Annotated in this window: 11 protein-coding genes and 1 pseudogene; 5 read left to right on the forward strand and 7 right to left on the reverse strand. The window is 72.6% G+C overall.

Annotation, left to right across the window (positions count from 1 at the left end):
• Window positions 1–4307 (reverse strand): beta-ketoacyl synthase N-terminal-like domain-containing protein (locus BT364_RS36060; RefSeq protein WP_143166607.1); only part of this gene is annotated, 4307 nt, incomplete at its 3' end.
• Window positions 4308–4423: 116 nt separating this feature from the next.
• A complete protein-coding gene (locus BT364_RS36065) occupies window positions 4424–5329 on the reverse strand; it encodes a menaquinone biosynthetic enzyme MqnA/MqnD family protein (RefSeq protein ID WP_072489401.1) in 906 nt (301 codons plus the stop codon).
• Window positions 5330–5726: 397 nt separating this feature from the next.
• Between BT364_RS36065 and BT364_RS36070 the strand changes: the two genes are divergently transcribed.
• From BT364_RS36070 to BT364_RS36090, 5 genes are all read left to right on the forward strand, one after another.
• Window positions 5727–6752, forward strand: coding sequence for a TauD/TfdA family dioxygenase (locus tag BT364_RS36070; protein WP_256260380.1), 1026 nt, complete (start codon window positions 5727–5729; stop codon window positions 6750–6752).
• Window positions 6753–6758: 6 nt separating this feature from the next.
• On the forward strand, window positions 6759–9773 hold the full coding sequence (locus BT364_RS36075; RefSeq protein ID WP_072489403.1) for a non-ribosomal peptide synthetase: 3015 nt from the start codon (window positions 6759–6761) through the stop codon (window positions 9771–9773).
• 67 nt (window positions 9774–9840) lie between these two features.
• A complete protein-coding gene (locus BT364_RS36080; RefSeq protein ID WP_256260381.1) occupies window positions 9841–10224 on the forward strand; it encodes a hypothetical protein in 384 nt (127 codons plus the stop codon).
• Window positions 10225–10412: 188 nt separating this feature from the next.
• Entirely contained in the window at window positions 10413–10682 is a 270-nt protein-coding gene (locus BT364_RS36085; RefSeq protein ID WP_072489410.1) for an SHOCT domain-containing protein, read from the forward strand.
• A complete protein-coding gene (locus tag BT364_RS36090) occupies window positions 10679–11272 on the forward strand; it encodes a sulfocyanin-like copper-binding protein (RefSeq protein ID WP_072489405.1) in 594 nt (197 codons plus the stop codon). The genes BT364_RS36085 and BT364_RS36090 overlap by 4 nt, the downstream gene beginning before the upstream one ends.
• Before the next feature lie 210 nt (window positions 11273–11482).
• Here BT364_RS36090 and BT364_RS36095 read toward each other — a convergent pair.
• The 5 genes and pseudogenes from BT364_RS36095 to BT364_RS36115 all read right to left on the reverse strand — a co-directional run.
• Window positions 11483–15454, reverse strand: a pseudogene (locus BT364_RS36095) (type I polyketide synthase); the annotation flags it as partial.
• A 43-nt stretch (window positions 15455–15497) separates the two neighbouring features.
• Window positions 15498–24953: a type I polyketide synthase gene (locus BT364_RS43685; protein WP_072489407.1), complete on the reverse strand. Its 9456-nt coding sequence runs from the start codon at window positions 24951–24953 to the stop codon at window positions 15498–15500.
• A 44-nt stretch (window positions 24954–24997) separates the two neighbouring features.
• Window positions 24998–29959 (reverse strand): type I polyketide synthase, encoded by a 4962-nt coding sequence (locus tag BT364_RS36105; protein ID WP_072489408.1) that lies wholly within the window; start codon window positions 29957–29959, stop codon window positions 24998–25000.
• 69 nt (window positions 29960–30028) lie between these two features.
• Entirely contained in the window at window positions 30029–40876 is a 10848-nt protein-coding gene (locus BT364_RS36110; protein ID WP_072489409.1) for a type I polyketide synthase, read from the reverse strand.
• A gap of 48 nt (window positions 40877–40924) precedes the next feature.
• The coding region (locus BT364_RS36115; protein ID WP_143166608.1) for an SDR family NAD(P)-dependent oxidoreductase at window positions 40925–43319 on the reverse strand (2395 nt) is incomplete at its 5' end.

A 43319-nucleotide genomic window follows, 5' to 3' on the forward strand; every position in this document is an offset into this window, starting at 1 on the left:
ACCTTCGACGAAGGCACATCGACATTCAGCGTCCGCGGCAACACACCACGACGCATCGCCATGACCATCTTGATGATCCCCGCAACACCGGCAGCCGCCTGCGTATGACCGATGTTCGACTTCAACGAGCCCAACCACAACGGCCGGTCCCCCGGCCGGTCCTGACCGTAGGTCGCCAGCAACGCCTGCGCCTCGATCGGGTCACCCAGTACCGTGCCTGTGCCGTGCGCCTCCACCACATCGACCTGATCACCCGAGAGCCGGGCATTCGCCAGCGCCTGCCGGATCACCCGCTGCTGCGACGGACCGTTCGGAGCCGTCAGACCGTTCGACGCACCGTCCTGGTTGATGGCCGAGCCACGGATGACTGCGAGCACCTGGTGGCCGTTGCGGCGGGCGTCGGAGAGGCGCTCGACGAGGAGCATGCCGACGCCTTCGGACCAGCCGGTGCCGTCCGCGCCGTCCGCGAAGGGCTTGCAGCGGCCGTCGGCGGCCAGGCCGCCCTGGCGGCTGAACTCTATGAACGAGCCGGGGCCCGCCATGACGGTCACACCGCCCGCGAGCGCCAGGTCGCACTCCCCCGCCCGCAGCGCCTGGGCCGCCAGGTGCAGGGCGACCAGCGAGGACGAGCAGGCCGTGTCCACCGTCACCGCCGGGCCCTCCAGGCCCAGGATGTAGGACACCCGGCCGGAGGCCACACTGCCTGCGGTGCCGGTGCACACATATCCCTCGGCCGCGCCGAGGGCGGCGCCCATGTCGCCGGCGTAGTCGTGGTTCATGAGGCCGACGTACACGCCGGTCCGGGTGCCGTGCAGGGAGCGCGGGGTGATGCCGGCGCGCTCCAGGGTCTCCCAGGAGGTCTCCAGGACGAGGCGCTGCTGCGGGTCCATCGCCAGGGCCTCGCGCGGCTTGATGCCGAAGAAGGGGGCGTCGAACTCGGCGGCGTCGTGCAGGAATCCGCTGTCACGGACGTACATCGTGCCCGGGTGTTCCGGGTCGGGGTGGTAGAGGGCGGTCAGGTCCCAGCCCCGGTCCTCGGGGAAGGGGGTGATGCCGTGGCCGCCGTCGGCGACCATCTTCCAGAGGTCGTCCGGCGAGGTGATGCCGCCGGGGAGCCGGCAGCCCATCGCGACGATCGCGATCGGTTCGTCGGGGGCGGTGGTGCGCTCCGCCGGGGTGTCCGAGGCACCCGTACCCGTACCCGTGCTGGTCAGGAGCGTGTGGAGGTGGCGGGCGACGGCGGCCGGGGTGGGGTGGTCGAAGGCCAGGGTGGCCGGGAGGACGAGGCCGGTGGCGGCCGTCAGGCGGCTGCGGAGCCGGACGGCCGCCTGGGAGGTGAAACCGAGGTCCTTGAACGCCCGGTCGGGTTCGATCTCGTCCGTCGTGGGCAGTTGGGCGACCTCGGCGGCCTCGGTGCGGACGAGGTCGAGGAGGCTCCGCAGCCGCTCCTCCTCGGTGTGGTCCGCGAGTTCGTCGCGCAGTCGCCGGACCGTTGCGGGTTCGGGGGCGGCTGACTGCGGCGCGGGCTCGGCCGTCGCGGTGGCGTCGGGGTCCGCGACGAGGCTGTGTTCGCCGTCCAGCAGCAGTGCGGCGTCGAGCGCGGCCGTGCGTGCGCGGCCCGTCAGCCCGGCTCCGGTGGTCAGGGCGAGAGCGGGCAGGCCACGTACGTGGCGCTGGGCGGCGAAGGCGTGTGCGAAGGCCTCGGCGGCGGGGGCCGTGCCCGGCGGGGCGATGAGCAGCAGGCGGGCGGGGCCGGCGATGTGCTGGAGGGGCAGGGTGGTGTCGACGGCGGCGCGCAGCCCGGCGGGAAGGGTGTGCACCACGAGGGAGAGCGGGTGCGGGATCAGGGCGGCGAGAGCGGCCGGGTCCGCTGGGTCGACGGCGGCGAGATCGACCGCGGCGGCGGTGATCTCGGCTCCCGTGTCCGCCAGTTCGGTGCTCAGGGCCGTCACCGTGTGTTCCTCGCCGGCGTACGGCAGCAGGACGCGTCGTACGCCGTGGGCGGTGACGAGGTGACGGACGAGGTCGGCCGTGGCCGGGTTGTCGGCGCCGGTGACCAGGACCGTGCCCCGGGGGTCGAGCGGGCTGTCGGAGGATGTCCCGGACCCGATGTGGGCGATGTCGCGCAGTCCGGGGACGAGAACCCGGCCGTGGCGGACGGCGCCCTCGGTGACGCCGCTGTCGACGGCGTCGAGGAGCGCGAGCAGGTCCTGGTCCTCGGGGGCGGGCGCTTCCAGGTCGATGCGGGTGCAGCGGCCGGGCTGGCTGTCGTCGAGGGGGCGCAGGGCGCCGCGTGCCGCTGCGTGTGCCGGGTTGCGGAGCGGGTCGCCGGGGCCGGTGGAGACGGCGCCGTGGGTGACCACGACGACGCGGGTGGTCCGGAGGGCGTCGCACACGAGGAGTTCGTCGACCGCCGTGGTCAGCTCGTCCGTGACGGTGACCGGATCGGTGACCGGGGCTGTCGCCGGGTCGGTGTGCGCTACGGGAAGGAGGAGGACCCGGTCGGGCGCCGGAGCGCCGGCGGCCAGGTCCGCGGTGAGCGAGGCCACGTCGGGATACGTACGTACGGTGGCGCCCGCCTTCCGCAGCGCGGACGCCGGCCTGCCCCCGGACACGGGCTCCGCCCCGGCCGGTTCGAGTACGGCCCAGCTCCCCGGTGCGTCGGCGGCGGTCCGGCTGCCGGTCCGGGCAGGGAGGGGGGACCACCGGGGGCGGTGGAGGACGTGGTCCGCGGTGGACGTGGCCAGGAGACGGGCGGGGTGGTCGAGGAGGGCGTGGCGGGTGATCTTGCCCGAGGCGGTACGGGGGATGCGGGCGACGGCGTGGAACTCGTGCGGGGCCTTGAAGTACGAGAGGTGGGTCCGGCAGGCTGCGAGGAGCTCGGCGGGGGCGGGCAGTCCGTCGGGGCCGGGGACGAGGAAGGCCACAGGGACTTCGCCGAGTACGGTGTCCGGCTTTCCGGTGACGGCGGCGTCCGCGACGCCGGGCACGGCACGCAGGACGTCCTCGACCTCGGTGGGGTGGATGTTCTCGCCGCCGCGGATGATGAGTTCCTTCAGACGGCCGCTGATGGTGAAGTGGCCCGACGGGGCGCGGCGGGCCAGGTCGCCGGTCCGGTACCAGCCGTCGGTGAGGACTTCGGCGGTGGCCTCGGGCCGGTTGTGGTAGCCGGCCATCACGTTGGGGCCCTTGACCCAGATCTCGCCCTCGGCGCCGGGTGCGCTGTCCCGTCCGGTGCCGGGATCGACGAGTCGTACGTCGAGGCCGGGGACGGCCGGGCCGCAGGAGCCCTCGACGCGGGGGCCGGTGGCGGTGTTCATGGTGATGGCGCCGCAGGCCTCGGTGCTGCCGTAGAGGTTGAGCAGCGGTACGCCGTACGCGGTTTCGAAGGCCGTCTGGAGCGCGACGGTCGTGATCGCCCCGGCGACCAGGCAGGTGCGCAGGCCGGTGCCGCGGAGGGACTGTCCGTCGGCGGCGTCGACGAGGTGCTGGTAGAGGGCGGGGACGCCGGCGAGGAAGGTGGCGGACTCCTCGCGTACGGCGGCCGCGACGTCCTCGGCCGAGAAGCCGTCGAGGATGCGGGCGGTGGCGCCGACCGCGGTCACGCCGACGACGCACGCGATGTGGGAGAAGCTGTGGAAGAGCGGGAGCGGCCAGACGACCCGGGCCTCGGCGGAGAGTCCCGCGATCGGCGCGTACGAGGCGGCGACGGACCACAGGGCGCTCCGCTGGGTGGAAAGTACGCCCTTGGGTTTGCCGGTGGTGCCGGAGGTGTACAGCTGCCAGGTGATGTCGTCCAGGCCGAGGGAGTCCCGGGCGGGGGCGGCGGGTTCGGTGGTGGCGAGCGTCTCGTAGCAGACGGTGCCGGGGCCCGGTGCGGCGTCCGGGAGGGCGGTGTCCGGCACGACGACGAGGACGGGCTCCGCGTCTCCGGCGCTCCGGGCGCGCCGGATCCGGGCGATGTGTGCGGAGTCGGTGATGACGGCGCGGGCGCCGCTGTCGGCGAGGATGTGGGCGAGCTCGGTGTCGGCGGAGTGCGGGTTGACGGGGACGCCCACGGCCGCGGCGCGGATCGCCGCGAGATAGCTCTCGACGGTCTCGACCCGGTTGCCGAGCAGGATCACGACGCGGTCCCCGGGTTCCAGTCCGAGGGCCGCCAGGTGTCCGGCGATCCGGCCGGTGCGCTGCTCCAGGCCGGCGTACGTGACGGCCCTGCGCGCGTCGCGGAATGCCTTCTTCCCGCCGGACCGTTCGGCGTGCTCCCGAAGAATTTCAGGGAATGGGCGGATCAGCTCGGCACGCAGCATGTCACCATATCCGTCTCTCGATTCGGCCCTTCTTGGCCCTCGCACACCGAGCGGCGGACTCCGGCCCGGAGTGTTGCGGACAGTGTGATCCGCCCGGGTACGGGGCTGAACCCCTGTCACCCCCTGTGCTGCCCCTGCGGGTTCATTCCGAGGACATCGATCCGCAGGTCCGCGGGGAATCCGGCGTCCGGTCCGCCCACCCTTCGGGCGAACTCGGTGAGGGCGGCGAGCTGTCGTGGACCGAAATCGAAGTCGAGTCCGTTGAGGTAATAGTCCTTCAGCGTCTCCGAGGTGAACTCCTCCCATTCGGCGGCCTGTTCGCAGATCAGGTCGATCTCCTGGAGGGAGAGATCCCGCGCGATCCTGAGGTCCTCGTGGACACGGCGTACGATTTCGGGTTCGCGGGCCAGGAATTCCCGCCGGACGGCCATGACGGCGAACACGAACGGCAGTCCCGTCCAGTCCCGCCACATGCCGCCGAGGTCGTGGACTCGCAGGCCGAGCCGGGGGGCCTCGTACAGGGCGGCGCGCAGCGCGACATCGCCGATGAGCACGCCGGCCCGGGCGTCGCGCATCATCACGCCGAGGTCGGGCTCGGTGACCTCGTACTGTGGCTTCACTCCGATCTGTTCGCCGAGCAGCAGCTGGGCGAGGCGGACGGAGGTGCGGCTGGCGGAGCCGAGTGCGACCTTCGCACCGTCGAGTTCGTCGAGCGGTACCTTGCTGAAGATCAGGCAGGACTGGACGTCGCCGTCGCTGCCGATCGCGATGTCCGGCAGGACGACCAGGTCCTCGGCATGCTTGAGGTACTCGAAGACACTGATCGGACCCATGTCCAGCCGGCCCTCGGCCAGGGCGGCGCTGAGGATCTCGGGGCTCGCCCTGGTGACGTCGAGGTCGAGCAGGCTGCCGGTCTTCGCGAGGCCCCAGTACAGGGGCAGGCAGTTGAGGAACGAGATGTGGCCGACGCGGGGACGGCTCCGCTTGAACGCCGCCGCCCGCCCGACTTCACCGAACTCCATTCCGGCGAATGTTCCATCCGCGTAATCCAGCGATCCGGGGAGCTGCGAAGGGCCTATTTCTGTCGTCTGTGCACTCAAGGTCATCAACGCTTCCGATTGCTCGAATTATGAATCCTTGACCGCGGCCGACAGGCTGCCGGAGATTGTTTTTGGCGTATTTATCGGCCGCCGCCAAGAGCTGAGATCCCGGCCACCGTAGCGCGGCTCGCAGAGCGAACTCGGGTTTCCGATGTGGCACCAAGTGGCCTTGCAGCAAGTGGCCTTCGACGGTAGGGGTGACCCCCTACCGATAAGGGTTGCCCGCGTTTCGGGGCGCTCGTAGCCTGCTCGAAAAGCACTTGGCATTCGCTCACGACATCTCGACAACGAATGGAGACTTATGTCTTCCCATACGGAGGTGGCAAGCATCGTCGATCCGGTCTTGCACCTGGACGATGCGGAGAAAGCCGAACTCACCGCCCTGGCCGAGGAGCTGTCCGGTACGGCTCCCCACCTGATCGACGACCCCCGCTGGATCGCCGCCGCCCGCGCACTGTCGAGCGAGCTGCCGTCCGGGTTGCGGGCGCGGCTGCGGGAGTTCACCTGGGATCCGGGGACCGACGCGATGCTGCTGCTGCGCAATCTGCCGCGGCACGCGCCCGGCGAGACACCGGCCACGCCGTCCGTCGTCGGCTCGGTGCAGCGCACCGCCACTGTGCCGGCCGCGGCCCTCGCACTCATCGGCATGGCGCTGGGCGAGGTGGTCGCCTTCGACAAGGAGAAGTCCGGCGCCCTGGTGCAGGACGTGGTCCCGGTGCCCGGTATGGAGAGCTTCCAGGGCAACGCGGGCTCCACCAAGCTGAACATGCACACGGAGAACGCCTTCCACCCGCTGCGCCCGGACTTCGTCGGCCTGATGTGCGTACGCAACGACCATGCGAACGTGGCGAAGCTGCGGATCGCGTCGGTGCGCCGCATCGTGCCGCTGCTCCCGGAGCCGGTCCGGTCGATCCTTCACGAGCCGCGCTTCACGATCGCCGCGCCCGCGTCGTTCGGCATGCCGCCCGGCAGCGAGGAACCGCGCCCCGTCCTGACCGGCAGCGTCGACGACCCGGATCTGACGGTCGACTTCAGCAGCACGACGGCGCTGGACGACGCCGCGGCCGACGCGCTGCTCCTGCTGGAGAAGGCAGTCGACCACAGCTACCAGGAACTCCTGCTGGCGCCGGGCGACCTCGCACTGGTCGACAACCGGATGGCGTTGCACGGCCGGAACGCGTTCCAGCCGCGCTATGACGGCGCTGACCGCTGGCTCCAGCGGATTTTCGTACACATCGACCACCGGAGGTCGCGTGCGTCGCGGCCGGACGGCGGCCAGGTGCTGCAGAGCTCGGCGCCCGGCCCGCTGAACACTCCGGAACCGCTGAACACCAAGGAGAGGTAGCAGACCATGCCCATCGGGGCGGACCCCACCATCTACAGCCGGCCGGTCTCCCCCATGGAGGCCTGGTTCCTGGTCTATCCGGACTCGGTGCCCGGTGTCATGCATCTGTTCGTGCAGGGAACCGGGCTCGTCAGCCGGCCCGAGCTGGCCGCCGCCGTCGAGCGGGCGGCCGGCTCCTGCCCCGGTACCCGGCTCACCCGCACGGGCATGACCTGGACGGACAGCGGTGAGGCACCGGCCGTGCGGGAGCTGCCCGAGGGCAGCCTGGACCCGGCCGCCGACGCACCGGACCTGCACCGCCCGCTGATGGGCGACGGCGGTCCCACCTGCGAGGTGCTGCTGTCGGGGCACCCCGGTGGTACGCACATCGTCTTCCGCGCCTTCCACGGCGCGCTCGACGGCAAGGGCCTCATGTTCTGGGCCGAAGAGGTGTTCCGGGCGCTGCGCGGTGAGCCGCTGCTCGGAGCGCCGGACGCGGTGAGCGAGGCGCAGCTGCTAGACCGGCTCGACGCGGCGGGAGTGAAGTCCTCCCCCGGTATCCAGGCGGACCTGGACCGGCCGTCCGCGCTGGGCCCCCGGGCCACCGGCGGCGAGAACCGGGGCTTCTTCTGGCGCCGCCGCACCATCGACGGTTCGCACCCCGGTGCGGTCGCCAAGGTGGCGCTCGCCATCGCCCGGGCCCGCGGTGTGCGGACCGGGCGTTTCATGGTTCCGGTGGACCTGCGCCGCTACGCGCCCGAGCTGCGCTCGACGGGCAACCTCACCCACAATCCGCTGTTCGAGGTGGATGCCGACGCGGGGTGGGAGGAAGCACATGAGCGGATGCTGACGCTGCTGGCCGAGGGGCACGACCTGGCGGCCCGCGCCGACACCGTCATGACGACCGTGCCGCTGGACATCCTGCGCCGTCAGATCTCCGAGCTCGACGCATACTCGGCCGCGCAGAACAAGTACTCCGCCCTCGCGACGCTCTCCAACATGGGGAGGATCAGCCCGGACGCGCTGAGCACCGCCGCGTTCCGGGCCACCGATGTGTTCGCTCTGCCGAACTCCGGTCCGGTCGGTCCTCCGGAGGTGGACCTGCTGGAGTTCGACGGCCGTACGGAGATCACCATCGGCTGGCACGACGGTCCCGGGACCGCCCAGCGGGCGGAGGCGCTGCTCGACGCGATCGAGGAGGAGCTGTCGCCCGCGCACCGCAGGGAGTGGGCGGGCAACGCCCCGGCCCTGCCGCTGACCCGGACCGGGACGGTGGTGGAGCAGTTCGAGGCGCAGGCGGCCCGCACCCCGGACGCGATCGCGCTGAACGGGCCGGAGGGGCCGGTCAGTTACGCGGAGCTGAGCCGCAAGGCGGACTCGATCGCGGCGGAGCTGCGGGACCGGGGGCTGGGCCGCGGTTCGGTCGTGGGTCTGGCTGCCGGGCGGACCGTCGCGGCGATGGCGGGCATCTGGGGCGTCCTCAAGGCCGGGGCGGCGTATCTGCCGCTGGACCCGGCCCACCCCGATCAGCGTCTGTCCGGCCTGCTGCGGGACGCCCGGGCGAGCGTGTGCCTGGTCGACCGGGCGCTCGCCAAGCGCGAGCTGGTGCCGGTGGGCTGCGAGGCCGCGGTCCTGGAGGATCTCGCCGACCGCGGGGGCCGCCCGGCCGCCGGCGACGGCGTACGGCCCGGCGATCTCGCGTACATCATCTACACGTCCGGCTCGACGGGCCGCCCCAAGGGTGTGGAGATCGAGCACGCCCAGCTGACGGTGTTCTCCGACTGGGCGATCCGCACCTACGGCGTGGACGACACCACCTGCTACCCGCTCTTCACCTCGCTGGCGTTCGACCTGTCCAACACGGCGCTGTTCCTGCCGCTGCTGGTCGGCGGTTCCATCACCCTGGTCCCGGACGACCTCGACCATGTGGTGCTGCGGGAGATGCTGACCTCCTCGGGGGCCAACGCGCTCAAGCTGACCCCGACCCACCTGGACCTCATCAGCCGGCTGGGGCTGCGGCCCACGGGTTTCCGTACGGTCGTCGCGGGGGGCGAGCTGCTGCGCGGCTCGGTCGCCGCGCGGGCACAGGAGATCTTCGGCCCGCAGTGCCGGATCTTCAACGAGTACGGTCCGACGGAGACGACGATCGGCTGTATGTCCCGCCGGTTCGACCCGGCGCGCGATGCCGAGCTGCCGTCGGTCCCGATCGGCCTGCCGACCCCCGGCACCCACATCCATCTGCTGGACGCGCGCGGCTGCTTCGTGGAGCCGGGCGAGGTCGGCGAGATGTTCCTGGCCGGGGACCAGCTCGCCCGCGGCTACCGGGGCCGCCCGGATCTGAACGCGGAGCGTTTCCTGCGCCTGGCCGACGGCACCCGGGTCTACCGCAGTGGTGACCTGGCCCGGCTGCTGCCGTCCGGCGAGCTGGAGTCGGCGGGCCGTACCGACGAGCAGGTCAAGGTGCACGGCCACCGGGTGGAGCCGGCGGAGATCGCCCACATCCTGGAGGAGCACCCGGCGGTGGCCAGTGCCTTCGTCGCAGGCATGCCGCGCCCGGGGACGACCGACAAGGCGCTGTACGCATGGGTCGTGCTCGACGACATGGAGGTGCCGACCGACACGCTCGCCGCGTACGTGGCCGAGCGGCTGCCGCGCTACATGGTCCCCGGCACGACCCTGGTGATCCCGGAGCTGCCGCTGACGCCGAACGGCAAGGTCGACGTCTCCGCCCTGCCCACGCCGTTCGAGACGTCCGGGGAGCCGCTTGAGGCACCGGAGACGGCCGGGGAGCGTGCGGGTGTCGAGGCGGCCGTCGCGGAGATCTGGTCCGACACGCTGGGCCTGCCGGCGGCCCGGCTGGGCCAGGAGCCGGACTTCCACGCGCTGGGCGGCGACTCGGTGACCCTGCTGACGATGCTGGCACGGGTGGCCTCGCAGCTCGTGCCCCCGGAGCGGGAGAAGGAGTTCATGTCCTACCTGGCGCGCTTCATCGCACGCCCGACGCTCCGGCACGTCGCGGAGGTCGTGGAGAGCCTGCGCTGACGCACCACCGGCGTGGACGCCGTGTCTGTGGGCCCGGTGCGCCGTGCAACTGCCGACGGGGAAGACGTTGACCGTCCGGACGGCAGCCGATGTCTTCCTCGACTCACTCGGCAACCCGAACACGGTCCGGAACTACGGAACCGGGGTGGGCAAGACCGCCGAGCGACTCGGGGAGGCCCGGCCGCCGGCGTCGGTCGCGGACGACGAGATCGGCGCCCGCGCGCCGCTGGACGAGCACACCGCAATGCGAGGGCCGGGCCCGGGCTGGGACCTGCACGAGTACCGCCACGCCTCCCTGACCCGCCTCGGCGAACAGGGCGCGCCGCTGCTCATGCTGATGGCGAAATCCCGGCACAAGAAGCCGGAGAACGTGCGCCGCTATTTCAAGCCCTCCCCGGAAGCGATCGCGCAGCTCACCAGCCTGCTCGCACCTGGCGACCGCAAGCGCTGAGTCTGCCCGGCGGCGAGGCTCGGGGTGGGCGGCGGTACGGCGGTCTCACGCTGCGGTCGATCTTCAGGCCGCGGGCATGAGCCCATGGGCCGTTCGGCCCAGCACCGGAAGCCATGCTCCCGATTTCCCTCGAAGGCGTTCCTCATCCACGCTGGAATTGCGGAAGCCGGCCGAAGGAAGTGATCGGCATGATGTGGTACGACGGCGGCTGGGGCGGGGGCGGCTGGTTTGTCATGACCGCGGTCATGGTGCTGTTCTTCGCACTGGTGATCGCCGGCATCGTTGCCCTTGTCCACTACCTGACCAGCGCCCACCGGCCCGGCTCGCCTCCTCCCTCCGGCGAGCACGGGTGGGGAGGCAGGCGAGCAGAGGACCTGCTCGCCGAGCGGTTCGCCCGCGGGGAAATCGACGAGGACGAATACAAACGTCGCCTCGCGCTGCTGCGGGAACAGCGGTGAACGCGGACCGCCGGCGCCGGTGGTGGCTGGTCCTGGCCGGTGCCGCCGCGGCGCTGCTGCTGGGCATTGCCACGACAGCGCTGTTGGCCACTACCGGCGCCTTCCACGGTCCACACCCCGCCAACTGGAGGGCGCCGAGCGCCGCGCGGTGCACAGCGCCCCCGTTGCCGGGCCAGGTGGTGGAGGTGACCTTGGCCGACATGGGCCCCGGCATGATGAGCCGCCCCAGCGGTCCGGGCCCCGGGGGCGGAATGCGCCTGATCGCTCACCCCACCACCGTCACGGCCGGAACAGTGTCGCTGCGCGCGGTCAACGCCGGATACCTCACACACGAGGTGATGGTGCTGCCCCTGCCCGCGGACCAGGTCCCGGGACAGCGGCCTACCGGTGCGGACGGGCGCATCGACGAGGCAGGCAGTCTCGGCGAGGCCTCACGCAGCTGCGGCGCGGGCGCGGGTGACGGCATCGCCCCGGGAACGACCGGATGGATCACACTCACGCTGCGGCCCGGCCACTACGAGCTGGTCTGCAACGTCCCCGGCCACTACCTGGCCGGCATGTACACCGAACTCGACGTCATCGGCCGCTAGACCCTGTCGTCAAACTGCCGTCGTCGCCCGGAGGGCGACCGCGCGGCGCCTGGTGTGTGCGATCGCAAGGCGCCGGAATGGTCTCGGAGCGCCCGAGGCTACTGGCGGCTTCCGACAAGCAACGACGCCGGTGCGCGTGCCGGACACCTCGCGTCAGGCAGGATTTGCAGGCACGGTCTACAGGCCCTGGTCGTTCAGCCACTCCTGGATGCGCTTGGCGACGTCCTCCGAGTGGTCGCCCAGCATCGTGAAGTGGTCACCGGGTACGTCGACCACGTCGTGGGGGTACGGCCACTGGGCGCGCCAGTCGGCGTCCTCGGGGATGGTGCCGAGCGGATCGGCCGCGCGGACCAGGAGGGTGGGTACGTCGAGCGGCTGGGCCTTCCAGTCGAAGAAGAACTGGAGGTACGCCGCCCACGCCGTGGTGCGGTAGTCGTCCATCGGCGTGTACGCACTGTCCCGTTCGACCATCCCGTCGAGCATCTGCGGGATCCAGTTGACGAGCACCTCGCTGTCGACGGGGTAGCTGTCCATGAGGACCACGGCCTCGGGGGCGCGGCCCTGCCTGGCCAGTTCCAGCGAGAGGACGTTGGCGACCATGGCACCGCCGGAGTGGCCGGTGAGGACGAACGGGCGGTCGCCGACGGTCCGCAGGACCGTGTCCGCGTGGGTACGCAGCAGTGTGTCGCGGCTCGCGGGCAGGTCCTGGCCGGCCCCGAACCCGGGATGCGGGAGGGCGTAGACGTCCCGCACCCCGCGGAAGCCCGCCGCCAGGCGCGCGTACTCGTGGGCGCCGGACAGCATCGACATGGTGCAGCAGCTGATCAGCGCGGGGCGCGCCGCCTCCTCCCCGCCGGTCCGGCCCAGCGGGACCGCGCGGTGCGGTGTCTCCAGGCTCGTGTGGTCCTCGTAGGTCGGGCGGAAGGAGGCCAGGTTGATCAGCAGTTCCGTGTACTCCACGGGCCTGCCGATGTCCCGGCTTTGCCGGAAGAGCTGCCCGAGCAGGCCGTTGGCGCCCGGCTGCGGGGGCTCGTCCGCGGCCTCGTCGCCGCCGGCCCCGGCCTCGGCACCGAGCAGCCGCTCGGCGAGGTGGCGGGCGAGCCGGACCGGGGTGGAGTGGTCGAACAGCAGGGTCGGCGACAGGGTGACGCCGAGGACTTTCTGAAGGTTGTTGCGCATCCTGAGCGCGGTCAGGGAATCGAAGCCCTGCTCAAGGAAGTTGGTGTCCTTCTCGATGGCGTCGGCCGAGTCGTGGCCCAGGACGGCGGCGGCGTGCTGCGTCACGAGGCCGACGAGCAGCCAGTGCCGCTCGGCGGCCGGTGTGTCCCGCAGCCGCGCGGCGAACTCCTCGCTCGCCTGGGCCGCCTCGTCGTCGTCGATCGTCTCGACCGACTCGCCCGAAGGCGCGGGGGCCGAGAAGAAGGTGCCGGGCGCCGGCGGGGCCGGCCAGTAGTGGGTGCGTTGGAAGGCGTAGGTGGGGAGAGGGACGCGGGTTGCGCCGGTGTTCGCGAAGACGGCCGTCCAGTCGACGGTCGTGCCGTGGCAGTGGGCCTCGGCCAGGGAAGTCAGGAACCGGTCCTGGCCGCCTTCGTGACGGCGCAGGGTGCCGAGGACCGCGGCATCGGCACCGACATTCTCGATGGTGCCCTGGAGACCGATCGCGAGGACGGGGTGGGGGCTGACCTCGATGAAGGCGCTGTGCCCGTCGGCGAGGGCAGCACGGGTGGCCTGCTCGAACTCGACGGTCTCGCGGAGGTTGTCGTACCAGTACCCGGCACCCATCTCCGTACCGTCGAGCAATCCACCGGTGAGGGACGAATACAGGGCCGTACCGCCGGTCTGCGGGGCGATGCCCACGAGCAGCTTCGCCAACTCCGCCTCGATCTCCTCGACGTGGGCGGAGTGCGAGGCGTAGTCGACGTCGATCTTGCGTGCGCGGATGTCGTTGGTGTGGCAGTCGGTGACGAGTTCGTCCAGGGCTTCGGGGTCGCCGGAAACGACCACGGACGAGGGGCCGTTGACGGCGGCGATGGAGATCCGGCCGTCCCAGGCCGCGATCTTCTCCCGGGTCCAGGCGGCGGGCTGGGCCACGGACACCATGCCGCCCCGGCCCGCGAGCGCGATGATCGCCCGGCTGCGCAGGGCCACCACCTTCGCCGCGTCGCCCAGCGACAGAATGCCCGCAACCGCCGCCGCCGCGATCTCACCCTGCGAGTGACCGATGACCGCCGCCGGCTCGACACCGTACGACCGCCACACCTCCGCCAGGGACACCATCACGGCCCACAACACCGGCTGGACCACATCCACGCGGTCCAGACCGGGCGCACCGTCCACACCACGTACGACGTCCAGCAACGACCAGTCGACGTACGGCTCCAAAGCAGCCGCGCACTCGGCCATCCGCGCCGCGAACACCGGCGAGAACTCCAGCAGGCCCACCGCCATCCCGGCCCACTGCGCCCCCTGACCCGGGAACACGAACACGGGGCGGGTACCCCGGCCGGCCAGGCCGGACATGGCTGTGGCCGCGGGGGTTCCCTCGGCGAGCGACTCCAGAGCGGCGACGAAGTCCGCGCGCTCACCGGCCACCACGGCCGCCCGGTGGCTGAAGGCCGTCCGGGTCAGGGCCAGGGAGTAGCCGATGTCCGTGAGGGAGGTCCCGGCGTCCTCGCGTACGCGGTCGAGCAGTCGCCCGGCCTGGGCGCGCAGGGCCTTCTCGGTTTTGGCCGACAGCACCCAGGGGACGACGGAGGCCCCGTCCCCGGTGGCTGCCGTCCTCGGCTCCCGCCCCGGCGTCGCGGGGTCCTCCTCCGGTGCCTCCTCCACGATGAGGTGGACGTTCGTACCGCTCATGCCGAACGAGGAGACGCCCGCCCGGCGTGCCCGGCCGGTCTCGGGCCAGGGCTGCTGCTCGTTGAGCAGCCGGACCGCGCCCGCCGACCATTTGACGTGGGTCGAGGGCTCTTCGGCGTGCAGGGTGCGCGGCAGTATGCCGTTACGGATGGCCATGACCATCTTGATGACGCCCGCGACGCCGGCGGTGGCCTGCGGGTGGCCCATGTTCGACTTCAGGGAGCCCAGCCACAGCGGCCGGTCCTCGGGGCGGCCCTGCCCGTAGGTGGCGAGCAGTGCCTGTGCCTCGATCGGGTCGCCCAGGGTGGTGCCGGTGCCGTGCGCCTCGACGACGTCCACATCGGCCGTGGTCAGGCGGGCGTCGGCGAGGGCCTGGCGGATGACCCGGCGCTGCGCCGGGCCGCTGGGGGCCGTGAGGCCGTTGCTCGCGCCGTCCTGGTTGACGGCGGAGCCGCGGATGACGGCCAGTACCTCGTGTCCGTTGCGGCGGGCTTCCGAGAGCCGCTCCAGGAGCAGCATGCCGGTGCCCTCGGCCCAGCCGGTGCCGTCGGCCGAGTCGGCGAAGGCCTTGCAGCGGCCGTCGGCGGCCAGCCCGCCCTGCTTGCTGAACTCGGCGAAGACGCCGGGAGTGGCGATGACGGCGGCGCCGCCGGCGACGGCGAGCGTGCATTCGCCCTTGCGCAGCGACTGGACGGCCAGGTGGAGCGCCACGGACGACGACGAGCACGCCGTGTCCACGGTGACGGCGGGGCCCTCCAGGCCGAAGGCGTAGGAGATGCGGCCGGAGAGCACACCACCGGCGGTGCCGGTGAGCAGGTACGACTCGCTGCCCTGGGCGTCGCCGTACATGGTCGCGCTGTACCCGGAGGCCGAGCAGCCGACGAAGACGCCGGTGGGTGTCCCCTTCAGCGCGGTCGGGTCGAAGCCGCCGCGTTCGAGGGCCTCCCAGGTGGCCTCCAGCAGCAGGCGCTGCTGCGGGTCCATGGCCAGGGCCTCGCGCGGGCTGATGCCGAACGGGGCCGGGTCGAAGCACGGGGCGTCGTGGACGAAGCCGCCCTCCAACGAGGGCGGTGCGTCCGCCGGTTCGTCGGGGCCGCGCAGCCACGCCGGGTCCCAGCCCCGGTCGGTGGGAACGGCCGAGACGGCGTCCCGGCCGTCGAGCACGAGCTGCCACAGCGCCTCCGGGGAGTCGGCGCCGCCGGGCAGCCGGCAGCTCATCCCGACGATGGCGACGGGTTCGGTCGACGCGTCGGCCAACCGCTGGTTCTGCAGTTTCAGCCGCTCGTTGTCCACGAGGGCGGAGCGGAGCGCCTCGACGATCTGGTCGGCACCTGAGTCCATCAGCTGTTCCCCCTGTACGTTCGAGCCCTCATGCGCTCTTCGTCTCCATTGCCATGCGGATCAGCTCCTGGACGTCCATGGCCTTGATCTCGTCGCTGCGGTCGGTGCGGTCACCGTCGACGCGATCGTCGCCGGCCTGATCGGCGGCCGGGACGCCGTCCGGGTCGTCCGCCCCGGCGGCCGTGTCCGGCAGCAGTTCGTGGCGGATGCGCTCGGCGAGCGTCTCGGGCGACGGCTCGTCGAAGACGATCGTCGACTCGAGGTCGAGCCCGGTCGCCTCGTTGAGGCGATTGCGCAGTTCGATGCCCATCACGGAGTCGAATCCGAGGTCGCGGAAGGCGCGGTCCGGTTCGATCGCGTGGGCGGAGGCATAGCCGAGCACCTGGGCGGCCTCGGCCCGCACCAGCTCCTGGAGGATCCTCCGCTGTTCGTCGGCCGGTGCGGAGACCAGTCGTGCGTGCAGGGCCGCGGAAGCTTCCTGGGCCCCTTCCGGAGCCTGGTCGGTGTCCGCCGTGGCCCGGCCGCCGGGCCGCGGGTCGTACAGCTCGCTCAGCAGCCGGCTGGGGCGCAGGGCGGTGAACGAGGGCGCGAACTTCTCCCAGGCCACATCGGCCACGGTGACGCATGCCTCGTCCAGGGCGAGTGCCCGGTCCATGGCAGCGATGGCGGTGTCCGGGTCCATCAGGGTCAGGCCCCGGCGCTCCAGCTGCTCCACGGCCTCGCCCTGGGCGAGACCGCCGCCGGCCCAGGGGCCCCAGGCGAGGGAGGTGGCGGCCAGGCCGCGGGCTCGGCGTTCCTCGGCGAGGCCGTCGAGGTAGGCGTTGGCCGCGGCGTAGCCGCCCTGCCAGCCGCTGCCCCAGGTGGCCGAGATGGAGGAGAAGAGGACGAAGGCGTCCAGGTCGGCGTCCGCGAAGACGGCGTCGAGGTTGGCCGCGCCGGTCACCTTGGCGTCCAGGACGCCGGCCAGCTCCTCCGGGGTGATGGCGGCGAGGGCGGTGGCCTGTCCGACTCCCGCGGTGTGGACCACGGAGCGGACCGGTGTGCCCTCGGCCTCCAGCGAGCGGGCCAGTTCGGTGAGTGCCGTGCGGTCGGTAGCGTCGCAGGCGAAGACCGTGGCGCGGGCGCCCAACTCCTCGATTTGTGTGCACAGTTCGGCGGCCCCGGGGGCATCCGTGCCGCGTCGGCTGGTGAGGACGACGCGATCGGCACCACCGGCGGCGGCCCAGCGGGCCACCCTGGCGCCGAGTCCGCCGGTACCGCCGGTGATCAGTACGGTGCCGCGTACGGTCCAGCCGGAGTCCGGGCCGGTCCGGCCGCGCACCACGCGGCGTACGAAGGTCCCTTCGGCGCGGATCGCGGCCTGGTCCTCGCCGTCGGTACCGGCGAGGAGGGCGGCGGCCCGGTCCCAGGCCGCGGTGTCGAGGGTCTCGGGCAGGTCGATCAGACCGCCCCAGCACTTCGGGTGCTCCAGGGCCACCACCCGGCCCAGGCCCCAGACCTGGGTCTGGGCGGGACTGCGCAGCGGGTCGGCCGGCGCCGTGGAGACGGCGCCCCGGGTGAAGGCCCACAGCGGCGCCTGGACACCGGCCTCGCCGAGCCGCTGGACGAGGGCGAGCGTGTCGGCCAGACCGGGGGCCACGCCCCGGTCGAGGGCCGTGTCGTCGAGTCCCAGCAGGGAGAGGACGCCGACGGCGTCGGTGTACGCGGAGAGGTCGGTGGCGCCGTTCTCCAGCGGGGCGACCTCGGCGCCGGCCGACTTCAGGCCCTGTTCCGCCCACTCGGCGAGCTCGGTGGTGGCGAGCGACGCGGGGACGGCCAGCAGCCAGCGGCCGGAGAGCGTGGTACCGGAGGTGGGCGTGGCGAAGGGGTGCCAGGCCGCCTCGTAACGCCAGTTGTCCACGATGTCCTGTCGGCGCCGTCGGTGGCGCCAGGTGGACAGGGCCGGGAGGGCGTCCTTGAGCGGGACGTCACCGGTCAGGCCGATTCCGGCCAGGAGGGCCGTGAGGTCGCCTGAGTCGATGGCTTCCCACAGCGCCGTGTCGACCGCGTGCTCGGCGGGTGCGGCAGCCGGAGCGGGAAGCACCAGCTGCTCGGGGGCCTGCGGCCAGTACCGCTGACGGTCGAAGGCGTAGGTGGGCAGGTCGACGCGCCGGGCGCCGGTACCGGCGTAGAACCGGCTCCAGTCCAGGGTCGCGCCGTGCACATGGGCGGCGGCGATCGCGCCGATGACGCTGCGCGGCTCGTCGAGGGCCTTGCGCAGTGCGGGGATCAGTGTCTTCTTGCGGGGGTCGACGAGGCAGTCCTGGCCGATCGCGGCGAGCGCGCCGCCGGGGCCGAGTTCCAGGTACGTGGTGACGCCCTGGGTTTCGAGGTGGCGGATTCCGTCGAGGAAGCGGACTGCCTGGCGGACGTGGTCCACCCAGTAGTCGGCGGTCAGCAGCTCCTCACCGGCGAGCTCGCCCGTGAGGTTGGAGACGATCGGGAGCTTCGGTGCGTGGAAGGTCAGGTTCTCCGCGATGGCCTTGAACTCGGTCAGCATGGGTTCCATGCGCGGCGAGTGGAAGGCATGGCTGACGCGGAGGCGCTTGGTCTTCTCGAAGCCGGACGCGATCGCGAGCACGGCGTCCTCGCCACCCGAAATGACCACAGCCTTCGGGCCGTTGATCGCGGCGATCGAGACGTCCTCGGTGAGCAGAGGCAGGATCTCCGCCTCGGTGGCCTGGATGGCGACCATCGCTCCGCCGGTGGGCAGCGCCTGCATCAGGCGGCCCCGGGCGGCGACCAGGGCGGCCGCGTCCTCCAGGGACCAGACGCCCGCCACGTGTGCGGCGGCCAGTTCACCGATCGAGTGACCGAGGAGGTACTCCGGGGTGACACCCCAGTGCTCCAGCAGCCGGAACAGTGCGACCTCGATCGCGAAGAGACCCGCCTGGGTGTACATGGTCTGGTCGATCAGCTCCGAACCGCAGAACACCACATCCTTGACCGGCTGGTCGAGGTACTTGTCGAGTTCCGCGCAGACCCCGTCGAAGGCGTCCGCGAACACCGGGTACGCCTCGTACAGTTCACGGCCCATACCGGCCCGCTGCGACCCCTGACCCGAGAACAGGAACGCCGTGCGACCGGTGGCCGCCTGGCCCTTCACCACGCCCGCGGCCGTCGCCCCGGCGGCCAGGACCTCCAGGCTGCGCAGGAGCTCGGCGCGGTCGGCCGCCACCACGGCGGCCCGGCGCTCCAGTTGGGCCCGGTGCGTGGCCAGCGAGTGGCCGATGTCGACGAGCGAGGAGCCGCCGTCCTCACGGATGCGGGCGAGGAGCCGCTCGGCCTGGCCTGCCAGGGCCTGGTCCGACCTGGCCGACAGCACCAGCGGGACCAGCGGTGGCAGCGTCGTGGGCGACGGGTCCGGATCGGCGGCCTGCTCCTGCCCGGTCGGTGCCTGGGCGAGGATCACGTGCGCGTTGGTACCGCTGATGCCGAAGGAGGAGACGGCGGAACGGCGCGGGCGGTCACCCGTCTCGGGCCAGTCCCGGTTGCCGGTGAGCAGCTCGACCGCGCCGGCCTCCCAGTCCACCTGGGTGGAGGGCCGGTCGACGTGCAGGGTCTTCGGGAGTACGCCGTGGCGCATGGCCATGACCATCTTGATGACGCCCGCGACACCGGCCGCGGCCTGCGTGTGGCCGATGTTCGACTTGATCGAGCCGAGCAGCAGGGGCTGCCCGCCCTCGGCGCGCTCACGGCCGTACGTGGCGAGCAGGGCCTGCGCCTCGATGGGGTCGCCCAGCGTCGTGCCCGTACCGTGTGCCTCGACCGCGTCGACTTCGCCACCGGACAGGCCGGCGTTGGCGAGGGCCTGGCGGATGACCCGCTGCTGGGACGGGCCGTTGGGTGCGGTCAGGCCATTGGACGCGCCGTCCTGGTTGACGGCGGAGCCGGCCACGACGGCGAGGACCTGGTGGCCGTTGCGGCGGGCGGTGGAGAGCCGCTCGACGAGCAGGACGCCCACGCCCTCGCCCCAGCCGGTGCCGTCTGCGGAGTCCGCGAACGCCTTCACCCGGCCGTCGGCGGCGAGCACGCCCTGCTGGCTGAACTCCAGGAACACGCCCGGGGTGGACATGACGGTGACGCCGCCCGCGACGGCGAGTTCGCATTCGCCGGTCCTCAGTGCCTGGACGGCCCAGTGCAGTGCGACGAGCGAGGAGGAGCAGGCCGTGTCGACGGAGACCGCGGGGCCCTCGAAGCCGAGGGTGTAGGCGATGCGTCCGGAGAGCACGCTGGCGGAGCTGCCGGTGGCCACATAGCCCTGGACGCCCTCGGTGGAGCCGATCAGCAGGTTGGCGTAGTCCTGGCCGTTGGTGCCGACGAACACTCCGGTACGGCTGCCCTTGAGCGAGGTCGGGTCGATGCCGGCCCGTTCGAAGGCGTCCCAGGCGGTCTCCAGCAGCAGCCGCTGCTGCGGGTCCATGGCGAGGGCCTCGCGCGGCGAGATCCCGAAGAAGGCGGGGTCGAACTCGCTGATGGCATCGATGAATCCGCCTTCGCGGACGTGCGAGGCGCCGGGCTTGTTCGGGTCGGCGTCGTAGTACTGCTCCAGGCTCCAGCCGCGGTCGCCCGGGAGCGGCGAGATCGCATCGGTGCCCGTGGCGAGCAGGTCCCACAGCTGTTCGGGCGAGCTCACGCCGGCCGGGAAGCGGCAGCCCATGCCCACGATCACGACGGGGTCGTCGGCGTCGGCCGGGACGGCCGGGGCGGTGACGGCCCCGGCGGCCGAGGCGCTCGCGGTGGGGGCCAGCTCCGCGTGCAGGAAGGCGGCCAGCTCGTTGGGGGTCGGGTAGTCGAAGACCAGGGTGGCCGGCAGGCGGAGCCCGGTGGTGGCGGCGAGCAGGTTGCGCAGTTCGACGGCGGTCAGGGAGTCGAAGCCGAGCTCCCGGAACGCCTTGCCCGGCTGCACGTCGTCGTCGGACCTGTGGCCGAGCACCGCGGCGGCCTGCCCGCGCACCAGGTCCAGCAGCATCCGGGTGCCGTCGGCGGGCGAGAGTTCGGCCAGCCGGGCGGCGAGCACACCGGTGCTGCCGGTGTCGGCGGCGGGGGCGGCCGGGGCGGTGAACGTGGCGGCGGCCCGGCGTACGTCGTCGATGTCGCCGATGAGCGCGGCCCGGCCGGTGGCCAGCCGGCCCGGCGCGAGCACGGCCCAGTCGATGTCGGCGATGGCGGCACAGGCCTCGCCGGCCGCGACGGACTTGGCCATCACGGCGACCGCGACCTCGGGGTCCATGGCGGGCATGCCGCCGCGCTCCATGCGCTGGGCGATGAGCGGGTCGGTGGCGAGGCCACCGCCGCCCCAGGCACCCCAGGCGATGGAGGTGGCCGGGAGGCCGAGGGAGACGCGGTGGTGGGCGAGGGCGTCGAGCAGCGCGTTGGCGGAGGCGTAGTTGGCCTGGCCCGCATTGCCGAACGTCCCGGCCAGCGAGGAGAACAGGACGAACGCGTCGAGTCCGAGCTCCTGGGTCAGCTCGTGCAGGTGGGCCGCGGCGGTCGCCTTGGCGTCGAGGACCTGCGCGAAGCGGGCGGGGCTCATCGAGGGCAGGACACCGTCGTCGAGCACACCCGCCGTGTGGACGACGGCGGTCAGCGGGTGCTCGGCGGGAACCTGTGCGAGTACGGAGACCAGCGCGTCGCGGTCGGCGACATCGCACGCGGCGACGGTGACCGAGGCTCCCAGGGCGGTGAGTTCGTCGCGCAGTTCGGGCGCGCCGGGGGCGTCGAGGCCGCGCCGACTGGTCAGTACGAGGTGCTCGGCGCCGTTACGGGCCAGCCAGCGGGCGACGTACCCGCCGAGGGCCCCGGTGCCGCCGGTGATCAGGACGGTGCCGCGCGGCGACCACTCGTCCGCCTCGGCGGCGAGCGGTGCGCGGGTCAGCCGGCGGGCCAGCACGCCTGCGGTGCGTACGGCGAACTCGTCCTCGGTGCCGTCACGTCCGGCGAGGAGTCCCACCAGCCGGTCCGCGGCACGCTCGTCCACGACAACGGGCAGGTCGACCAGGCCGCCCCAGGTGGCGGGCTGCTCGATGGCCGCGACCTGACCGAGCCCCCAGACGGCGGCGCGGGCAGGGTCGAGCAGGGTGTCGGCGCCGCTGGTGGCCACCGCGCCGTGCGTGGCGCACCACAGGGGTGCCTCGACACCGGCGTCGTTCAGCGCCTGGACGAGGGTGAGTTCGGCGGCCAGCCCCGCGGGCACGCCCTGGTGGTCACCGTGCGTGCCGTCGGCCAGGGAGAGCAGGGAGAGCACACCGGCCAGGTTCCAGTCACCCGCGAGCAGTCCGGCGAGCTCCTCGCGGTCGGGAGCGCTGCCGGAGACGGTGATGCGGGCGGTCCGGGCGCCGTGCCGGGCCAGGCCCGCTGCGACGGTCTCGACGATCAGGGTGTCGTCGGCGGAGAGGTTCGCGGGTACGGCGAGCAGCCAGCGGCCCGTGAGCGTGGCTTCGAGGGCGCTCGGGAGGGGCTTCCAGGTGACCTTGTAGTGCCAGGCATCCGAGGCCGAGCGCTCGCGGCGGTGGCGGCGCCAGGCGGCCAGGACGGGCAGCACGGTTTCGAGCGAGGCCGCAGTGGGCTCGTCGACACGCCCGAGGGTCTGGGCGAGTGCGTCCAGGTCCTGGTGCTCGATGGCCTCCCAGAAGGCGGCATCGTCCGGGTCGATGGCCTCGACCAGTGCCGCGGCGGGCGAGTCCGGCCAGTAGTGGGCGCGTTGGAAGGCGTAGGTGGGGAGGGGGGTGCGGGTGGCGCCGGTGTCGGCGAAGACGGTCTGCCAGTCGACGGTGGTGCCGTGGACGTGGGCTTCGGTGAGGGAGGTGAGGAAGCGGTCGGGTCCGCCTTCGTCGCGGCGGAGGGTGCCGAGGGTCACGGCGTCGGTGCCGGTGTCCTCGATGGTGCCCTGGAGGCCGAGGGAGAGGACGGGGTGCGGGCTGACCTCGATGAAGACGGTGTGCCCGTCGGCGAGGGCGGTGCGGGTGGCCTGCTCGAACTCGACGGTCTCGCGGAGGTTGTTGTACCAGTAGCCCGCACCCATCTCCGTACCGCTCAGGAGGGATCCGGTGAGAGACGAGTACAGGGCCACATCGCCCGCGCCAGGCGCAATGCCCGCGAGCAGCTCGGCCAGCTCGGTCTCGATCTCCTCGACGTGGGCGGAGTGCGAGGCGTAGTCCACGTCGACCTTGCGCGCGCGGATCTCGTTGGCCTGACAGTCGGTGACGAGCTCGTCCAGGGCTTCCGGGTCGCCCGAAACGACCACGGACGACGGTCCGTTGACGGCGGCGATGGAGATCCGGCCGTCCCAGGCCGCGACCTTCTCCCGGGTCCAGGCGGCGGGCTGCGCCACGGACACCATGCCGCCCCGGCCCGCGAGCGCGATGATCGCCCGGCTGCGCAGGGCCACCACCTTCGCCGCATCGCCCAGCGACAGAATGCCCGCAACCACCGCCGCCGCGATCTCACCCTGCGAGTGACCGATCACGGCCGCCGGCTCGACACCGTACGACCGCCACACCTCCGCCAGGGACACCATCACGGCCCACAACACCGGCTGGACCACGTCGACGCGGTCCAGACCGGGCGCACCGTCCACACCACGTACGACGTCCAGCAACGACCAGTCGGTGTACGGCTCCAAAGCAGCCGCACACTCGGCCATCCGCGCCGCGAACACCGGCGAGGACTCCAGCAGGCCCACCGCCATCCCGGCCCACTGCGCCCCCTGCCCCGGGAACACGAACACCGGACGCACCTCGGCATCCGCCGCAACCCCCCGAACCACACCAGGAGCCGGACCACCCGCGGCAATCGCCTCCAACGCGGCCACGAAGTCCGCACGCCCACCGGCCACCACACCGGCCCGATACTCGAAACGGGACCGGGTCAACGCCAACGAATAACCCAGATCGACCACCGAAAGCCCGGCATCATCACGAACCCGCGCCAGCAGACGACCCGCCTGATCCACCAGAGCCTGCGGCGACTTCGCCGACAACACCCACGGAACAGCCGACAACCCCACCACCGGACGCACGTCCCCCGCAGCCCCCGGAGCTTCCGCAGCTTCCGGAGCTTCCGGGGCCTGTTCCAGGATCACGTGGGCGTTCGTCCCGCTGACGCCGAACGCGGAGACGCCCGCCCGGCGCGGGGCACCGGTCTCGGGCCAGTCGCGGCGCTCGTCCAGAAGGCGTACGTCGCCCTCGGACCAGTCCACGTGGGTTGACGGCTTGTCGATGTGCAGGGTTTGCGGCAGGACGCCGTGCTGCAGGGCCAGGACCATCTTCATGACCCCGGCGACGCCTGCGGCGGCCTGCGTGTGGCCGATGTTCGACTTCAGCGAGCCGAGCCACAGCGGGCGGTCCTCGGGCCGGTCCTGGCCGTAGGTGGCGAGCAGGGCCTGCGCCTCGATCGGGTCACCCAGCGTCGTGCCGGTGCCATGCGCCTCGACGACGTCGACCTGGTCGGCCGAGACCTTCGCGTTGTCGAGGGCCTTGAGGATGACGCGCTTCTGCGACGGCCCGTTGGGGGCGGTGAGGCCGTTGGACGCGCCGTCCTGGTTGACCGCGGAGCCCCGTACGACGGCGAGGACCTTGTGGCCGTTTCGCTGGGCGTCCGAGAGCCGCTCCACGAGGAGCATGCCGACGCCCTCGGAGAAGCCGGTGCCGTCGGCGGCGTCCGCGAAGGCCTTGCAGCGGCCGTTCGTGGCGAGGCCGCGCTGGCGGCTGAAGTCGATGAACATGCCCGGGGTCGCCATGAGGGTCACCCCGCCGGCCAGGGCCATGGAGCATTCGCCGTTGCGCAGCGCCTGGGCGGCCAGGTGCAGGGCGACCAGCGACGACGAGCAGGCAGTGTCGACGGTCACCGCGGGGCCTTCCAGGCCCATCGTGTACGAGATGCGGCCGGAGACGACGGCTGCCGCGCTGCCCGTGCCGAGGTAGCCCTCCAGGCCGGCCTGGTTGCCGACGAGGAGGAGCGGGTAGTCCTGGCCGTTCGTACCGGCGAACACGCCGACCTGGCTGCCCCGCACGGTCTCGGGGTCGATGCCCGCGTGCTCGAAGGCCTCCCATGAGGTCTCCAGGAGGAGCCGCTGCTGCGGGTCCATCGCAAGGGCCTCGCGCGGCGAGATCCCGAAGAACCCCGGATCGAACCCGGCGACTCCGTCGAGGAATCCTCCGTCGGCGACGTAGGAGGTCCCCGTCTGATCGGAGTCGGTGTCGATGATCGATCCGAGGTCCCAGCCCCGGTCGGTCGGGAAGGGCGCCATGGCGTCGGTGCCGTCGAAAACGAGCCGCCACAGATCCGCGGGGGTACGTACACCTCCGGGGAACCTGCAGCTCATGCCGACGATCGCGATCGGCTCCGTGTCACGGGCCTCCCGCTCGCGCAGCCGTTCCTGCGCCGCGTCGAGATCGGTACTGACCCGCTTGAGGAAGTAGCGGAGCTTTTCTTCGTTCGCCACCCTGACGTCCTTTCTTGACGTGTCCTTGCCGCGCTGGGCAGCGGTTACGAAATGCCGAACTTCTTGCCGAGCAGCTGGAACATCTCGTCGTCCGAGGCGGAGTCAATCTCCGCCGCTGCCGAGGCCGGCACGTCACCGCGCGGTTCCTCCTGCCAGCTGGCGACGAGCGCCTTCATGCGCAGGAGCACACGGGTACGACCGACGTTGTCGGCACCGACTGTCGCCATCGCGGCCTCGATCCGGTCGAGTTCCTCAAGGGCGGCGGTCGCCGCGGCCTCACCGTCCTGGAGTAGCTGTTCGCGCATGAACGCCGCCAGAGTCTTGGACGTGGGGTAGTCGAATGCCGTGGTGACCGGCAGTTTCAGACCGGTGCGCAAGGACAGCCTGTTGCGCAGTTCCACGGCGGTGACGGAGTCGAACCCCATCTCGCGGAAGGCCTTCTTGACCGGCACTGCCTCGTTCCCGGAGAAGCCGAGGACCGCGGACACGCACTCGCGGATCAGCTCGACGAGGGCGTTCTCCTGCTCCTGCTCGGTCAGGCCGGCCAGGCGCTGGACGAGTTCGGAGGGCTCGGCGCCGCTGCCCGCCTCGGCCATGGCACGGGCGATGTCCCGGACCTCGGGGACGTCCTCCAGCAAGGGGCTGCTGCGGATCGCGGTGAAGGCGGTGTAGAAGCGTTCCCAGTCGATGTCGGCGATGAGCAGGCTGCTCTCGTTCTGCTCCAGTGCCTGCTGGAGGGCGCCGGTGGCGAGTTCCGGCCGCATCTCGCGCAGACCGTGGCGGTTGAGCGTGTCGCCGAAGTCGCCGTCGGCCATACCGCCGCCGCCCCAGGCTCCCCAGGCGACGGAGGTGGCGGGCAGCCCCTGGCCGCGCCGGTGCAGGGCGAGTGCGTCGAGTACGGCGTTGCCGGGGGCGTAGTTGCCCTGTCCGGGGGTTCCGACGGTGCCGCCGAAGGAGGAGAACAGGACGAAGGCCTTGAGGTCCAGGTTCCTGGTCAGCTCGTGGAGGTTGAGCGCCGCGCGGGCCTTGGCGTGCAGGGCCCGGTCGATCTGGTCCAGGCTCAGCGAGTCGATGACGCTGTCGTCGAGGACCGCGGCGGTGTGGACGACCGCGGTGAGCGGCTGGTGTGCGGGCACGGAGCCGAGCAGGACGGCCAGGGCGTCGCGGTCGCCGGTGTCGCAGGCGGCGATGGTCACCTGGGCGCCGAGGCCGGTGAGTTCGGCGTGCAGGGCGTCGGCGCCGGGGGCGTCGGCGCCGCGGCGGCTGACGAGCAGCAGGTGCTCGGCGCCGCTGCCGGCCAGCCAGCGGGCGACCTGGCCGCCGAGGGCGCCGGTGCCACCGGTGATCAGTACGGTGCCCTGGGTGCGCCACGAACTGTCGCCGGTGGCCGCCTTGAGGGGCAGGCGGCGCAGGCGGCGGACGAAGGTGCCGGCCGGGCGGACGGCGAGCTGGTCCTCCGGGCCCGAGTCGCCGAGGGCCCCGGCGAAGAGCGCGGTGGTGCGCTCGTCGAAGGTGGCCGGCAGGTCGACCAGGCCGCCCCAGCGGTCGGGGTGTTCGAGCGCGGCGACGCGGCCCAGGCCCCAGACGGCGGCCTGGTACGGGGCGTCGAGCGGGTCGGCGATGTTGACCGAGACGGCGCCGCGGGTGGCGGTCCACAGCGGGGCGCGTACCCCTGCCCGGCCCAGTGCCTGGAGCAGGGTTACGGAGGCGGCGTAGCCGCGCGGGACGGCCGGGCCGTCGGGGTGCGGGGTGCCGTCGAGGGCCAGCAGGGACAGGACGCCGGTGGGGGGCGAGAGGTGCTCCGGTGCGAGGGTCGCTTCGATCCGGTCGGCCAGCAGCTCGGGGTCGGTGGTCGCGGTCTCGTCGACGGTGAGGACGACCGGTTCGGCGCCCTGGGCCGTGAGGGCGTTCAGGACGTCGGCGGTGTACGGGTCGTCGGCGAGGCTCGCGGGGACGGGGACCAGCCAGGTGCCGGCGAGACGGCCGGCCGAGGGCTGCGAGTGGACGCGCCACGAGACCTCGTAACGCCAGTCGTCCGTGGCGGACTTGTCGCGCAGCCGCTTCCGCCAGGAGGACAGCAGCGGGACCATCGTGCCGAGGGTCTGCTCGGCGTCGTCGCCGTCCACCCTGAGGGTCTCGGCGAGGCCCTGGAGGTCGGCCCGTTCGACGGCGTCCCAGAAGTCGGTGTCGACGGCATCGGCCTCGTTCGCGGCGGTGGCGGCGAGGAGCGGGGCGATCTCGTCGGCGATCCAGTAGCGGGTGCCCTGGAAGGCGTACGTGGGCAGGGCCACGCGCCGAGCGCCGGTGCCCTCGAAGACCCTCTCCCAGTCGACGGCAGCGCCGTGGACATGGGCTTCGGCGAGGGAGGTCAGGAAGCGGTCGAGTCCGCCTTCGTCGCGGCGCAGGGTGCCGAGGGTCGCCGCTTCGGCCTCGGCATCCTCGATGGTGCCCTGGAGACCGATCGCGAGGACGGAGTGGGGGCTGACCTCGATGAAAACGCTGTGGCCGTCGGCGAGGGCGGTGCGGGTGGCCTGCTCGAACTCGACGGTCTCGCGGAGGTTGTCGTACCAGTAGCCCGAGCCCATCTCCGTACCGTCGAGGAGGGCGCCGGTGAGGGAGGAGTACAGGGCCGTGTCGCCGGTCCGCGGGGCGATGCCCGCGAGCAGCTTCGCCAACTCCGCCTCGATCTCCTCCACGTGCGCGGAGTGCGAGGCGTAGTCCACGTCGACCTTGCGCGCGCGGATCTCGTTGGCCTGACAGTCGGTGACGAGCTCGTCCAGGGCTTCCGGGTCGCCCGAAACGACCACGGACGACGGTCCGTTGACGGCGGCGATGGAGATCCGGCCGTCCCAGGCCGCGATCTTCTCCCGTACCCAGGCGGCGGGCTGCGCCACCGACACCATGCCGCCCCGGCCCGCGAGCGCGATGATCGCCCGGCTGCGCAGGGCCACCACCTTCGCCGCATCGCCCAGCGACAGAATGCCCGCAACCGCCGCCGCCGCGATCTCACCCTGCGAGTGACCGATCACCGCCGCCGGCTCGACACCGTACGACCGCCACACCTCCGCCAGGGACACCATCACGGCCCACAACACCGGCTGGACCACATCCACCCGGTCGAAGCCGGGCGCGCCCGAGACGCCGCGGACCACGTCGAGCAGCGACCAGTCGACGTGCGGCTCCAGCGCGGCGGCGCACTCGGCCATCCGCGCCGCGAACACCGGCGAGGACTCCAGGAGCCCGACCGCCATGCCCGCCCACTGGGCGCCTTGGCCGGGGAAGACGAACACCGGCTTGGTGGCGCGTACGGCGGATCCGGTGGCCACGCCCGGTCCGGGCTCACCTGCGGCGACGGTCTCCAGCGCGGTGACGAACTCCTCCCGCGTGCCGGCCACGATCGCGGCCCGGTGCTCGAAGCGGGACCGGGTCAGCGCGAGGGAGTGGCCGATGTCCGTGGCGGACGTCTCCGTGTCCTCGCGGATCTGCGCCAGCAGGTTCGCCGCCTGGTCGCGCAGTGCCGCTCGGGACTTGGCGGACAGGATCCAGGGGACGGCCGGCAGGCGGGTGGGCGCGGTCTGGACCGGGTCGGCCGCCGGCTCGGGGGCCGGTGGGGCCTGCTCGATGATGACGTGGGAGTTGGTGCCGCTGACGCCGAACGAGGAGACGCCGGCGCGGCGCGGGGCGCCGGTCTCGGGCCACGGGGTGGGTTCGGAGACGAGGGCGAGCTCGCCCGCGTTCCAGTCGACGTGCTCCGAGGGCGTGTCGATGTGGAGCGTGGGCGGCAGCACGCCGTGCCGCATCGCCATGACGGTCTTGATCAGCCCGGCGGCGCCCGCGGCGGCCTGCGTGTGGCCGATGTTCGACTTGACCGAGCCGAGCATCAGGGGGCGGCCCTCGGGGCGGCTCTTGCCGTACGCGGCGAGCAGCGCCTGCGCCTCGATGGGGTCGCCCAGGGTGGTGCCGGTGCCGTGCGCCTCGACGAGGTCGATCTGCGCGGGCGAGAGGCCCGCGTCGTCGAGGGCCGCGCGGATGACGCGGGCCTGGGCGGGGCCGTTGGGGGCGGTGAGGCCGTTGGAGGCGCCGTCCTGGTTGATGCCGGAGCCGCGGATGACGGCCAGCACCTGGCGTCCGGCGGCCTGGGCGTCGGAGAGCCGCTCGACGAGGAACATACCGATGCCCTCGCCCCAGCCGGTGCCGTCGGCCTCGGCGGAGAACGCCTTGCAACGGCCACTGGTGGACAGGCCGCGCTGGCGGCTGAACTCGGTGAACGCCCCGGCGTTGGCCATGATGGTCACACCGCCGACGAGGGCCATGGAGCACTCGTTCTTCCGCAGCGACTGGGCGGCCATGTGCAGGGCGACCAGCGACGACGAGCAGGCGGTGTCGACGGTGACGGCCGGGCCGTTGAGGCCGAAGGTGTAGGCGACGCGGCCGGAGGCGACGCTGATGGTGGTGCCGATGCCCAAGTAGAGTTCGGTGCCCTCCGGCGGGTTCTCGATGGAGGCGCCGTAGCCCTGGAAGCTGGTGCCGATGAACACACCGGTCTTGGTGGAGCGGAGCGACGCCATGTCGATTCCGGCCCGCTCGACCACCTCCCATGCGGTCTCCAGGACGATGCGCTGCTGCGGGTCCATCGCGAGGGCCTCGCGCGGCGAGATCCCGAAGAACTCGGCGTCGAACTTGGGGACGTCGTAGACGAACCCGCCTTCGAGCGAATACGACTGGTCGGGCTCGTCGGGGTCCTTGAAGAAAAGGCCCTCGAAGTCCCAGCCGCGGTCCTCGGGGAAGGCGGACAGGGCGTCGGTGCCCGAGTGCACGACCTGCCACAGGTCCTCGGGGGAACGGACGTTGCCCGGGAAGCGGCAGCTCATGGCCGTGATGGCGATGGGCTCGTGCTCCTTGGCCTCGGCGGCCTGGAGCTTGCCGCGGGTCTCCTGGAGGTCCGCCGTAACCCGCTTGAGGAAGTAGCGAAGCTTCTGCTCGTCGGTCTTCGATGCGTCAGTCATGGTGAGGTCGCTCCTCGAAGCGGGTCTGGGTCGGTGAGGTCCGGCGGTGTCGGCTGGGACAGGCCCTGGTCATGAGATGCCGAACTCCCGGCCGAGGAGGTCGAAGATCTCGTCGTCGCTGGCCTCGTCGAGACCGCTCGCGGTGTCCTCGCCCGCGGCGGTGTGCGTGGGGGCCCACTGTGCGAGCAGGCCCTTGAGCCGGTCGGTGATCTGGGTACGTGCGTCCGCGTCCCCGATGCCCGCCAGGAGTGCCGCGAGCCGGTCGACCTCGACGAGGACGGGGGCGGCGGCGTTGCCGGCGGTGTCGGGGATCACCTCGCCGCGCACATGGGCGGCGAGTTCCACGGGGGTCGGGTAGTCGAAGACGAGCGTGGCGGGCAGCCGCAGCCCGGTCACGGTGTTCAGCCGGTTGCGCAGGTCGATGGCGATGAGGGAGTCGAAGCCGAGCTTCTTGAACGCCCCCTGCGGATCGATGGCGTCCGGTGTGGCGTGGCCGAGTACGGCGGCGGCGTGGGTGCGGATCAGGTCGAGGACGACCCGGTCGCGCTCCTCCTCGGACAGACCGGCCAGCCGCTGTGCGAGCGGGACGACCGGGGCGCCGCCCGTGTCACCCGCCCGCTTGACCTGGGCGCGGACGAGCTTGCGCATGATCGGCGGGAGACCGCCTGCGGCGGCGCGGGCCCGCAGGGCCGCGAAGTCCAGCCGGATCGGCAGGACCAGCGCGCCGGTCTGCGCGGTGGCCCGGTCGAAGAGGTCGATGCCCTGCTCGTTGCTGAGGCCGGTGACACCGGCGCCGCTCATACGGCGTACGTCGGCGTCGCCGAGGTGCCCGGTCATGCTGCTCGCCTGGGCCCAGAAGCCCCAGGCGAGAGCAGTGGCGGGCAGGCCGTGGGCACGGCGGTGCTGGGCGAGCGCGTCGAGGAAGGCGTTGCCCGCCGCGTAGTTGCCCTGTCCGGAGCTGCCGAGGGTTCCGGCGGCGGAGGAGAAGAGCACGAACGCGGCGAGGTTCCGGTCCTCGGTGAGCTCGTGGAGGTGGACGGCCGCGTCGATCTTGGGCCGCTGTACGGCGGCCAGCCGCTCGGGGGTGAGGGAGGTGATGACACCGTCGTCGAGGGTGCCCGCCGTGTGGACGACCGCGGTCAGCGGGTGTGTGGCGGGGATCGAGTCGAGCACGCGGGCGAGCGCGTCACGGTCCGCGACGTCGCAGGCCACGGTCGTCGCCTCGGCGCCCAGGTCGGCCAGTTCCGCTACGAGTTCGGCCGCGCCGGGGGCGTCGCCGCCCCGCCGGCTGAGCAGCAGGAGCCGTCGAACGCCCTTCTCGGCCGCCAGGTGGCGGGCGATGTGGCTGCCGAGGACTCCGTTGCCGCCGGTGATCAGGACGGTGCCCTCGGGGTCGAGGGCGAGGGCGGCGTCCTCGTCGGTGGCCGGGGCCCGGTCCAGGCGTGGTGCGAGCACGGTGCCGTCACGCAGAGCGAGTTGGGTCTCCGCGAGGGACAGGGCGTCGGGGAGCGCGGTCCAGGAGGCGTCGCCGCCGTCGGTGTCGACGAGGGTGAAGCGGTCCGGGTGCTCGGACTGGGCGGACCTGACCAGACCCCACACCGGGGCGGCGGCCAGGTCGGTGACGTCCTCGCCGGGCACGGCGGCCAGGGCCCCGGTGGTGGCGAGGACGAGCCGGGTGTCCGCGAAGCGCTCGTCGCCGATCCACTGCTGGAGCAGTTCGAGGGCGCGGAGTCCGGTGGCGTGTGCCGCCTCGGCGAGCGGGCCGGCGGCAGTGCCGCGGAGGTCGGCGACCACGAAGTCCGGCACCGGGGTTCCGGCGTCGACGGCGGCGAGGAGCGCGGCCGGATCGGCGTACTCGCCGGGGCGGCTGCCCGCGACCGTGAACGGGGCCGGGTCGGCACCGAGGAAGGCCCAGGTGCCTGCCGGGGCGGGCGCGGTGGCCGGTACAGGGGTCCAGTCGAGGGTGAACAGGGCGTCGCTGCCGCTGTCCTGGCCCGCGGCCTTGAGCTGCTCGGGCTCGACGGGCCGCATGGCGAGCTCGCCGATGGTGATGACCGGGGCGCCGGTGGCGTCGGCGATCCGGAAGCCGATGCCGTTGGCGCCGACGGGCAGCAGCCGGGCCCGCAGGACCGACGCGCCGGTGGCGTGCACGGTCACCCCGCGCCAGGCGAAGGGCAGTCGCGGTTTGCCCGCGTCCTCGCCCTGACCGGTGCCGGGCTTGAAGTCGCCGACGCCCATGGACTGGAGGGCGGCGTCGAGAAGGCCGGGGTGCAGACCGTAGTCGGCGGCCTCGGCACGGCCGTCCTGCGGGAGGGCGAGATCGGCATAGATGTCCTCGCCGAGCTGCCAGGCGCGGACGATGCCCCGGAACATCGGGCCATAGTCGAAGCCGGTCAGGAGCGCCTGCTCGTAGAAGCCCTCCATGGGCAGCTCGGTGGCACCGGCGGGCGGCCAGGCCGCGAAGTCGTACGTGGGTGCGGCACCGGCCTCCGCGGTGGCCAGGACGCCGGTGGCGTGCCGCAGCCACGGCGTCTCGAATCCGGTGTCGGCGGCCGCTTCGGCGGGCCGGGAGTGGACGGTGAGGGTGCGGCGGCCGGTCTCGTCCGGGGCACTGACGGTGACCTGGAGCTGGCGGGCGCCACCTTCGGGCAGCACCAGCGGTGCCTCGATGGTGAGTTCCTCGACGGTGTCGCATCCGGTCCGGTGGGCGGCGTGGGTGGCCATCTCGACGAATCCGGTGCCCGGCACGATGACCGTGCCCATCACGACGTGCTCGGCCATCCACGGGTGGCTCCCGGTGGAGAAGCGGCCCGTGAACACGTACCCGTCGGAGTCGGCGAGCGGCACGGCGGCGCCGAGCATCGGGTGCTCGGTGACGCCGAGACCGACGGACGCGAGGTCTCCTGCACCGTCGCCCGGCATGGGCAGCCAGTACCGCTCGTGCTGGAAGGCGTAGGTGGGCAGGGCGACGCGGGTGACGCCGGTCCCGAAGACGGCCGTCCAGTCGATGTCGACACCGTGGCAGTGCGCCTCGGAGAGGGATGTCAGCAGCCGCTGCGCCTCGTCCTCGTCACGGCGCAAGGTGCCGAAGGCTGACGCATCCGTGCCGGTGTCCTCGATGGTGCCCTGGAGACCGATCGTGAGGACCGGGTGGGGGCTGACCTCGATGAAGACGCTGTGGCCGTCGGCGAGAGCGGCACGGGTGGCCTGCTCGAACTCGACGGTCTCGCGGAGGTTGTCGTACCAGTACCCGGCACCCATCTCCGTACCGTCGAGCAATCCACCGGTGAGGGACGAGTACAGGGCCGTGTCGCCGGTCCGCGGGGCGATGCCCACGAGCAGCTTCGCCAACTCCGCCTCGATCACCTCCACATGGGCGGAGTGCGAGGCGTAGTCCACATCGATCTTGCGGGCACGGATGTCATTGGCCCGGCAGTCGGCAACCAGCTCGTCCAGAGCCTCGGGTTCGCCCGAAACGACCACGGTGGAAGGGCCGTTGACGGCGGCGATGGAGATCCGGCCGTCCCAGGCCGCGATCTTCTCCCGTACCCAGGCGGCGGGCTGGGCCACGGACACCATGCCGCCCCGGCCCGCGAGCGCGGTGATCGCCCGGCTGCGCAGGGCGACCACCTTCGCCGCGTCCTGGAGGGTCAGGATGCCCGCCACGGCGGCTGCCGCGATCTCGCCCTGCGAGTGACCGATGACCGCCGCCGGACGGACCCCGAACGACCGCCACACCTCGGCGAGGGACATCATCACGGCCCACAGCACCGGCTGGACGACATCGACGCGGTCCAGGCCGGGCGCACCCTTCACGCCGCGTACGACGTCGAGCAGCGACCAGTCGGTGTACGGCTCCAGTGCGGCCGCGCACTCGGCCATCCGCGCCGCGAACACCGGCGAGGACTCCAGCAGTCCGACCGCCATGCCGAACCACTGCGCCCCCTGGCCCGGAAACACGAACACCGGACGGGCGGACGGCCGTGTCCTGGCGGAGACCGTGCCCGGCGCGGCCAGGCCGGCCGCGAAGGACTCCAGGCCGCGCAGCAGTTCGGCGCGGTCGCGTGTCACCAGGGCGGCTCGGTGGTCGAAGTGGGCGCGGGTGGCGGTCAGCGACCAGGCGATGTCCGTGAGGTCGGGCGCGGGGTGGTCGGTGAGGTGCCGCAGCAGGCTCTCCGCCTGGGCCTGGAGTGCCTGCTCGCTCTTCGCGGAGAGGACGAACGGGAGGGCGGGGGTGTTGAGCAGCGGGCCCTCGGTGAGGGCGGGGGTCTCGTCCGCCGGGGCGGTCTCGGGCGCCTGCTCCAGGATGATGTGGGCGTTGGTGCCCGAGACTCCGAAGGAGGACACGGCGCCTCGGCGTGGCTGCCCGGTCTCCGGCCACTCCTGCTCCGTGGTGAGGAGCTCGACGGCGCCGGCGGTCCAGTCGACGTGGGTGGACGGCTCGTCGATGTGGAGGCTCTTGGGCAGGATCCCGTTCCGGATCGCCATGACCATCTTGATGATGCCGGAGACTCCGGCGGCGGCCTGGGTGTGGCCGATGTTCGACTTGACGGAGCCGAGGCGCAGCGCGCGTCCTTCGGCGCGGTCCTGGCCGTAGGTGGCGAGCAGGGCCTGCGCCTCGATCGGGTCGCCCAGCTTGGTGCCGGTGCCGTGGGCCTCGACGGCGTCCACGTCGGCGGTGGTCAGGCGGGCGTTGGCGAGGGCCTGGCGGATGACCCGCTGCTGTGAGGGGCCGTTGGGGGCGGTGATGCCGTTGGAGGCGCCGTCCTGGTTGATGGCGGAGCCGCGTACGACGGCGAGGACCTCGTGGCCGTTGCGGCGGGCGTCGGAGAGACGTTCGACGAGGAGTACGCCGACGCCTTCGGACCAGCCGGTGCCGTCGGCCGTCTCGGAGAAGGCCTTGCAGCGGCCGTCGGAGGCGAAGCCGCCCTGTCCACTGAGGCCGGCGAAGGCCGCGGGGGTGGCCATCACCATCACGCCGCCTGCGAGGGCCATGGTGCACTCGCCCTGGCGCAGCGCCTGGGTGGCGAGGTGCAGGGCGACCAGCGAGGACGAGCAGGCGGTGTCGACGGTGACGGCGGGGCCTTCGAAGCCGAAGGCGTACGAGACGCGGCCGGAGACGACGCTGGCGGTGGTGCCGGTGAGGAGGTAGCCCTCGTTGCCCTCGGAGGCGTTGAGCAGGGCGGAGTAGTCCTGGCCGCTGGAGCCGGCGAAGACGCCGACGCTGGTGCCCTTGACGGTGGCCGGGTCGATTCCGGCCCGTTCGAAGGCTTCCCAGGAGGTTTCGAGGAGGAGCCGCTGCTGCGGGTCCATGGTGGTGGCCTCGCGCGGCGAGATGCCGAAGAAGGCCGGGTCGAAGCCCGCGGGGTCGGCGACGAAGCCGCCGCGCAGTTCGAAGGGGCCGCCGTCCGGGCCGGTTTCGGCGCCGGGCAGGCCGTTGATCTTCCAGCCGCGGTCGGACGGTACGGGGCCCATGGCGTCGACGCCGTCGCGGACCAGTTGCCACAGGTCCTCGGGCGAGCGGACGTCGCCGGGCAGGCGGCAGCTCATGCCGATGATGGCGATCGGGTCGTCGTCCCCGGCGGTGGCGGCGGCGAATTCGGCGACAGCGGCGGGGCTGCCGAGGAGTTCGGCGCACAGGTGGTCGGCGAGGACGGCGGGGGTCGGGTAGTCGAAGACGAGGGTGGCGGGCAGGCTCAGTTCGGTGGCCAGGCTGAGCCGGTTGCGCATCTCGACGGCGGTGAGCGAGTCGAAGCCGAGGTCGCTGAAGGCGCGCTGGGCCTGGATCTCGTTCGCGGAGCGGTAGCCGAGCACGGCGGCCGCGGCGTCGCGTACGACGTCCAGGACGAAGGCCGTACGGTCCGGCTCGGGCAGCTCGACGAGCTGCCGGACGAGCGAGGAGACCACGGTGGTGCCGGCGGTGGCGGCGGCCGGGCGGGCGGTGGCCCTGATCAGGCCGCGCAGGATCGGCGGCACCGCCTCGGGGCTCTCGGCCCGCGACGGCAGGTTGATGTGTGCGGGGATGACCATCGCTTCGGGGCGGGCGGTGGCCGCGTCGAAGAGGGCGAGGCCGTCCTCGGAGGCGATGGCGGTGACGCCGGAGCTGTTGATGCGCTGGAGGTGGGACTCGTCGAGGTTGGCGGCGAGTCCGCTGCGCTCGGCCCACAGGCCCCAGGCGAGGGAGACGGCGGGCAGGCCGCGCTGCCGGCGCCACTGGGCGAGCTGGTCGAGGAAGAGGTTGGCGGCGGCGTAGTTGCCCTGTCCGGGGCCGCCGAAGGTGGCGGCGAGGGAGGAGAACAGGACGAAGGACGTGAGGTTCAGGTCCTGGGTGAGTTCGTGCAGGTGGACGGCGGCGTCGGCCTTGGGGGTGAGGACGCTGTCGATGCGCTCGGGTGTCAGGGCGGTGAGGATGCCGTCGTCGGACAGGCCGGCGGCGTGCAGGACGGCCGTGAGCGGGTGCGCGGCCGGGATGGCGCCGAGGTTCCTTTCCAGGCTGTCGCGGTCCCCGGCGTCGCAGGCGGCGAAGGTGACGTCGGCGCCCAGCTCTTCGAGGCGGGCGGTCAGCTCGGCGGCGCCCGGCGCTTCGGCACCGCGGCGGCTGAGCAGCAGCAGGTGGCGGGCGTCGTGGGCTCGTACCAGGTGCTCGGCGAGGAGGGTGCCGATGGCGCCGGTGGCACCGGTGATCAGGACGGTGCCCTCGGGGTCGAGCAGCGGGCGGGGGGTGTCCGGGGCGTCGGTGCGGGGGGCGCGGGCGAGGCGGGGTGCATACAACTCGCCTTCACGAACAGCGAGTTGTGGCTCCCCGGCGGCGAGGGCCTGGGGCAGTGCCCGGCGTGAGGGCTGGGTCCCGTCGAGGTCGACGAGGACGAAGCGTCCCGGGTTCTCGTTCTGCGCGGAGCGGATCAGGCCCCAGGCGGCGGACTGGGCGAGGTCGTCGAGGTCCTCGTCGGCGGTGGCGGCGACGGCCCCGCAGGTCACGAGGACCAGCCGGGACTGTTCGAACCGCTCGTCGGCCAGGAGTGCCCGGGCGAGTTCCAGTGCGCGGTGCGCGGCGGCGTGGGCGCCGGTGGTGAGCGGGGTGCCGGGGCGGGTGTGCAGCGGCGCGACGATGGTGCCGGGCAGCGGCATCCCCTCGTCGACGGCCGCGCCGAGGGCGTCGAGGCTGTCGAACCGGGCGGCGGCGGGGAGCTTGAGGGCGTTGTCGCCGAGGAGCACCCAGTCGTCGGTGTCGTGGGCGGCGGTGGCCGGTACTCCGGTCCAGTCGACGCGGAACAGGGAGTCGTTGCGGCCGCCGAGGCCGTTGCCGAGCTGTTCGGCGGAGACGGGCCGGAACATGAGTTCCCCGACGGTGGCGACGGGTGTGCCCGTCTCGTCGGCGAGCCGGACGGTGACGCCGTCGCTGCCCGCGGTACGGGCGAGCCGGACGCGCACCGAGGAGGCGCCGGCGGCGTGCAGGGTGACGCCGTTCCAGGAGAACGGCAGGCGCCCGCGGCCCTCGCCCATGCCGCCGTCGAAGTCGTTGAGGGCGTTGAGGTGCATGGCCATGTCGAGCAGGGCCGGGTGCAGGCCGAAGGAGCGGGCCTCGGCGGCGATGTCCTCGGGGAGGCGGACCTCGGCGAAGAGTTCCTCGCCGCGGCGCCAGGCGGTGTGCAGGCCCTGGAAGGCGTGCCCGTAGTCGTAGCTCTGCGCGGAGAGGTTCTCGTAGAAGCCGTCGAGCGGCAGGGGGGTGGCGCCGGGCGGGGGCCAGGCGGTGAGATCGTCGTCGGCCGTCCCGGCGGGGCCGGCCGGGGCGAGGGTGCCGCCGGCATGGCGGGTCCACGGCTCGTCGGTGTCGGCGGCGGCCGGGCGGGAGTGCACGGTCACGCTGCGCAGGCCCTGGGCGTCGGCGGGGCCGACGGAGACCTGAAGGGCGATGCCGCCCTGCTCGGGCAGGACGAGGGGGGCTTCCAGGTTGAGTTCGCGGACCTGGCCGCAGCCGACCTCGTCGCCCGCGGTGATGGCGAGCTCGACGAACGCCGTGCCGGGCAGCAGCGTCGTACCGAGGACGACGTGGTCGGAGAGCCACGGGTGGGTCTGCTGGGACAGGCAGCCGGTGAAGAGCATGCCGTCGCCGTCGGCGAGGCTGACGGCGGCGCCGAGCAGCGGGTGGCCGGCGGAGCGCTGGCCGATGGCGGAGATGTCGCCGGTCCAGCCGGTTGGCAGCTTGGGCCAGTAGCGCTCGTGCTGGAAGGCGTACGTGGGCAGGGTGACGGTGCGGGCACCGCTGCCTGCGTAGAAGGCGGCCCAGTCGACGCGGGCGCCGCGGACGTGGAGTTCGGCGACGGCGGCGGTCAGCGCGTCGGTCTCCGGGCGGTCCTTGCGCAGGGCGGGCACGAAGGCGGCGGTGGCGGTCTCGACGGTGTCGTTGCCGAGGGCGGCGAGGGAGCCGCCGGCGCCGAGTTCGAGGTAGGTGGTGACGCCGAGGCCGTCGAGGGTGCGCAGCCCGTCGGCGAAGCGGACGGCCTCGCGGACGTGACGGACCCAGTACTCCGGGGTACGCAGCTCTTCGGCGGGGACGACGTCGCCGGTGAGGTTGGAGACGATCGGCAGCCGCGGTTCGTCGAACGTGAGGGTTCCGGCGACCTTGGCGAAGTCGTCGAGCATGCCGTCCATGTGCGGGGAGTGGAAGGCGTGGCTGACGCGGAGGCGCTTGGTCTTCTCGAAGCGGGCCGCGACGGCCAGTACGGCGTCCTCGTCGCCGGACACGACGACGGAGTCGGGGCCGTTGACGGCGGCGAGGGAGACGTGCTCGGTCAGGAGCGGCAGGATGTCGGCCTCGGTGGCCTGGACGGCGACCATGGCGCCGCCGGCCGGGAGGGCCTGCATGAGGCGGCCGCGGGCGGCGACGAGGGCGGCCGCGTCCTCCAGGGACCAGACGCCCGCGACATGGGCGGCGGCCAGCTCGCCGATGGAGTGGCCGAGCAGGTAGTCGGGGGTGATGCCCCAGTGCGTGACGAGACGGAACAGCGCGACTTCGAGGGCGAAGAGACCGGCCTGGGTGTAGACGGTCTGGTCCAGCAGCTCGGAGCCGCCGAAGACGATGTCCTTGACCGGCTCGTCGAGGTGCTTGTCGAGTTCGGCGCAGACTGCGTCGAAGGCGTCGGCGAACACCGGCTGGGATGCGTACAGTTCGCGGCCCATGGCGGCGCGCTGCGAGCCCTGGCCGGAGAACAGGAAGGCCAGTTGGCCGTTCTCCAGGGCGGTGCCGGTGAGTACGCCGGGGGCGGTGGCTCCGTCGGCGACGGAGCACAGCCCGGCGAGGAGTTCCTCTCGGTCCTTGCCGAGGACGGCGACGCGATGGTCGAGGGCGGAGCGGGTGACGGCGGTCGACCAGGCGATGTCCAGTGCCCCGGCGGCGGGGTCGGTGGCGAGCCGGTCGACGAGCCGGGCGGCCTGGGCGGCCACGGCCGCTTCGGTGCGGCCGGAGAGGAGCCAGGCGAGGCCGGTGGGTGCGGTGGCGGCGGGGGCTTCCTCGGGGGCGGGCGTCTGCTCGGGGGCGGGCGCCTCCTCGATGATGGTGTGGGCGTTGGTGCCGCTGATGCCGAAGGAGGAGACGCCGAAGCGGCGCGGCTCGTCCGTCGCGGGCCACTCCCGGGCCTCGGTGAGCAGTTCGACGTTGCCCGCGGTCCAGTCGACGTGCGAGGAGGGCTCGTCCACGTGCAGTGTGCGCGGCAGGACCCCGTGGCGCAGGGCCATGACCATCTTGATGATGCCGGCGACACCGGCGGCGGCCTGGGTGTGGCCGAGGTTGGACTTCAGCGAGCCGAGCCGGAGTGGCTTGTCCTCGGCGCGGTCCTGGCCGTACGTGTTGATGAGTGCCTGGGCCTCGATCGGGTCGCCCAGCTTCGTACCGGTGCCGTGCGCCTCGACGGCGTCGACCTGTGCGGCGGACAGTCCGGCGCTGGCGAGGGCCTGGCGGATGACGCGCTGCTGGGAGGGGCCGTTGGGGGCGGTCAGGCCGTTGGAGGCGCCGTCCTGGTTGACGGCGGAGCCGCGGATGACGGCGAGGACCTCGTGGCCGTTGCGGCGGGCGTCGGACAGCCGCTCCAGCAGGACCAGGCCGACGCCCTCGGACCAGCCGGTGCCGTCGGCGGAATCGGCGAAGGCCTTGCAGCGGCCGTCGGAGGCGAGTCCGCGCTGGCGGCTGAACTCGATGAACATGCCGGGCGCGGACATGACCGTCACACCACCCGCGACGGCGAGGGTGCACTCGCGCTGACGCAGGGACTGGGCGGCGAGGTGGATGGAGACGAGCGCCGAGGAGCAGGCGGTGTCGACCGAGACCGCGGGTCCTTCCAGCCCGAAGGTGTAGGCGATACGGCCGGAGACCACGCTGCCGGAGGTGCCGGTGAGGTAGTAGCCCTCGATGCCCTCGGTGAACTGGAGCATCGTGGAGTAGTCCTCGCCGGACGCACCGGCGAACACACCGACCTGGCGGCCGCGCATCGAGGACGGGGCCATGCCCGCGCGCTCGAACAGCTCCCAGGTGCTCTCCAGCAGGAGCCGCTGCTGCGGGTCCATCGCCAGCGCCTCACGCGGGCTGATGTCGAACAGCGCCGGGTCGAAGTCGCCGACCCCGCCGAGGAAACCGCCTGAACTCGCGTACGACGAACCGCGCTTGTCGGGGTCCGCGTCGTACAGCTTCTCCAGGTCCCAGCCCCGGTCCTCGGGGAACGCGGATATCGCGTCCTTCCCCTCGGACACCAGCTTCCACAGGTCCTCCGGCGACCCCACCCCTCCGGGGAACCGGCAGCTCATCGAAACGATGGCGACCGGCTCGTGCTCACCCGCCTCCAGCTCGCGCACGCGCTGCCGGGTCTGGTGGAGATCGGCGGTCATCCGCTTCAGATAATCCAGGACCTTCTTGTCATCCGCCATGGCCCGCCAACCCCTCCAAGAATTCCGCACACTCGACGAACACGCTTTTCAGACCTCTCCGAACTCGTTGTCGATAAAGGCCAGTACTTCTTCGGCACTCGCCGCATCCAGCTGGTCCACCACGCTGTCGCCCGCCTCGACGGGGGTCTGTCCCCCGTCCAGCCGGGCCACCAGGGCCCGCAGGCGCGAGGTGACCCGTTGACGGGCTCCCTCGTCGCCGTCGAGGACGGACAGGCCCGACTCCAGCCGGTCCAGCTCCGACAGCACCGCCGTTTCCGGCGTCTCCTGCGCGCCCCCCAGCTCGCCGCGCAGGAATTCCGCCAGCGCGGTGGGCGTCGGGTGGTCGAACACCAGGGTGACGGGGAGTCTTAGACCCGTCCTCGCGCTCAGCTGGTTCCGCAGGTTGACGGCGGTGAGCGACTCGAATCCGAGGTCCCGGAACGGCCGTTTGGCGCCGATCGGCTCCACCGTTTCGTAGCCCAGCACCACGGCCGCCTCGGTCCGTACCAGTTCCAGCAGCTTCCGTGCCGCCTCCGCGTCCGACAACCCGGAGAGCGAGGCCGCGAAGGCGGCAGAACCGCCCTCCGTCTCCTCGGCGGCGGAGTCCGTGACGTACTTCCGCACCTCCGGGACGTCCCCCAGCCAGGCCGCCGGGCGGGCGGCGAGGAAAGCGGTCAGGAAGGAGGTCCAGTCCACGTCGGCGACCAGCACGGCCGCCGTGTCGCGAGTCCCGGCGCCGGCCGCGACGCGGCCGAGTGCGGTCAGGGCCGCCTCGGTCGGCAGCACGGGCAGGCCACGACCGCGCATGCGGTCGGCGAATCCCGGGTCGCCGTGCGCCGTGCCGCCCTCGGCCCAGGGGCCCCAGGCGATCGACGTGCCTGCCAGCCCCAGCGCCCGGCGGTGGCCCGCCAGGGCGTCGAGGTGGGCGTTGGCCGCGGCATAACTGCCCTGGCCGATGCCGCCGACGGTGCCTGCGAACGCGGAGAACAGGACGAAGGCGTCCAGGTCACGGTCCTCGGTGAGCTCGTGCAGGTGAACGGCGCCGGCCGCCTTCGCACGCAGCGCGTCCACCACCCCGTCCGGGGTCAGGCCGTCGATGAGGCCGTCGGCCGTGGCGTCCGCGGCGTGCAGCACCGCCGTGACCGGCGTACCGGCGGCGTCGAGGCCGTCGAACAGGTCACGCAGGGCATCACGGTCGCCGACATCGCAGGCCGCGATGGTCACATGCGCACCCAACTCGGTTATTTCGTCGCGCAGTTCGGCCGCACCGGGGGTTTCGGGCCCGCGACGGCCGGTCAGTACGAGGTGTTCGGCGCCGTTACGGGCCAGCCGGCGGGCGACATGCCCGCCGAGGGCGCCGGTGCCGCCGGTGATCAGTACGGTGCCGCGCGGGGTCCAGTCGGCGGTGGGCTGCCCCTCGTCGCTGGTGCTGTCGAGGCGGGTACGGACGAGGCGTCGTACGAACACGCCCTGCTCGCGCAGTGCCAGCTGGTCCTCGGCCTTGTCGCCCGCGGCCAGGATCCCGCACAGGCGGGCGGCGACCTGCTCGTCGAGCTCGGCCGGGAGGTCGACGAGACCGCCCCAGCGCTGCGGCAGTTCGAGCCCGGCGACCCGGCCCAGACCCCAGACGGCCGCCTGCGCCGGGCTGACGAGACGATCGGCCGCGCCGACCGAGACGGCACCTCGGGTCAGGCACCACAGGGGCGCCTGGACACCCGCGTCACCCAGGGCCTGGAGGAGCACGACCGTACCCAGCAGGCCCAACGGCTCCGTGGCCGCGGTGGTCTCGGCGGTCTCCGCGAGCGCCAGCAGCGAGACGACTCCGTCGATTCCCTCGGGGTCCAGACCCGCGAGGGTGGCGGCGAGCGCCGACCGCTCGGCCACCGCGACCCGGCTGACATCCGCACCGTGCTCGGCCAGCGCGGCGGCGAGGGCGTCGACGAGCTTGTCGTCGACGGAGAAGCTCTCCGGCACGGCCAGCAGCCAGCGCCCCGGCAGAAGCGGAGTGCCGCTGCCCGCGGAATCGGCCGACTTCCAGGTGACGCGGTAGGTCCAGTTGTCCAGCGCGGACTGCTCACGCTGCTGCCGCCGCCAGCTGAACAGCGTCGGCAGGGCCGCCCTCAGCGGCTCGGTGTCGGCACCGCCCAGCGCCTGCGACAGCGCGTCCAGGTCCTCGTGCTCGACCGCCTCCCAGAAGCGGGCGTCGATGGCGGCCGCACCGGCCGTGACCGATTCGACGGACAACTCGGGCCAGTAGTGGGTGCGTTGGAAGGCGTAGGTGGGGAGGGGGGTGCGGGTGGCGCCGGTGTCGGCGAAGACGGCCGGCCAGTCGACGGTGGTGCCGTGGACGTGGGCTTCGGTGAGGGAGGTGAGGAAGCGGTCGGGTCCGCCTTCGTCGCGGCGGAGGGTGCCGAGGGTTGCGGCGTCGGTGCCGGTGTTCTCG

Source organism: Streptomyces atratus (assembly GCF_900119365.1).
GTDB lineage: Bacteria > Actinomycetota > Actinomycetes > Streptomycetales > Streptomycetaceae > Streptomyces > Streptomyces atratus_B.

What these genes read in the sequence shown, in the direction of transcription:
- BT364_RS36065 (WP_072489401.1), bottom strand. Translation starts at nt 5,329, where the DNA reads ATGGAGTTCGGTGAAGTCGGGCGGGCGGCGGCGTTCAAGCGGAGCCGT.
- BT364_RS36075 (WP_072489403.1), top strand. Translation starts at nt 6,759, where the DNA reads ATGCCCATCGGGGCGGACCCCACCATCTACAGCCGGCCGGTCTCCCCC.
- BT364_RS36085 (WP_072489410.1), top strand. Translation starts at nt 10,413, where the DNA reads ATGATGTGGTACGACGGCGGCTGGGGCGGGGGCGGCTGGTTTGTCATG.
- BT364_RS36105 (WP_072489408.1), bottom strand. Translation starts at nt 29,959, where the DNA reads ATGACTGACGCATCGAAGACCGACGAGCAGAAGCTTCGCTACTTCCTC.
- BT364_RS36110 (WP_072489409.1), bottom strand. Translation starts at nt 40,876, where the DNA reads ATGGCGGATGACAAGAAGGTCCTGGATTATCTGAAGCGGATGACCGCC.